53 protein-coding genes (1 of these 53 only partly in view) are annotated in these 57333 nt (G+C 67.7%); 34 read left to right on the forward strand and 19 right to left on the reverse strand.

Translation table 11 applies throughout. The annotated features are described in order from the left end of the window. Nucleotides 1-173 precede the first annotated feature (173 nt). The 3 genes from E7Z54_RS21380 (at nucleotide 174) to E7Z54_RS23850 (ending at nucleotide 2519) form a co-directional block, all read left to right on the forward strand. A complete protein-coding gene (locus tag E7Z54_RS21380; RefSeq protein WP_136436751.1) occupies nucleotides 174-1064 on the forward strand; it encodes an SDR family NAD(P)-dependent oxidoreductase in 891 nt (296 codons plus the stop codon). Between the two features lie 928 nt (nucleotides 1065-1992). Beyond that, complete coding sequence (locus tag E7Z54_RS21385) at nucleotides 1993-2307, forward strand: helix-turn-helix domain-containing protein (protein WP_136436752.1); 315 nt, start codon at nucleotides 1993-1995, stop codon at nucleotides 2305-2307. Further along, nucleotides 2304-2519: a helix-turn-helix domain-containing protein gene (locus tag E7Z54_RS23850; RefSeq protein ID WP_276606254.1), complete on the forward strand. Its 216-nt coding sequence runs from the start codon at nucleotides 2304-2306 to the stop codon at nucleotides 2517-2519. The genes E7Z54_RS21385 and E7Z54_RS23850 overlap by 4 nt, the downstream gene beginning before the upstream one ends. A gap of 305 nt (nucleotides 2520-2824) precedes the next feature. Here the strand turns inward: E7Z54_RS23850 and E7Z54_RS21395 are convergent, their stop codons facing one another. From E7Z54_RS21395 to E7Z54_RS21455, 13 genes are all read right to left on the reverse strand, one after another. Continuing rightward, nucleotides 2825-4093, reverse strand: coding sequence for a low temperature requirement protein A (locus tag E7Z54_RS21395; protein WP_240769827.1), 1269 nt, complete (start codon nucleotides 4091-4093; stop codon nucleotides 2825-2827). A gap of 264 nt (nucleotides 4094-4357) precedes the next feature. Next, nucleotides 4358-5719, reverse strand: a complete 1362-nt coding sequence (locus E7Z54_RS21400; RefSeq protein WP_136436754.1) for an MFS transporter — start codon at nucleotides 5717-5719, stop codon at nucleotides 4358-4360. 141 nt (nucleotides 5720-5860) lie between these two features. Continuing rightward, nucleotides 5861-7300, reverse strand: a complete 1440-nt coding sequence (locus tag E7Z54_RS21405; RefSeq protein ID WP_136436755.1) for an NAD-dependent succinate-semialdehyde dehydrogenase — start codon at nucleotides 7298-7300, stop codon at nucleotides 5861-5863. Continuing rightward, entirely contained in the window at nucleotides 7297-8313 is a 1017-nt protein-coding gene (locus tag E7Z54_RS21410) for an LLM class F420-dependent oxidoreductase (RefSeq protein WP_136436756.1), read from the reverse strand. Before E7Z54_RS21410 ends, E7Z54_RS21405 begins: the two co-directional genes overlap by 4 nt. Continuing rightward, a complete protein-coding gene (locus tag E7Z54_RS21415) occupies nucleotides 8310-9449 on the reverse strand; it encodes an acyl-CoA dehydrogenase family protein (RefSeq protein ID WP_136436757.1) in 1140 nt (379 codons plus the stop codon). Before E7Z54_RS21415 ends, E7Z54_RS21410 begins: the two co-directional genes overlap by 4 nt. A 5-nt stretch (nucleotides 9450-9454) precedes the next feature. Continuing rightward, nucleotides 9455-9949 carry an acyl-CoA thioesterase gene (locus E7Z54_RS21420; RefSeq protein WP_206056451.1) on the reverse strand — a complete coding sequence of 165 codons (495 nt, stop codon included), beginning with the start codon at nucleotides 9947-9949 and terminating at the stop codon, nucleotides 9455-9457. Beyond that, on the reverse strand, nucleotides 9946-11091 hold the full coding sequence (locus E7Z54_RS21425) for an alcohol dehydrogenase catalytic domain-containing protein (protein ID WP_136436758.1): 1146 nt from the start codon (nucleotides 11089-11091) through the stop codon (nucleotides 9946-9948). Before E7Z54_RS21425 ends, E7Z54_RS21420 begins: the two co-directional genes overlap by 4 nt. Before the next feature lie 30 nt (nucleotides 11092-11121). Then, a complete protein-coding gene (locus tag E7Z54_RS21430) occupies nucleotides 11122-12702 on the reverse strand; it encodes an AMP-binding protein (RefSeq protein WP_136436759.1) in 1581 nt (526 codons plus the stop codon). Between the two features lie 124 nt (nucleotides 12703-12826). Then, nucleotides 12827-15007, reverse strand: coding sequence for a hydantoinase B/oxoprolinase family protein (locus E7Z54_RS21435; protein ID WP_136436760.1), 2181 nt, complete (start codon nucleotides 15005-15007; stop codon nucleotides 12827-12829). Nucleotides 15008-15018: 11 nt separating this feature from the next. After that, entirely contained in the window at nucleotides 15019-17094 is a 2076-nt protein-coding gene (locus E7Z54_RS21440; protein ID WP_136436761.1) for a hydantoinase/oxoprolinase family protein, read from the reverse strand. A gap of 176 nt (nucleotides 17095-17270) precedes the next feature. Further along, nucleotides 17271-18056 carry a crotonase/enoyl-CoA hydratase family protein gene (locus tag E7Z54_RS21445; protein ID WP_136436762.1) on the reverse strand — a complete coding sequence of 262 codons (786 nt, stop codon included), beginning with the start codon at nucleotides 18054-18056 and terminating at the stop codon, nucleotides 17271-17273. Continuing rightward, complete coding sequence (locus tag E7Z54_RS21450) at nucleotides 18053-19222, reverse strand: thiolase family protein (protein WP_136436763.1); 1170 nt, start codon at nucleotides 19220-19222, stop codon at nucleotides 18053-18055. The genes E7Z54_RS21445 and E7Z54_RS21450 overlap by 4 nt, the downstream gene beginning before the upstream one ends. A 57-nt stretch (nucleotides 19223-19279) precedes the next feature. Next, on the reverse strand, nucleotides 19280-20050 hold the full coding sequence (locus E7Z54_RS21455) for an SDR family NAD(P)-dependent oxidoreductase (protein WP_136436764.1): 771 nt from the start codon (nucleotides 20048-20050) through the stop codon (nucleotides 19280-19282). Between the two features lie 140 nt (nucleotides 20051-20190). Here E7Z54_RS21455 and E7Z54_RS21460 point away from each other — a divergent pair, with 140 nt between their 5' ends. Both E7Z54_RS21460 and E7Z54_RS21465 read left to right on the forward strand, forming a co-directional pair. After that, entirely contained in the window at nucleotides 20191-22140 is a 1950-nt protein-coding gene (locus E7Z54_RS21460) for a helix-turn-helix domain-containing protein (RefSeq protein WP_136436765.1), read from the forward strand. A 115-nt stretch (nucleotides 22141-22255) separates the two neighbouring features. Continuing rightward, the gene (locus E7Z54_RS21465) at nucleotides 22256-22597 is read left to right on the forward strand and encodes a transposase (protein ID WP_168798449.1); all 342 of its coding nucleotides are present in this window, start codon (nucleotides 22256-22258) and stop codon (nucleotides 22595-22597) included. 169 nt (nucleotides 22598-22766) lie between these two features. Here the strand turns inward: E7Z54_RS21465 and E7Z54_RS21470 are convergent, their stop codons facing one another. Then, nucleotides 22767-23399: an NADPH-dependent F420 reductase gene (locus E7Z54_RS21470; RefSeq protein ID WP_240769829.1), complete on the reverse strand. Its 633-nt coding sequence runs from the start codon at nucleotides 23397-23399 to the stop codon at nucleotides 22767-22769. A gap of 271 nt (nucleotides 23400-23670) precedes the next feature. Here E7Z54_RS21470 and E7Z54_RS21475 point away from each other — a divergent pair, with 271 nt between their 5' ends. The 3 genes from E7Z54_RS21475 (at nucleotide 23671) to E7Z54_RS23610 (ending at nucleotide 26047) form a co-directional block, all read left to right on the forward strand. Then, a complete protein-coding gene (locus E7Z54_RS21475; protein ID WP_136436767.1) occupies nucleotides 23671-24150 on the forward strand; it encodes a hypothetical protein in 480 nt (159 codons plus the stop codon). 58 nt (nucleotides 24151-24208) lie between these two features. Continuing rightward, on the forward strand, nucleotides 24209-24409 hold the full coding sequence (locus E7Z54_RS21480) for a hypothetical protein (RefSeq protein WP_136436768.1): 201 nt from the start codon (nucleotides 24209-24211) through the stop codon (nucleotides 24407-24409). Nucleotides 24410-25420: 1011 nt separating this feature from the next. Further along, nucleotides 25421-26047, forward strand: coding sequence for an HNH endonuclease (locus E7Z54_RS23610; protein ID WP_168798450.1), 627 nt, complete (start codon nucleotides 25421-25423; stop codon nucleotides 26045-26047). Here the strand turns inward: E7Z54_RS23610 and E7Z54_RS21490 are convergent. Then, entirely contained in the window at nucleotides 25967-27835 is a 1869-nt protein-coding gene (locus E7Z54_RS21490; protein ID WP_168798451.1) for an exonuclease domain-containing protein, read from the reverse strand. The two genes, E7Z54_RS23610 and E7Z54_RS21490, sit on opposite strands and share 81 nt — an antisense overlap. 463 nt (nucleotides 27836-28298) lie before the next feature. Here E7Z54_RS21490 and E7Z54_RS21495 point away from each other — a divergent pair, with 463 nt between their 5' ends. Then, complete coding sequence (locus E7Z54_RS21495) at nucleotides 28299-29198, forward strand: nuclease-related domain-containing protein (RefSeq protein ID WP_168798452.1); 900 nt, start codon at nucleotides 28299-28301, stop codon at nucleotides 29196-29198. Between the two features lie 159 nt (nucleotides 29199-29357). Here the strand turns inward: E7Z54_RS21495 and E7Z54_RS23855 are convergent, their stop codons facing one another. The 4 genes from E7Z54_RS23855 to mobF all read right to left on the reverse strand — a co-directional run bounded on the left by E7Z54_RS23855 (nucleotide 29358) and on the right by mobF (nucleotide 34980). Next, a complete protein-coding gene (locus E7Z54_RS23855) occupies nucleotides 29358-29771 on the reverse strand; it encodes a transposase (RefSeq protein WP_206056455.1) in 414 nt (137 codons plus the stop codon). 75 nt (nucleotides 29772-29846) lie between these two features. Beyond that, a complete protein-coding gene (locus E7Z54_RS23860; protein ID WP_206056452.1) occupies nucleotides 29847-30401 on the reverse strand; it encodes an IS110 family transposase in 555 nt (184 codons plus the stop codon). Nucleotides 30402-30428: 27 nt separating this feature from the next. Next, nucleotides 30429-30557: a hypothetical protein gene (locus tag E7Z54_RS24235; RefSeq protein ID WP_276606255.1), complete on the reverse strand. Its 129-nt coding sequence runs from the start codon at nucleotides 30555-30557 to the stop codon at nucleotides 30429-30431. Nucleotides 30558-31449: 892 nt separating this feature from the next. Continuing rightward, on the reverse strand, nucleotides 31450-34980 hold the full coding sequence (mobF, locus tag E7Z54_RS21505) for a MobF family relaxase (RefSeq protein ID WP_240769832.1): 3531 nt from the start codon (nucleotides 34978-34980) through the stop codon (nucleotides 31450-31452). 331 nt (nucleotides 34981-35311) lie between these two features. On the opposite strand from mobF, the gene E7Z54_RS21510 reads away from it, so the two are divergent. The 25 genes from E7Z54_RS21510 to E7Z54_RS21630 all read left to right on the forward strand — a co-directional run. Then, nucleotides 35312-35932, forward strand: coding sequence for a hypothetical protein (locus E7Z54_RS21510; RefSeq protein ID WP_168798453.1), 621 nt, complete (start codon nucleotides 35312-35314; stop codon nucleotides 35930-35932). After that, entirely contained in the window at nucleotides 35917-36876 is a 960-nt protein-coding gene (locus tag E7Z54_RS21515) for a hypothetical protein (protein WP_136436772.1), read from the forward strand. Before E7Z54_RS21510 ends, E7Z54_RS21515 begins: the two co-directional genes overlap by 16 nt. Nucleotides 36877-36901: 25 nt before the next feature. Then, a complete protein-coding gene (locus tag E7Z54_RS21520) occupies nucleotides 36902-37576 on the forward strand; it encodes an SAF domain-containing protein (protein WP_240769833.1) in 675 nt (224 codons plus the stop codon). Then, complete coding sequence (locus tag E7Z54_RS21525) at nucleotides 37576-38340, forward strand: MinD/ParA family ATP-binding protein (protein ID WP_136436773.1); 765 nt, start codon at nucleotides 37576-37578, stop codon at nucleotides 38338-38340. The genes E7Z54_RS21520 and E7Z54_RS21525 overlap by 1 nt, the downstream gene beginning before the upstream one ends. Beyond that, nucleotides 38337-39809 carry a CpaF family protein gene (locus E7Z54_RS21530; protein WP_136436774.1) on the forward strand — a complete coding sequence of 491 codons (1473 nt, stop codon included), beginning with the start codon at nucleotides 38337-38339 and terminating at the stop codon, nucleotides 39807-39809. Before E7Z54_RS21525 ends, E7Z54_RS21530 begins: the two co-directional genes overlap by 4 nt. After that, nucleotides 39806-40666, forward strand: a complete 861-nt coding sequence (locus E7Z54_RS21535; protein WP_168798454.1) for a type II secretion system F family protein — start codon at nucleotides 39806-39808, stop codon at nucleotides 40664-40666. Before E7Z54_RS21530 ends, E7Z54_RS21535 begins: the two co-directional genes overlap by 4 nt. Further along, nucleotides 40663-41565, forward strand: a complete 903-nt coding sequence (locus E7Z54_RS21540; protein WP_136436775.1) for a type II secretion system F family protein — start codon at nucleotides 40663-40665, stop codon at nucleotides 41563-41565. Before E7Z54_RS21535 ends, E7Z54_RS21540 begins: the two co-directional genes overlap by 4 nt. Before the next feature lie 29 nt (nucleotides 41566-41594). Next, complete coding sequence (locus E7Z54_RS21545) at nucleotides 41595-41789, forward strand: hypothetical protein (RefSeq protein WP_136436776.1); 195 nt, start codon at nucleotides 41595-41597, stop codon at nucleotides 41787-41789. Beyond that, on the forward strand, nucleotides 41758-42192 hold the full coding sequence (locus E7Z54_RS21550; protein ID WP_136436777.1) for a TadE family protein: 435 nt from the start codon (nucleotides 41758-41760) through the stop codon (nucleotides 42190-42192). The genes E7Z54_RS21545 and E7Z54_RS21550 overlap by 32 nt, the downstream gene beginning before the upstream one ends. Further along, nucleotides 42189-42611 (forward strand): TadE/TadG family type IV pilus assembly protein, encoded by a 423-nt coding sequence (locus E7Z54_RS21555; RefSeq protein WP_136436778.1) that lies wholly within the window; start codon nucleotides 42189-42191, stop codon nucleotides 42609-42611. Before E7Z54_RS21550 ends, E7Z54_RS21555 begins: the two co-directional genes overlap by 4 nt. Then, a complete protein-coding gene (locus E7Z54_RS21560; protein ID WP_136436779.1) occupies nucleotides 42608-43030 on the forward strand; it encodes a TadE/TadG family type IV pilus assembly protein in 423 nt (140 codons plus the stop codon). Before E7Z54_RS21555 ends, E7Z54_RS21560 begins: the two co-directional genes overlap by 4 nt. Further along, on the forward strand, nucleotides 43027-46056 hold the full coding sequence (locus E7Z54_RS21565; protein ID WP_136436780.1) for a LysM peptidoglycan-binding domain-containing protein: 3030 nt from the start codon (nucleotides 43027-43029) through the stop codon (nucleotides 46054-46056). The genes E7Z54_RS21560 and E7Z54_RS21565 overlap by 4 nt, the downstream gene beginning before the upstream one ends. Before the next feature lie 97 nt (nucleotides 46057-46153). Beyond that, nucleotides 46154-46345, forward strand: a complete 192-nt coding sequence (locus tag E7Z54_RS21570; RefSeq protein ID WP_136436781.1) for a hypothetical protein — start codon at nucleotides 46154-46156, stop codon at nucleotides 46343-46345. Nucleotides 46346-46497: 152 nt separating this feature from the next. Next, on the forward strand, nucleotides 46498-47403 hold the full coding sequence (locus tag E7Z54_RS21575; RefSeq protein WP_136436782.1) for a bifunctional DNA primase/polymerase: 906 nt from the start codon (nucleotides 46498-46500) through the stop codon (nucleotides 47401-47403). After that, nucleotides 47400-47759 carry a hypothetical protein gene (locus E7Z54_RS21580; protein ID WP_136436783.1) on the forward strand — a complete coding sequence of 120 codons (360 nt, stop codon included), beginning with the start codon at nucleotides 47400-47402 and terminating at the stop codon, nucleotides 47757-47759. Before E7Z54_RS21575 ends, E7Z54_RS21580 begins: the two co-directional genes overlap by 4 nt. Before the next feature lie 53 nt (nucleotides 47760-47812). Then, a complete protein-coding gene (locus E7Z54_RS21585; RefSeq protein ID WP_240769834.1) occupies nucleotides 47813-48565 on the forward strand; it encodes a serine/arginine repetitive matrix protein 2 in 753 nt (250 codons plus the stop codon). Next, a complete protein-coding gene (locus E7Z54_RS21590) occupies nucleotides 48558-49517 on the forward strand; it encodes a ParB N-terminal domain-containing protein (protein WP_136436785.1) in 960 nt (319 codons plus the stop codon). The genes E7Z54_RS21585 and E7Z54_RS21590 overlap by 8 nt, the downstream gene beginning before the upstream one ends. Before the next feature lie 46 nt (nucleotides 49518-49563). Next, entirely contained in the window at nucleotides 49564-50229 is a 666-nt protein-coding gene (locus E7Z54_RS21595; protein WP_136436786.1) for a hypothetical protein, read from the forward strand. Nucleotides 50230-50352: 123 nt separating this feature from the next. Further along, on the forward strand, nucleotides 50353-51354 hold the full coding sequence (locus tag E7Z54_RS21600) for a C40 family peptidase (protein ID WP_136436787.1): 1002 nt from the start codon (nucleotides 50353-50355) through the stop codon (nucleotides 51352-51354). 74 nt (nucleotides 51355-51428) lie between these two features. Continuing rightward, entirely contained in the window at nucleotides 51429-51719 is a 291-nt protein-coding gene (locus E7Z54_RS21605) for a DUF6112 family protein (RefSeq protein ID WP_136436788.1), read from the forward strand. Between the two features lie 32 nt (nucleotides 51720-51751). After that, entirely contained in the window at nucleotides 51752-52057 is a 306-nt protein-coding gene (locus tag E7Z54_RS21610) for a DUF6112 family protein (protein WP_136436789.1), read from the forward strand. A 10-nt stretch (nucleotides 52058-52067) separates the two neighbouring features. After that, entirely contained in the window at nucleotides 52068-53375 is a 1308-nt protein-coding gene (locus tag E7Z54_RS21615; protein ID WP_136436790.1) for a type IV secretion system protein, read from the forward strand. Nucleotides 53376-53381: 6 nt separating this feature from the next. Further along, complete coding sequence (locus E7Z54_RS21620) at nucleotides 53382-54833, forward strand: SCO6880 family protein (RefSeq protein ID WP_136436791.1); 1452 nt, start codon at nucleotides 53382-53384, stop codon at nucleotides 54831-54833. Nucleotides 54834-55443: 610 nt separating this feature from the next. Then, nucleotides 55444-55851: a hypothetical protein gene (locus tag E7Z54_RS21625; RefSeq protein ID WP_136436792.1), complete on the forward strand. Its 408-nt coding sequence runs from the start codon at nucleotides 55444-55446 to the stop codon at nucleotides 55849-55851. 242 nt (nucleotides 55852-56093) lie between these two features. Next, a protein-coding gene (locus E7Z54_RS21630; protein ID WP_431188820.1) for an ATP-binding protein crosses the window boundary here: on the forward strand, nucleotides 56094-57333 show its 5' portion. The gene runs 5 nt beyond the window's last position; only the first 1240 of its 1245 coding nucleotides appear in the window; it begins with the start codon at nucleotides 56094-56096; its stop codon lies beyond the right edge, outside the window.

Raw genomic sequence — 57333 nt, forward strand, 5'->3', positions numbered from 1 at the left:
CCTCAAGACCCAGCACGAGCGCACCTCGGACGTGACGCCGTACCAACTTGACTGCACGGTCCCGACCCGCGCGGCAGGCTGGGGCCTACACGGATGCGACCGGCACCTGGTCAACATGAGACTGGCGGCAATCAGCAACGCGCTGAGGAACTCAACACGATGAGGGACCATCCATGCACACAGACGACCGCCGGGCCGTCGACCATCCCGACGACAAACACAACGCGACCATCGTGCTGACCGGAGCCACCACCGGGATCGGCCGCGCCACCGCAATGGCGCTCGCCGAACAGGCCGGCCATCTGATCCTCCATGGCCTGGAACGCGAGGACGACGTCGCGGACCTGCTGGGTGCGGTGCAGAGCACGATGCGTCCCGATACCCGGCTCAGCTATCTTCGGGCGGACTACAGCGAGCTGGCGGAAGTGGAGAGGCTCGCCCGGCAGATCCGCGCGGCGACCGACCGCATCGACATCCTCATCAACAACGCCGCCCGGCCAGGGCCGCCGACCCGGACGGTCAGCGGCGCTGGCCACGAGATCACTTTCCAGACCAACTACCTGGCCCCCGTGCTGCTGACGAGCAGGCTCATCGATCTGATCGGGGACGGCCGGCGGGGGCGGATCGTCAACGTCGCCTCGGCCACGCACCTTTCCGCGACGTTGCTCCTGGACGACCTCAACCTGGCCCACCACCCGTACTCGGCGTCGACCGCGTACGCGCACTCCAAGCTCGCGCTGGTCACCTACTCCTGCTGGCTTGCGGCACATCGGCCCAGCCGGTTACTGGACGTCGTCAGTATGCACCCCGGGGTCATCGCGACTCGTCTCCTACACGCCATGTTCTCCGTCGCCGGTGATCGGCCCGAGCACGCGGCGGCCAACCTCCGGTACGTGGCCTCGCGCCGTGACGACAATGGCAGCTACTACGACGAACGCAACCCCGCGCCGCCCAACTCGCAGGCCGCCGACCGGGCACGGCAAGACCGCCTGCACGAGGTCACTTTCCAAGCTCTCCACATCTCCCCCCGAGCCCGCGTCACGCGCGAAAGGCAGCTACCGTGATGAAGGCCAACCGCCAGATCGTCGCCGACTCCTTTGTCGCTTGGGCGGCCGGCACCGGATACATCACCGACATCTTTGCCCCTGACATGCGCTCGGAGATCTTCGGCAGGTCGGCCGTCCCCAAGGCCTACGACAAGCACCAAGCGGTCGGTCGAGGGGTGTTGCAGCCTTTCGGCGCCAGCTTCAGCCTTGGACAGGCCTTTCCGCCCCGTGAACATCCGCGCCGGCAATACCTACGCCTGGTTCATGTCCCTGGAGGATGGCAAGGTCATCGACGGGACGGCGTTCTACGACCGCATCGCCTTCTACGAACTCTGAGAGACCGTGAGCACCGCCGCCTGACGGGCTCGGCACAGCCTCCTGCCCGGCAAGCCGTTCTCAGCTTGCCCGGTCCAGCCAGTGGCCGTCCTGTCCACCGCCGGCGAGACCGGCTGGTCGAGCGAGCTGAGGACGGTGAGCGCCTCAACGCCGACCAGGAACGGTGTTCCGCCGGGTCGCGCCGAGACCACGGCGTAGCCGAGGGAACAGGTGCTGCCCTGCGGCGTAGGGCAGTTGAACGTTGGCCCGCATGCTGGGCGGGAACGCTCGGCAGGGCTCGGCCAGCCGGACACTGCTCATGGCAGACTAGGGACACTACGGATACGAGCACGGACAGACAGCGGGATCCTGTCTCTTATGCCTACGCATTCCCATTTTGTGTCCGAGCCACGCAGCAGGCCCGCTTCCTGCCCTCGCTTGGCGCAGATGCATACGATCGGTTCGATCATCAGACCGAGTTGCCGGTCGGGTGCCGCAGATTAGCGTGCACGGCTCTTGTAGGCGCATGTCGGGTACCGGTATTCCTGATGCCGGCAGCAACATCGAGGTCGGCGAGTTGATCATGCATGCGCTGATGTGAACGACGTTTGAGGGGGAGTTGGGAGCGACGATGGCTGACGGCACGACTGTCGAGCTGGACTACCGATGGCATCTGCGGAAGGTCATGGCGAATCGCGGCATGTTCGCCACCGCAGATCTGCGGCCGCTGCTGGTCGAGCGCGGTGTCGAGTTGTCGCACAGCCAGGTGTATCGGCTGGTAGCAGAGCGACCGGAGCGGCTTAGCCTCCGCACGTTGATGGCCTTGCTGGACATCCTGGACTGCGCCATCACCGACCTGATCGAACCGCTGTCGGCGCGCGGCGCGCGGCACACAGGAAGGGCCATGGACGGCGGCGAAGCTGGGACGGAGTCTCCGGAGCGGTGAGCGCCGGTAGGGGGAGAGACGCGGGTCGGCTACGGGCCCGGGCCCGCGCCCGCTCTCTGTTCGTGCACGCAAACACCGTCGTGAAGCGGCTGGAGCGTGTCGCCGACGTGCTCGGCGACGACTGGCAGGCCGAACCGAACGCCACGCGATTCCGGGTCGCACTGTTGCTCCGCAACTACGCCGACGGATCCCCGATCTGCGACGCAGACTGACGGGCACTGCCTCCTAAGGACCGCTGGGCCTCCCTACGACAGCGACGGCCCCCGCCCGAGGTCGCTCAGCCAGTCTGCGGCCCTTGCCCTTTTCGCCTGTGCTCTGAGTGTGTCCACGCCGGCCGCAGCGCTGCGGAGGACGCGAACCGCATCGTCACGCAAGGTTTCGACGTGGTGGGAGCGGCTCAGTCCGGATGGACGGTCCAGCCCGACCCGCAAGGGCCGGTGTGATGGTCATGGTCGAGCCCGGGGCTCAGGCCGACGGCCGAGAAAATCGATGCGGGCCGCCCTTGTGCGGCGGTGACTTAGGAATGCGCCTCGATCCTCTCCAAGATCACCGCGACATGCCGGTGGCCGACCAGTTCGAATCCGACGACGGTGACGACCGGAGCGAGCATGACCATCAGGAAGCACACAGAGAGTGCAACGCCCACGGCGGAGAGTGCCACCGCGGCGCCGAGGACGAGAGCCGTACTGGCCATGAGTGCGAGGTGGAACGGGTCGCCCTCGCGCACCAGGGCGGTGTGCAGGCCGTAGAGGCAGATCACGAACACCCCTACCGGGAGTGCGACGCTGACCACAACCGAGGTCGCTCCGATGTGTGTCTCGCCCTCGATGAAATATGCGGCGACGTGCAGGCCAGCCCCTGTTGCGGCAAGCGCCGCCAGCAGGGGGATGTGGAGGTATCCCCACGCCATGGCGCGGTTCCGGCGGCGTCTCAGGACACGCGCGGCGGGCACGATGAAGTACATCCACCAAAGACCAAAGGTCAGGCCCGTCCCTGCAATCGCGATCAGCACGGCATCAGTGCTCCAGCCGGTCTCGTCGACGACCGCCGAAAGGGAAGCCACCGTCCCGATGACGCCCTCGCCCAGCGTGATGATGGTGAGGAGGCCGTACCGCTCGGCGATGTGGCTCGGGTGCCACGGCGTGCCACCCCGTCGACTCTGGGCGAACAACGGGGTCGCGAGCTCGAAGAGGATCAGTGCGAGGGCGACGACGGTTGCCGCTCCCAGTGGCGGCTGGACGACTGCGAGTGTCACCCACCCAGCCTGGGCGAGCGAGATCCCAACGGCATACGCAATACACGCGTCACGGTGCCTCGAGCCCTCCCGCGCGGCCCGCAGCCACTGCAGCACCATCGCGACTCGCATGACCACGTAGCCGGCGACCATGACCTCGTTTCCGAGGTGCTGGCCACTGTCGACGGCGTGAAACATCTGCGGAAGGCCCAACGCCAGGACGACGACGCCGGCCATCTGCATCATGGTGAGAAGTCGGAAGACCCAATCCTGGGTGTCGAACGCTGAGGCGAACCACGAGTAACTGATCCATGCCCAGACGATCGCGAAGCAGGCGAAGGCGAAAGCGAACAGACCCGACCCGTAGTGTCCCTCGGCGTACAGGTGCGCGAACTGCTCGCCAGCGATTCCGAACGCGACGACGAACGTCAGGTCGAAGAGGAGCTCCAGCGGTGTGGCCTGACGATGCTCCGCGTCCGGATCCCGACCAACCATAGGCACCATCCGGTGGCCTAACGAGCGGAAGCGACCCTCGTTCTCCTGTCCAACCATGTCGGTCATTCTCTCAGCGATGGCCGTCGGGCCGTACACCCACGGGCCGGTCCAAGACGGGCTGTCGGACCGAAGTCGCCGGTGACATCGCGGCGCGGCACGGAGGGCTCGAACCCGAAGTGCTATCAACGGCTCCTCAACAAGAGTGCGCTAGCTCATCTGACGTCACCCAACGTGACTCGAAGCGGAGTGGCATGGCGGCCAACCGCGCGCTCGCCGCCGCCATCGCCGGGATGGCGGCGGCGAAGTCGGGCAGGGATCTGATCAGGCGGGAGTCGTCCAGCTGGGCAAGCCAGCCGGCGCCGTCGTCGGAGCCTCACTGCCGTCGTGCAAAGTGGACCGGTCCGCGGTCTCCCGCAGGGCCAAGGTGCTGAGGATGCCCACCACGGCCAGGAAGGTGATCATGCCGCCGATCGCGATGCTGCCGAAGGACGCGGCCAGGATCGGCGCGACGAGGGGCGGAAGGGCACCGCCAATGATACCGCCCAGGTTGTATCCCGTGCCGGCCCCGGTGTAGCGGTACCGGGTGGCGAAGAGCTCGGGCAGGAACGCACCGACGGGGCCGTAGGACAGGCCGTAGAGCGCGAGCGTGCCGGTGAGGCCGATCCCGAAGGCGACCGCGCTACCGGTGTCCAGCAGCGGGAAGAGGAGCAGGGACCACACGACTGCGATGGCGTAGGTGGAGACGATGATGCGCTTGCGACCGTAGCGGTCCGACAGCTTCCCGCCGAGCAGGACGAAGCCGGTGGTGAGCAAGGCAGCGACGATGCCGAAGGCGAGGATGGTCGTGCGCTCCAGGCCCGCCGACTCGGTCCCGTAGGAGGTCAGATATGCGGCACCCATGTAGAAGAGGGCGAACTGCACGCCCATGAGACCTGCGGCAAGCAGGACCTCGCGCCACTGGTCACGCAGGACTCCGGCGAACGGGGACCCCGACTGGACGGCCCGACCCTTAGTCTGCTCGGCCTTGAAGACCGGCGTCTCGTCGATGGTGCCGCGGACCCACAGACCAACGAACACGAGGATCGCGCTGGCGATGAACGGGATGCGCCAGCCGTAGGAGAGGAAGGCGCCGTCGCTGTTGCCGAGGATGAGGTCCGTCACGAGGAACGTCGCACTGGAGAGCGCGAATCCGAGCGCTCCGCCAAGCTGCGGGAAGACGGCGTAGAAGCCGCGCTTGCCGGCCGGTGCGTACTCCGCCGTCAGCAGGTTGGCCCCCGCCCATTCGCCGCCCACGGCCAGGCCCTGCATGAAGCGCAGGATGACCAGGATGATCGGCGCGGCGACCCCGATGGTGTCTGCCGTGGGCAGCAGCCCCACAGCGACAGTGGCGGCGCCCATGAGCAGCAGGGTGGAAATCAACGTGCGCTTACGACCGATGATGTCGCCGTAGTGCCCGAACAAGATCGCGCCGAGGGGCCGGGCCACGAAGGCCACAGCGAACGTCGCGAATGAAGCAACGGTTCCGGCCGTATTGCCCAGGGCGGGGAAAAACACGGTGGGGAAGACGAGGGCGGCGGCGGTGCCGTAGATGAAGAAGTCGTAGTACTCGATGGTGGTTCCGATGCAGCCCGCTGTGGCCACGCGTCTCATCGAGTTCCGGTCGGTCGGGGTGGTCGTGCTCATGGTCGTGCCCTCTCAAACGATCTGTGTTGCCACGTGGGTCGCGGCGTTGGGTCAAGAGTGGAACCGAATCGCGGTGTGGCCTACGTCACAACCTGACACCGCTGGATGCCGATCGGTGGGGAAAGTCACTACTCGGCATCGTCACCAAGCCACCGACAGGTACGAGATCTCGAGGTACTCCGAGATGCCCTCGCGCCCGCCCTCGCGGCCGAGGCCGGACTGCTTCATCCCGCCGAAGGGGGCGGCAGCGTCGGAGACCAGTCCACGGTTGATGCCGATCATGCCGCTCTCGATCTGCTCCGCGACCCTCAGCGCCGACGGCAAGGAGGCGTAGACGTAGGCGGCCAGCCCCGCCTCGGTGTTGTTCGCCAGCACGACAGCCTCGTCCTCGTCGTCAACGACGACGATCGGGGCGACAGGCCCGAAGACCTCCTGGTCGAGGATGGGGTTGTCAGCCGCGACATCAGTCAAGACGGTGGCGGGGTGGAAGTACCCGACGCCGGGGGCGTCTACTGGCAGCAGGCTGCCTGCCCCGTGGTCGAGCGCCGCGTTGACTTTCTCCTGGATGCCAGCGACGGCGCGTGCGGTGATCATGGGGCCGAGCTGGGTTTCGGCGTCTAGGGCCGAACCGATTCGCACACTCTTCATGCGTGCAGCGAGCTTCTCGGTGAAGGCGTCGGCGAGCGAGCGGTGGACGATGAACCGGTTGGCGGCGGTGCAGGCCTGCCCTCCGTTGCGCATCTTGGCAAGCATGGCTCCGTCGACGGCGTCGTTGACGTCGGCGCCGGGCAGCACAAGGAACGGGGCGTTGCCGCCGAGCTCCATGGAGGTTCTGGTCACATTCGATGCTGCAAGTCGCAGGAGGTTGCGCCCTACTGCAGTGGATCCGGTGAAGGACAGCTTGCGAATCCGAGGATCGCCCAACGCGGCCTCTACTGTCGGGCCGGGTTGGTCGGTGGGGACGACGTTGACCACACCAGGCGGGGTGCCAGCGGTTGCGAGGATCTCTGCCACCATGAGAGCGGTGAGCGGGGTCTCGGCTGCTGGCTTGAGCACGACGGTGCAGCCTGCGGCTAGTGCGGGCGCGATCTTGCGCGTGGCCATGGCAGCGGGAAAGTTCCAAGGCGTCACGAGCAGCGCGGGCCCGACTGGGCGCTGACTGGTGAGGATTCGGGTGGCACCCGCCGGGCTGGTGCGGAACTCGCCGCCGAGGTGGGCGGCCTGCTCGCTGAACCAGCGGAAGAACTCGGCCGCGTAGGCGACTTCGCCTTCGGCGTCGCCGCGGGTCTTGCCCATCTCCAGGGACATCACCAGCGCGAGGTCGTCGGCCCGCTCGATCATGAGCTCATAGGATCGTCGCAGGATCTCGGCACGCTGCCGGGGTGCGGTGGCGGCCCATGTTGGCTGGGTCGCGTGCGCGGCCCCGACGGCGGACATCATGTCGGTCACGTCGGCGTTGGCGACGTCGGTGAGAATTTCGCCCGTAGACGGGTTCATGACCGGGATTCGGTCGGCGCCCGGTCGGTGCTCGCCGCCGATCCACAGGTCGCGGTGGGGAACGAGGTCGTTGATGGCAGTCATGGGCGTGAGCTCCTCGCGCGTGCTTTGGTCAGGCTGAGGGCGGCCGCGAAGGTCGAGGTACCCGAGGCGATGAGATGGATGATCGGGATCTGGATGCCGGCGGCGCGGTAACGGTCGAGATGCTCCACGCACTGCTCGGGCGAGCCGCTGACGACCAGCTCGTCGACGACGCCCTCCGGAATCGAGTCCACGGCCACCCGACGGTCTCCGGCCTCCCAGTGGTGCCACATCCGGGCGAGAGGCTCGGTGCGGCCGGCCCACTCGTGGAAGGCGCGGTAGGCGGGCGTGGTGGCGTACCAGGCGATCTGGCGGCGGGCGGTTGCGAGGACATGATCGCGGTCCGTCGAGGGGCACACGAAGAGTCGCGCGCCTAGGCATGCGTGGGACCCGGCAATTTCCTGGATACGTGGCACGTCGTCGACGGAGGCCCAGCTGAGCAGAGCGCCGTCCGTCTCGCTGCCGGCGAGTTTGAGCATGCCTGGGCGCAGGGCTGCGAGCAGCATCTTGGGTGGGTGTGCTGGCGGGCGCTCGAGCTGGAAGCCGCGTACCGAGAAGGTGCGGTAGTTCTCGGTGACCTTCTCCCCCGCTAGTGCCGCTTTCAGGAAGCGCACGGTGTCCTTGATGCGGTGGTAGGGGTCCTCGTAGGACTGCCCGTTCCAGTTCTGCACAATGGGGGGTGTGGAAGCTCCCAGTCCGAGGGTGAACCGGTCGCCGTAGAGCTCTGCCATGGCGGCGGCATGTCCGGCCAGGGTGGCCGCCCCTCGAGTGAAGACGGGCACGATGGCGGTGCCGACGTGTACGTCGCTGAGGGTGGTGGCGGCCATGGCAAGGGGTGTGAACGCGTCCCATCCGCGTGCCTCGAGCGTCCAGAAGTCGGTGCATCCCTCGTCGGCCAGTTGACGGTACTGGTCGATCTGGGTGACCAGTGGTTCGTCCGTGAAGGGCAGGCTGACGCCCCACCGGTCACCGGGATCCGGCACCGGTGCTGGTGCGTGCAGAGGCGAGGAGGTCATCGGTAGCTGCGGCCGATCACGTGCCGCTGGATCTGGTTGGTGCCCTCGAAGATCTGCATGATCTTCGCCTCTCGCATGAGCCGCTCCACGGGATAGTCCTTGGTGTAGCCGGCCCCTCCCAAGACCTGCACGGCGTCGGTAGTGACTCCCATGGCGGCGTCTGAGGCGAAGAGCTTCGCCTCGGCGGCCAGTCTGGTGTAGGGCACGCCGCGGTCCTTGCGGCGTGCGGCGTCCAAATAGAGCGCTCGGGCTGCCGAGGTGCGGGCGGACATGTCTGCCAGCAAGAAGGAGACGCCCTGGAAGTCGATGATGGGCTGGCCGAACTGCTCGCGGGTGCGGGCGTACTCCGCGGCCTGGTCGAGAGCGGCCTGGGCGAGACCCGTGGACACAGCGGCGATGCAGAGGCGGCCGGTGTCCAGCGCGTCGAGTGCCATGGAGAGACCCTTGCCCTCGGCGCCAATGCGTCGGTCCGCGGCGACGCGGACGTGGTCAAACTGGACTTGGGAGGTGCGGGATCCGGTGAGGCCCATCTTCTTCTCGGGAAGTGCGGCAGTGAGGCCGGGGGCGTCGCCGGGCACGAGGAAGCAGCTGATGCCGCGGGCGCCGTCGTCGGAGGTGCGGGCCATGACGGTGTAGAAGTCGGCGTCGCCGCCATGGGTGATCCAGGCCTTGGTGCCGGAGATGACGTAGTCGTCGCCGTCACGGGTTGCGGTCGTCTTCATCGAACCGGGGTCCGAGCCGGCTTCAGGCTCGGATAGGCAAAAGCCGCCGAGGAGGTCGCCGCCGATGAGGTCGGGCAGCCAGCGCTTGCGCTGTTCGTCGGTGCCCCACTTCCACAGCGGGTGGACGCTGGCCCAGTGGACGGTGACGGCGACCCCGACGGTCGCCCAGGTGCGCGCGAGTTCTTCGACGACCTGGAGGGCGACCTCGTCGTCCATCGCGGATCCGCCGTACGCCTCGTCGTGCGGCAGGGAGAGGACGCCGAGAGCGCCCAGCTTGCCGATCACTTCGCGGGGGAACGTGCCGCTCTCCTCGTTCTCGGCGACATGCGGGGCCATCTCGCTGGCTGCGAATCGAGAGATGGTTTCGAGCATGTCTTCGTCCTCGCGGGACGGCAGCAGTCGGGTCATGGTCATCGCGATCACCTCGTAGCAGGTTCGGTGGCGGGTTCGGCTCTCGGCTCGGTGCCGGGCGTTGCTTCGCACTTCGTGCGTAGCAGCCCGTCCGCTGCTGCTGCGACGACGGTCGGCACCGCTGTGGGTCGGTGGGTGGAGGGGTCGACGTACACATGCACGAACTGGCCCACCACGTGGGGCTGGTCGTCGGCCAGGGAGAAGACCGCCAGTTGGTAGGTGATGCTTGAGTTGCCGAGGCGCGTGACCGCGAGTCCGACCTCGAGCGGCTGCGGAAAGCTGGCGGATCGCAGGTAGCGGCAGGAGGTCTCCGCCACGAGGCCGACGGCCTCCAACCCGGTGACGTCGCCGCACTGTGCCGAGAGCCATCCGTTGACGGCCGAGTCGAAGTACTCGTAATACACCGCGTTGTTGAGGTGCCCATACTGGTCGTTGTCGTTCCAGCGCGGTGAGATCGGGTAGAACGCCGCAAACTGGCCGCGTGCGGGGACGGGCGCCCTCACTGTGAACCGCCGACGCCAGTGCGGCCGGGCCGGATGACCTGTCGTACGGCGCGTCCAGAGGCCAGCTCATCCATCGCCCGGTTGAGGTCAGCGAGTCCGAGCTCAGCCGAGACCAGCTGATCCACCGGCAGCCGCCCGGCCTTCCAGAGCGAGATCATCGCGGGTACGTCGACCGCGGGCTGAGCAGTGCCCATGTAGGAGCCGAGCACGCGACGGTTCTCGGCGACGATGCTGAGGGCAGGCAGCTGGAGGACGGAGTCGGGGTGCGGTAGCCCTGCGGACACCGTTCCCCCGCCTCTTCCGGTAACGGCATAGGCCTGCTCGAAGACCTTCACGGAACCGACGGCCTCAAACGCCCAGTCGAACTTGCCGGGTGCCACCTCGGACACGAGCGCGTCGAGCTCGCCCGGCGCGCACGCGTGCGTGGCTCCGATGCGCAAGGCCAGGTCGCGCTTCTCAGGCAGGGGGTCGACCGCGACGACCGGGTAGGCGCCGGCCGCGGCAGCGGACATCACGGCGGCGAGGCCGACTCCGCCTAAGCCGAAGACGACGGCCGACTCACCTGGCCGCAGCCCCGCGGTGTGGTTGACGGCTCCGTACCCGGTGAGCATCGCGCATCCGAAGAGAGCTGCGGTCCCGAGCGGCACGTCCTTGTCGATCACAACGGCTGAGGACCGGTCAACGACGGCGTGCGTGGCGAAGCCGGACACGCCGAGGTGGTGGCGCACCTCACCCGCGGAATCGCGGATCCGGGTGCCGCCACCGACAAGGTCGCCGGTGCCGTTGGCAGCCATGGCGGTCGTACACAGGGCGGGACGACCGGACATGCAGAATCGGCACGCACCGCAGCTCGGGACGTACACGAGGACCACATGGTCACCCTCCCCGACGCCGCGGACGCCTTCTCCGACAGCCTCGACGACGCCGGCGGCTTCGTGTCCCAGGAGCATGGGCAGCGGGCGGGGTCTGTTGCCGTCAATCACAGAGAGATCGGAATGGCACACCCCGGCTGCTTCGATCCGTATCAACAACTCGCCGGGCCGCGGGTCGTCGAGCTCAAGCTCGACTACGTCGAGTGGTCGGGACTCAGCAAAGGGCGACGCGGCGGGCGACTTCCTCAGTACGGCTCCGTGGATCTTCACAGCAGCTCTTCCTCGATCTGGTGGTCTGAGTCAGACGGACTGGTCGGCGGGAACGCGCTCAGGCACTGTCGCGTAGGTGGCCCTTAGTGCCTTCTTGTCTGGTTTGCCCACGGGAGTGAGCGGGAGCTCGTCTACGATTTCGATGCTCTTGGGTGCGTGGACAGCTCCCTTGGCCTCGCGGACGCGTGCCACCAGGCGGGCCCGGTCGATCTGGGCTCCCGGTGACGCGACGACCACGGCCTTGACCGCCTCGCCCCATTCAGGGTCGGGCACACCGATCACGGCCGCAGCGGCGACTGCAGGGTCGGCGATGAGCACGTCCTCCACCTCGCGGGTGTAGACATTGAAGCCGCCGGAGATGATGAAGTCCTTTTTGCGGTCGACGATGGTGATGTACCCGTCTTCGTCCTGCTTGGCCATGTCCCCGGTGTGCAGCCATCCACCGGCGAGCGTCTCCTCGGTGAGCTCCGGCAGCTTGTGGTAGCGCAGCATCACGCCGGCGCTCCGAACGCAGATCTCGCCGACATCGCCCCGCGCCACTGGCTTGCCATCGTCGTCGAGCAGCTCGACCCTGGTGCCCGGGACGGCCCTACCGCAGGAGAGAAGTCGCTCGGGTCGGTCCAGGTCGTGCTCGCTGGACCAGAGGGCGGTCCCTAGGGCGAGCGACTCGGTCTGGCCGTAGATCTGGGTGAAGACGCGGCCGAGCCGTTCGTGACCCTCGATCAGGCGGGTGGGCGCCATGGGGGCCGCGCCGTACACGATCCGCTCAAGGGTCGGCATGTCGAGGTCGATGCCGGCGTCGAGCAGGCGGTAGATCATGGTGGGCACGAGGAAGGACACGGAGCCGCGGTTGCGCTTGACCGTGTCGACGAACTCGTCGGGCCGGAAGCCGTTGAGGGTGACCACGGTTCCGCCACGGATCAGCGTGGGGGCGAGGAAGTGTGCAGCAGCGTGCGTGATGGGTGCCGCTGCGACGTAGACGGGTTCCAGCGGCAGTTGATAGGCGAGCGGCGACGCGAGGGTGATGGCCGCTCGAGCACGCTGGCTCTGCACGACGCCCTTGGAACGACCGGTCGTGCCTCCGGTATAGAGGATCTCGACAATGGTGTTCTCGTCCACGTCCGGGTTGGCGCGTAGCGGTGTGGCGCCCACTGCCTCGGCGAGGACGAGCAAGTCTGGGGCGAACTCGGAGGACCCGATAGCGAGGAGAGACTCGACTCCCGCGGCGATCAGGTCGCCTGCGACGGAGGCGAAGGACTCGTCGACGACCAACAGCCGGATGTCGGCGTCGGCGCACTCGAACACGTGGTCCTCGACGGCCGCGCGGGCGTGCATGCCCACTGAGTGCGCGCCGAGGAGCTGTGCGGCGACGGCGACCATCCACGCCTCAGGTCGGTTGGGGGCGAGGATGCCGACCGCGTCGCCGGCACGCACGCCCCGATCGTGCATCACCCTCATGAACTGGGCGATCAAGTCGCGCGTCTCGGCGTAGCTGATGTGCCGGTCGTCGTGAACGAACGCGGTGCGGGAGGGCCACGCGCGGAGAGCCTCAACGACGAGGCTGTTGTGCGTCGAGGAGCTGGCGGCCAGCGTGGCGTCGGGGTGGGTCATGGCTGATCTCCGCTGTTCGGTCGGGTCGGTGGTGCGTGATCGGTGGCTGAGCCTCGGGCGGTCAGGACTCGCCCGGGGTGCCGGCCACCGACGTGGGGCTGGCACCCCCTCTTCGAGCGGTCGCTCAGGTGGTCCTCGCGACGTGGATCGCGGCGTGCAGCAGGGTGCCGCAGCCGGGGCACAGGTGCTCGTCCATGCGGACCTTCTCGTTCTCCTGGGTGCGCTTTTGCAATCGGACGCCCAGGCCGGAGAGCCGGGCATGTGCGTCGTGGGTGCGGCTGGTGGTGCCCTGGAGCCAGTCATCACCGAAGCCCAGGCCGCCGTCGCAGGCCGGGCACCTCCATTCGCCGCCGTCGGCGCGGTGCGGGACGAGCGAGTCCTCAATCAGGTCAGGCTGGGGGTTGACCAGGTCGCGGGGCGTCGTGGCGCCGTTCACCGCCTCCAGGCGCACGGCGCGGATCTCCCCGCGTCGGACCGAGGTTGCCTCCGCGTCGTATCCGACGTCGCTGTCGTTGAGGACGACACCGTAGATCTGTTCGGCGTGAGCAGCGGTGACGAAGTCGTCCTGCACGTCCTGGACGACCAGGGCCGGGTCTCGCAGGAGCGGGTCACCGAATCCGCCGCCGCCGCCGAGCCAGGAGTGGAACACATCCTTCCCGTGCAGCAGCACCCCTTGGGCGTTGGGGTCCTGGAGCTCGGTCGATTCGGCCTGGATGTTCTCCGGTGTCGGGTAGGTACCGCAAGCGATGAGGTCCTTGGCGTTGGTGCCGCGCAGGAACTCGAAGCCGCTGCCCCCGGCCGGCAGCCCGCCCGCGAAGCCCCACGGCGGTACCGCTGCCGTCGGGCAGAACAGGGTCTCGGCCGCCTCCTCCACGCCCCACGGGACCCAGGCGTAGTCGAGGCCCATGCCGCCGCGGCTGGCGCCGTGCCCCGAGCTGTCGGTGGCCAGGCGCTTCCACAGGTAGAGCGCCGGGTAGATCATCTCGTTCATCTCGACGTCTGGGAGCATGTTGCCGATCTGCGTCAGCAGTCCTGCCGCGTCGTGTCCGTCGCGCACGATCTGCGCCCCAGTTCCCATCCCGCCGCCGTCCATGTTGAACCAGACGAAGAACTCACCGTTGTCCTCGCGGATGCCCGAGGAGATGCCGCCAGTCCACGAGTCACCCCACTCGCCCTGGGCACGCTGGCGGACGGTCGCATTGTCGCTGGTGACGCACGCCTGATTGAGAAGTCGCGTGACCAGACGGGTCGCGCGAACACCGGCTGTGAGGTGCCCGTTGCTGATCGGGGCCGGCACGACCGGGTTCACGATGCTGCCCTCGGGGGCGAGGATCTCGAAGGCCGTCATCACGCCCTCGTTGAACGGGACGTCCCATCCCAGGATGGGGACGACGGCGCTGGCGATGCTGCCGACCAGCGCTCCGTACGAGCAGTTGACAAAGCCGTCGGTCTGGGGGCTGGATCCCTCGAAGTCGAAGGTGATCGAGTCGTCAGCGACGGTCATCTTGCATGCAACGCGGTAGAGCACGTCGTCGTGACCGTTGCCCTCGACCCAATCCTCGCTCTCGAAGACGCCGTTGGGGATGTGGCGGATCCGGTCTCGCAGGAGCTGCTCGGCCAGCTCGAAGCTCAGGGCCGTGTAGCTGGCGAAGGTCTCGTGGCCGAACTCCTCGATCGTCTCCAGGAACCGACGGATGCCGGTGTTGTTGGCCGCTACCATGCTGCGGACGTCGTTCCAGTGCAGCACTGGGACGCGGACGTTGTTCGCGATGAGCCGCCGCACCGACTCGACAGGCTCACCCTGGTCGTAGATCTTCACCCCGGGCGGCAGGCGAAGCGCCTCGCCGAAGCAGTCGGTGGCGGAGGGGGCAAAGCCTCCAGGAGCCATGCCGCCGACGTCTACAAGGTGGGCCTGGGACTGGGCGAAGCCCACCAGCTCCTTCCCGAGGAAGATCGGCGAGATGACGGTGGTGTCCGGCGGGTGGCTCGACCCGGCGGTGTGCGGGTCGTTGCTGATGAAGGAGTCTCCGGGCTTGATCTCGTTGGGGCCGACGGTGGCGATCAGGTTCCTGACCGCTACGCCGCCCGAACCGATGTGCAGCTGCACTGCGTCGGAGTAGGAGTAGATCCGGCCCTCGGCGTCGAAGAGAGCCGTGTTGTAGTCGCGGGCCTCGGTGATCACCGGCGAGCCAGACGACCGGATCATCGCGATGCCCATCTCCTCGACGATGTTGTCCAGGCGCATCCGGATGACCTCCAAGGTCACCGGATCGTAGTCGTTGCGCAGCTCTGCGATCGTGGTCATGGCTTGTCCTTTCAGGCCTGCAGGCGGCGGGTCGATCGGAGGGAGACGATCACGTCTCCCTCGTCGTTCATGGACGCCTTTGCGCCTTCGGGCACGTACACCGTGGTGTCGATCTCCTCGAGGATGCAGGGCCCCTCGGCCTCGCGGACCGCGGCGAACCCGCGGTACACGGTCACCGTGAGCGGCTCTCCGGTCGCCGGGCTGATGATCTGGCGCTCGTACTGGTCAATCTCCTGCGGGATGGTGACCACCTTGTCGCCGCCGAGCTCGGCGGTGTCCGAGCGTCCCAGTGCGCGCACTCGGACGTTGATGAGTAGTACCTCGCTCTCGGTCCAGGCGGTGCCCGTGCCGAACTCGGACTCGTAGTCGGAGACGAACTGGCCGCGGAGCTGTTCCTTCAGCTCTTCGGTGATCCCCTCGTTGGGGAACCGGGAGGTGACCTCGAAGATCTGGCCGGCGAACTTCATGTCGGCTTCGCGGATAAGGTCCTGGCTCTCCTCGGGGATGCCCTCGGCCTCGAACCAGGCTCGAGCGCGGGCTTCGAGTTCGCTGAACGACGCTTCGAGCTGCTCGGCCGGCTGGTCGAAGGTCCACGGGGTGGTGCGCACCTCGGTATAGACCGCATCGGCATGCATCAGCCCCCAGGCGGAGAACACGGCTGCATTGGCCGGGACGACGATCTCCTCGAGCCCAACCTCCTGGGCGACCGAGGCAGCGAACAGGCCCATCGCGCCACCGAAGTTGACCATCGTGAAGTCGCGCGGGTCGTGACCGCGGTTGATTGTGATCTTGCGGACGGCGTTGGCCATCTGGTGCGTCGCGAGGCGGTACATGCCTTGGGCAACTGCCTCGACGCTCAGTCCGAGAGGTTCTGCCACCTTGGCGACTGCCTGCTTGGTGGCGTCGCCGTCCAGCGGCATGGTGCCGCCGAGATAGTAGTCGGGGTTGATGAGCCCGAGCACCAGGGCTGCGTCGGTCGTGGTGGGCTCGGTGCCGCCGCGGCCGTAACAGACCGGGCCAGGGTTGCTGCCCGCGCTACGGGGGCCGACGCGGAGCAGCCCGCGACCGTCGATCCAGCCGAGGCTTCCGCCCCCGGCGCCGATGGACTCGATGTCCACGGCCGTCAGGCTGGTGGGGAACTCGCCGATGCGGGCGCGCGGGAGGATGCGGAGCTCACCGTCGATGATCGCGGCGGCGTCCAGGCTGGTGCCACCCATGTCGGCGGTGAGGATGCGCTGACGGCCGATCCGCTGGCCGAGGAGGCGGGCTCCGGCGACACCGCCGACAGGCCCGGAGTTGAACATGTTGATCGGGGCCTTGGCCGTCTCGCGGACCGACAGGAATCCGCCGTGCACCTGCATGATCTGCGGTGCCACCTTCAGGCCGGCGTCGCGCAGCCGCTGCTCGAGGTTCTCGAAGTGGTTGGCCACGATCGGCTTTACCGCGGCGTCCAGGACTGTCGTCACCATCCGCTCGTACTCGCGATAGACCGGGGTGAGTTCCGAGGAGAGCGTGAAGGGCAGGTCGGGGTAGCTGGTGCGGATCAGCTCGCCTACGGCCTTCTCGTTCTCGGCGTTCCGGAAGGACCACAAGAAGCACACCGCGACGGACTCAACGCCTTCGTTCTCTACCAGCTCGGCGAGTGCGGCCTTGACCTCGGCAAGGTCGACGGGCACGAGCTGACGGCCCTGGGCGTCGACGCGTTCTGAGATCTCGACGATGTGCCGGCGCTCCACCACCGACGGGTAGGGAGCAAGGTCGTGGGGGTCGCGCTCCTCCCCTCGGGCCGAGCGTGCGATCCGCAGGGTGTCCTTGAACCCGCGAGTGGTGAGAAGGCCGACCCGGGCGAACTTGAGCTGGTCGATGGCGTTCGTGACGATGGTGTTGCCGAGCACGAAGCGCTCCACCTCGGCGAAGAAGTCGTCGTTGCTCATTCCCAGGCGGTCCTGGAGCACCTCGAGCGCCCCGAAGATGCCTGCGGTGACGTCTCCGGTCGACAGCGACTTGCCGCGCACCGATCCGGCACTGCTGACGGCGACGGCATCGGTGAATGTGCCTCCGACGTCGATACCAACGTGAATGGTCATCGTTCTCTCCTCGGTCCGCACGTGCGGACGTGGCGCAGTGGATGTGGCAGTGGAGCCTGTGACGGCCGTCACCTACAAGTCGAGGCTACGAAGTGGTCTGCGATGCGCTCAGGTGGTTTATGTGCACTCTCGCGCGCTACGAGGTGTGGGATGTTCACACCAGTCGGGCCGCAGAGTCACGGGGTCCAGCGCGGTGCTCGCTTCTCGAGGAAGGCGGATACGCCCTCCTGGTACTCCGGTGTCCCCGACAGCGCGTAGACGCTCAGCTCCGGCGCCTGACGGGCCCACGCTGCGGCCTCGTTGGCGGTGATGGCGTCGCGGATCGCCTTCAGTGTGATGCGGGTGGCCTCGGGCGGGTTCTGAGCGATGCGCTGCGCCAGGTCGAGCGCCGTGGACAGTGCCTCGCCAGCCGGGGCCAGTCGGGTGAGCAGCCCGTGCTGGTGCATCACCTGGGCGGGCACAGAATCGCCGGTGAGAGCCATCTCGGCCGCGACGTGGAAGGGGAGCCTGAGGGGCAGCCGAGCGAGGCCGCGGGCGGCGGCGACCTGGCCGTTGCGCACCTCGGGCACGCCGAAGTCGGCGTCCTCTGCGGCGACGATCAGGTCGCAACTGAGGGCGATTTCCAGGCCGCCCGCCAGCGCGAAGCCTTCGATCGCCGCGACCAGGGGCTTGGCCGGTGGTCGATCGACGATGCCAAACCATCCCCGATCGACGGTGCGGGCGAACTCACCGCGCACGGCCTGACCCATGTCTTGGCCCGCGCAGAAGTATCCGCCGGCGCCGGTGAGGACTCCGGAGCGCAGCTCGGGGTCATCGTCGAGGGCAGTCAGTGCCTCGTTTAGTTCTTCAGCCATGGACGTGGTCATCGCGTTGCGGCGGCGCGGTCGGTCCAGTGTGATGACCAAGACGTGGTCGACGCGGTCGACTAAGACCCGTCCCTGCTCGGCTTCGATGCTGCTCATGCTCGCTCCAGCACGGTCACTGTGCACACGGCGGCGGTGTACGGGTCGTCGAGCGTCACGGCGCCGCCCGCGTTCTGAGCGATTGCCAGCTGCGCGTCGGGGACCTGTCGGTCTCCGGCTCGGTTGCGGAGCTGGTCGACGAGCTCGACCACCTGCGCGGCACCCGTCGCTCCGACCGGGTGGCCGCGGCTGATCAGCCCGCCGCTGGTGTTCACAGGGATCCTGCCGTCGTGGCGCAATTGGCCGTCGAGCGCCAGCTTCCAAGCCTCCCCCTGGCGGACCACGCCCATCTCTTCCAAGATGACGAGGGCGGCCGGTGCCGCGGCGTCGTGAAGCTCGATGACGTCGGCATCGGACGCTTTCCTGCCGGCCTGGTTCAATGCCGCGGCGGTCGTCCGGGTGATGAGCTGGCCGCCCTCGCGGCGCCGACCGGACTGCAGAGCCGCGCCCGTGATGGCGACAGGATCCCGCCCGGGCTTGTCTCGCGTCACGACGATCGCCGCGGCGCCGTCGCCGATCGGCGAGCACATCAGCAAGGTGAGGGGGTCAATGATCATCCGTGAGGCCAGGATGGCGTCTGGAGTGTGAGCCTCGCGATACTGCGCGTTCGGGTTCAGGCTGCCGTGGAAGTGCATCGTCGCCGCAGCATGTGCGAACGCTTCAGTCGTGGCGCCCGTCTCCGCGGCGTAGCGGCGAGCCTCTTGGGCGTAGAGGTCCATGAAGACCGAGTTGCGGTTGGAGGCGTTGACCACGAGCGGATCGGTGATGTCGATCGCGCGACCGAGCGCGTCGAACGCACGGGCCTTCTCGGGGTGCGACATCTTCTCGGCGCCCACCGCGACAGCGACGTCGGTGCTGCCGGATGCGACAGCCATCACGGCCAGGTGGAGAGCGCTGGACGAGGAGGCGCAGGCGTTCTCGACGTTCACCATCCGCGCCCCGGCGAGCTGACCGTCCAGGAGGGCGAGCTGCCCCTGGATCATGGCCTGGCCGCTGATGACCGAGCTCGTCGCGTTGCCGAACGCGACAAAGCCGACGTCCTCGGGCCGTACCGCCGCGTCCGCTAGGGCGGCGTCGACCGCCTCGCCGGCGAGGTCCTGGAGCGCGGTGTCCGGGAACTTGCCGAAGCGGGTGACAGCGGCTCCAGCCACGTATGTGGTGTCCATGATCGACCTTTCGTCGGGTGGGGTGGGCGGCGGTCGCGATTTCGCAGGGTGGGTTCTTCAGCGGGGCAGCATGCGCTGGCCCGCGTCGATCCGGATGCACTCAGCGTTGAGGTAGGGGTTGCTCACGATGTGCCCGACGAGGGAGGCGAACTCCTCCGGGCGTCCCATGCGCTTGGGTTCGAGGATCATGTCTACCAATCGTTCTTGGACGTCTTCGCGCATACCGCTCACCATGCTGGTGGCGAACAGGCCGGGGGCGATGCAATTGACCCGCACGCCCTTGCCCGCGACATCGCGGGCCAGGGGGAGGGTCATGCCGACCACGCCGGCCTTGCTGGCGCTGTAGGCCGCTTGGCCCATCTGCCCGTCGAAGGCCGCATCGGATGCCGTGTTGACCACAACTCCGCGCTCGCCGTTCTCGTCCGGAGCGTTGTCGAGCATCGCGGCGATGGTGACGCGGTTGAGGTTGAAGGTTCCGGTCAGGTTTACTGCCAGCGTCTTGGCGAACAAGTCGAGTTCTGCCGGGCCATTGCGGCCTACCACCTTGGCGGCCGGTGCGATACCGGCGCAGTTGACGTTCACGTGGATCGCGCCGAGCCGGTCAACCACTTGGTCGGCAGCGTTCTCCGCGGCCAGCGAGTCGGTGACGTCGAAGGCGAGGGCGAGAACGCGCTCCTTAGGCAAGCTGGCGGCGACCTCTTCGATGCGGGACTTGTCAGCGTCGACGAGTGCGACAGAGGCACCGCTCCCGGCCAAGAGCTCGGCCGTGGCACGGCCGAGGCCGGACCCGGCGCCGGTGACGACGGCGACTCGTTCGGCGATGCGCATCTCTGGTTCCTCTCGCAGGCGGACTTCCTAGGTCGCCCAAGCTACGGAGCGTTGGTGACATGGCACACTGATGATGTCCACACCTGTCCAGCCGATGTCGTGTGCAGATCTCACACCCGTGCGATGAGAGGTTCGCCAGCATGTCCAGCCAGCTCCCGGATCGCGAGCACTTTCCACTCGTGCATCCGACCGCCGCTGAAGGATTCGGCCTCGCGGTCCAAGACCTTCTCGACGCGATCAACGAGACCGACCTGGGAAGGGTCGAGGGAGCCGCGCACACCCTCATCGACATCCTGCGTCCCACGTCGCCGGACGACGTCTTGGCGGGTCTCCGGCACGCCGCCCTCCGTGCCCACCAGGAAGCGGTCAACCGCCGTCGCCGCGTGAGCGAGCTGACCGCGCTGCACCAGATCGCGGTCGACCTCGCAGCGCTACGAGACCCCGACGAAGGGCTCCAAGCAATCGTGCGAGCCGCGCAGGCGGTCATCCCGTCCGCGGACGCGACCTACCTCCTGCTGTCTGAGGCGGGCACCGGATGGAACTACATCAAGGCGAGCGTCGGGCTCCAGAACCCGGACTTCATGAACGTGCGTGTGCACGACGGCTTCGGAATGGTGGCCCGGATCTACGAGACGAGGGCGCCACTGTGGACGCGGAACTACGTGGAGTCGAACAGCTTCAAGCACGACAGCGTGGTCGACAAGTCCTTGGCGGAGGACGGCCTTCGATCGGTGCTCGGCATCCCGATCATCCTTCAAGGCGTGCCCCAAGGCATCCTCTACGCCGCCAACCGCGTCGAGCGTGCGTTCTCTGCCGACGAGGTCGCTGTGCTTCAGCAGTTCGCTGACCTCGCCTCCATCGCGATCGAGAACACGCAGTACCTCGCAGGTCTGCGTCGTACAGCGGAGGACATCAACGAGGGGATGACCGCGGTAGAGCGCGCAGCCCAGCTCCACGCCGATCTCACGGCGCTCGTAGTCGGGGGCGCGGATATGGCCGACGTCCTAACTCCGATCAACAACGTCCTTCCCGGCGAGCTGCACCTGTTGGACAGCGCTGACCAGGTGCTCGCCAGCACGAGCGACGATGACTTGGACGCCGACACCTTCACGCAGGTCCGCCTCAGCCAACGAGCCGGAACCGTGACGACGGAGAAGACCGAGACCGGCTACCGACACGTGGTGGCGGTCGCCACCCCCACCGCGTACCACGGTGCACTCGTCCTGAAGTCCGAGTCGACTCTGACCGATTTGGATCGGCGGACCCTCCAGCGCGCCGGCCACATCGTGGCGCTGCTCAAGATCCAGCAGCAGGCGCTCGTCGAGGCCGAGGTCCAGGTCCGCGGTGACTTCCTCCACGAGCTCCTCGAGACCCGGCAAGGGCTGTCCGACGCTGCCATGCTCCGCGCACACAGCCGCGGCATCGAGCTCAGCGGAGAGGTCGTCGTCGTCGCGGTCGCCGTGCCGAACGAGCGCCAACTCGCGGCCCGCCGCGCCATGTCCGACTATGCGAGCATTCGCTCCGGGGTCGGCGGAGAGCACAACGGGGTCGTGGCTGCGGTCTTCCCCGGCGAGGACGCCAAGCAGGTAGCCAACGACGTGCACAAGCGATTGCGCCGAGAGCTCGGCATTCCAGCGCTGGTCTGCGCATCCAGGCCGGTCGACGGCGCCAGCGGCGCTGTCTGCGACGCCTTTATCGAAGCTCGCCGTTGCGCCACCATGTTGCGAGGTCTCGGCACCGAGTCCAGAGCGGTGACGACGAGCGAGTTGGCGATCTTCAGCCTTCTGTTCACACCGGGTCGCGAGCACGAGCTCAATCTCTTCATCGAGCACACTCTCGGCCCCCTCACCCGATACGACCAGTCTCAGAACGCGCAGCTGGTCGACACCGTGTCCGCGTACTTCACAAATGGCTTGAACGTCGCCAGGACCGCACGCGCCCTGTTTGTCCACGCGAACACAGTGGTCAAGCGGCTAGAACGCGTCACCGACGTGCTCGGCGAGGACTGGCAGGACGAGCCCAACGCCACCCGACTGCGGGTTGCGCTGCTCTTCCACTCCTACGTCGACGGATCTCCCGTCTGGGAATGATGTGGGGAGACTCGAAGGAGCTGAGTGATGACCACGATCTTGGCACCCCGCATCACGCCCGCTCTCGTTACAAGCGTCGTACAAACAGTCCAGAGACCTTGTTGGCCCCCTGGGTGTGAACCGGCTCGGACCGGGACGCCCGCGCACCCGACCCGATGCGCTGCTCGGCGACAAGGCCTACTCCTCGCGCGACAACCGCGCGCTGCTGCGTGCCCGCGGGATCAAGACCGTGATTCCGCAGCCGCCGGACCAGATCGCCCACCGCCGGCGTCGCGGTCCGGCCGGCGGCAGGCGACCGAGCTTTGACGAAGACGCCTACAAGGGCCGCAACGTCATCGAGAGGTCCTTCAACGAGCACAAGCAATGGCGCGGGATCGCCACCCGCTACGACAAGCTCGCAGCCGTCTATCGAGGGGCCGTCGTGCTACGCCCCATCACCCTCTGGCTCGCGACTTAGGAGACACGCCCTAGCGCAACTGGACCCGTCCGAACGTGGTGTCGTCCTCAGCGATCTGCAGCCCATCATCGACGGGCTGCGGGAACACGGCATGGGTTAACACGGACCGACGGATGAGACGGGAGTGACGAGGCTTCTCAGCGGTGGTGGTGGGACGGTCGACTGGCGGTCAGCGGACGGCGAAGCCGCCGGTCCAGCCGATCTTCTCGGCGGCGGCGAGGGTGATTTGGAGGAAGCCGAGTGCCTCGAGCTCACGGGCGCGGCGCAGGGAGCCGGCGTCGATCACGCGCAGGCCACCGGCAGTGACCAGGTCGGCCAGGGTCGCCTTGGCCGCGGCGTCGTCGCCGGCGACCAGAATGGTGGTGGGCTCACCGGCGAGCTCACCGGAGGCCAGCGTCGCGGCGAAGTTCGTGCTGAAACCTTTAAGGACGCGGGAGTCCGGCAGCGCGGCGGCGATCTCGGCAGCCGCCGAGGAGTCGGCCGGCACGGTGAGGGCGTCGAGGGTCTCGAAGTCAACGGGGTTGGTGATGTCGACGACAATCTTGCCGGCCAGCTGGTCGCTGCGCTCAGCCAGGACCTGGGCTACGGCCGAGGAGGGGACGGCGAGGACGACGACGTCGCCCGCGACTGGGCTGCTGGCGTCCTCGCGGCCGAGCAGCTGCACGCCGTTGCCGCCCCTCTCGATGACGCTGGCGATCGCGGCGCCCATGTTGCCGGTGCCAAGGATGGTGACGGTGTCGACTCGCATCGTGTTCGGGTCAGTGCTGCTCGTAGATGGTGTGGTGAAGGTCTCGGCGGTCATGTGTCGCTCCTAGCAGTAGTTGAGATGGCACGGGTCACGACATTCGCCCCAAGAGGTTCGATGCGCACACCCGGTTCGTCCGACGATGCCGACGTCCGCCGGCGTTCGGATCCGTGATGCCCCTAGCCGATGCCCTAGTGAAGTGGCCTGCGTAGGCCCATGCGGGCTTCGATGATCGCCTTCTGACGTTGCCGTCAGGCGTCGCGGACCGGGGTCGCTACTGGGGTGTCCACGGATTCGACGGACCGGGCCGAGACCCGACGCTTGCGACATGACCGAGACACCTACTTTGCAGCGCAACGGCCGCGTGACCGGTCCGACGCCGTACGGCGGCTTCGGCCCGATGCCGATCGCAGGCGAGTGGCGGGGCGGCTCGAGCGGTCGCCATGCCACCGACAAGGATCCTGGAGGGGCTCGACCCTGCTCGGCATCCCGCTCGCGAGTGTGGCGGAACTCGATCTCGCCTTCGCAGATCATGCTGACCCGTCACGACGCGACCGGCAACCACAACCCGAACACCGCCTTCAGAGATGCGAAGACGTCCGGCCCGGACCGCTACGGAGGCGCGTGGGGGATCGAGGAGTTCATCCCAGCGCTGGGCGGCGTGCGCGCACTCCCTCGGCGCGCTGCCGTGTCAGACCGCCGGGCCGCGCACATGCCGGAAGCGACCGCCGCTGCGTTCACTCCTCGCAATCAGCGAATACCCGACCACCACGTCCACAACCACGACCAGTGGGTCCACATCGACTAGACCCGCGACGGGGACTTCGACCCCGCGGCAGCCACAGCCAAAGAAGGGAGATTAGGAAATGGACACCGAGGCCGATTCAGCGACCGCTAAGAGGCTGCGCTCGATTCTCCTCGAGTTGGCCCGCAACCACGACCATGCCGCCGCCACTGGAGCCGCCGCAACACCCTACTGGGAAGCCTGTCCTCCCTCTGTCATCGGGCACCGCGCGGCCGCCGCCGCACTGCGCGATGAGGCCAACCATTTCCTCGACGAAGGCTGAGAAGAGCTGACCTGCCGAGGGCCAGCCAACTCTGCTCCATCTCGGAAAGCCATTGGCACCTCTTGTAGTCACCCGCGAGTTCCAACAACCGTGGACTGAAGGGTCCGAACGAGATGCACACTACGCAGACTGGATCAACATGACGAGCGAGAGGTACGAGCACGCGTCCACCGGCGCGGCAAGTGCGGCGACGCCTGCGATGATTGTTCGGGAAACGCCCAGGACAAGAGTGAGCGCACTCACCGCGACCAGGGAACGAAGCCGGGTCGGGGACGTCAGCCGGCTGGCCGGTCCTAGCGACGCAGAACTTCTGGGCGGGCACGTGGACGATCTACAGCGTACCTGTCTCAACTCCCACGTGCCGGGGATCGCTTCTGCTGTAGGGGCGTTCAGTTGGTGGGCCCTTCTCCAACACGGCGCTCTAGGAGCATACTTCCCGATCGACGGTGGACAGCAGCTCGCCTCGGCGTTGGAGTCCACTCCAGTGGGCAGAGCTGTCATCGAACAGGTCGCAAGCTGACGCTTGCCTCGTTCCGCCGCGGGTGGCGAAACAGCCTCTACTCGGCGATCCGCGGATAAACGAATGGGACTGCACCGCGTTCTCAAAGACCCGACCGGATTCCTGGTTGATGTGCGCGCATCGGCTGCTGGCGGCGCTGTCCGGATAGTTCCGGCTCGGCGATCTCCCCAACGTGCGACGACCCCGGTTGCGTAAGTGCGGCACGGTTTGGCGCATCAAGGAGTGGCATGGAGATCTCTCGTCTCCCAGAAGCGCTGTACCACTCCCTCGCCCTCTGCCTAGAGAGCGCAGACCGCGCGGCGGGGCGGCAAGGACTCGGCGGCCCTCCCTCCCCGAGTCGCACACCACGGAGTCCTACACCCAGCGCACTCCTGCCTCGGGCGGTTCACGCATAAGGCGCACGCCGACCACCCAGAACGGTTTCTGGGTCACAATGCTCGGCACAAACCGGAATCGCTCACTCGGCGTCACCGTGAGCCACGTCCACTGGCTTGCCCTGCCGACACTGCGCGGTCTCGCTGGCAGATGAGCCACATCTCCTCCTGGAGGTGGACCACATCGTGCCCGTCTCTAAGGGCGGCCTCTCAACGCCGGAAAACCTTCAGACTCTCTGCTGGCGTTGCAACCGCCGCAAGTCGAACAAGTCTCCGCAGACCGCCACTCCTCGGCTCGCACCAAAACTCGCACCCTCGACCGCAACCGAGGTCGCGCCCGACGTGGTGCACACGGAGGCCCCTGCCGTCGTGGCGCCACAGTCCGCCAACGTCAACGTCGAGGGGCAGCTAGTGAAACTCCGCGAGCTGTACGACGCAGGCCTCTTCACGGACGCGGAGTACGAAGCTAGAAGGCAATCCTGCTCGACCGCCCGTAGGACTGCACTCCTCACCTCGGGTCCATTTGGCGCCCTGCCGATCTCCCGGCGACCCGCGCGAAGTAGTCCGCGTGGACCAAATCACACAACCGATTCTGCCGCGAGTCTCCCCGTCTGCGAGGGCAGGAGACCGCTCGGCGAACTGCTCACTCCCAGGGCCGGGTGCCTATTCGTGCAGCACCGCGGCATCGCGCCACGCCTCTTCAGACTTGGGGAGGGTGAGGCCGAGACCGGACCGGAAGTCTGACCGGGTCCGACCTGCGCGACGTGCGGTGGCGGCTTTCTCCGCGACGGCGGCCCGGGCGGGGTCTGTCGTCGGGTCGTCGTAGAACTTGCCGTCGCGGAGCATCGTCTTGACCGTTTCGGCACCGAGACTCATTCGCTCGCCGATTTCGGCCCGGCTTAGGCCCTGCCGCTGGAGGTCGACGGCCTCCGAACAGCGCGCGACACGGTCCTGCTGCAACTGGCCGTTGAAGGCATTGCGACCGCGGTCGTCGATGGGGACCACCTGGTGGCCCGTGGCTTTCTCATACGCGTCGATGAGCTCCTGGTGCAGGCGCCCACGCGTTCCCACTTCGTATCCGCTGGCGCGGGCCCAGGCCCGAACGTCGGCTGGCGTGGGACCCGTCGTAGAAGGACTCGACCGTGGGCGAGTGAGCGAGTCCCCGGTGACGCCCTCTGCGTGCTGAGGCGTCGGCGCCTTCGGGGTCGTCGGCACCGGCTTGGAGGAGCGTGCAAGAGCTGGCTGGAGATGGGCGAGAAGCACTGCGTACGTGGCCGGCTGGACGGTTCTTGTTCCGGATTCACGAGCCTTCTCGGCCTTGGTGCCTTCAAAGGTGCCGTCGGTGACAAGCATGGCGGTCTTCGCTGACACCGCACCGATGATGCGAACGCCAAGCCTCTCTGACTCCCACTCAAGCCGGGCACGCAAGGTGTCCTCGCAGCCAGTGAAGACCACCTTGTCCCCCACGCGCAGCGGCGTGCCATGCGGCCAGTCGGTCGGCAACTCCTTCAAAAAGGTTGACAGCCTCTGGTTGCGGGCGTTCTCGGCCCGATCGAGTAACGCGGGGATGACCTTCTGGTTCACGCCAAGCAAGTCGGCGATCTGCTGGAGTTCGGCACGCTCGGCGCGACTCACCTTCCCGTCGTCGAGTGCGGCATGCGCGAGGGTCAGCACGAACGCTCGGTTCGCTGCAGCGACGTCGTCATCTGTCAGTTGCACAGCTTCGGCGATCGCGGCCAACTCGTCGGCTTCCTCGGTAGTCACTTCACCGTCTTCGAGGACCTCAGCCAACTTCTCCAGGTAGGCCAGAGCACCCGAAGGAGCGCCTTCGTCGAGCGCGTCAACGAGGGAGAACCGTTCGATGATCTCAACGAGTGCCTGCGGCACCGGCGCGGCTGCCTGCCGTGCCATCACAGTCTGGGCCCGCGGCGAGACCCTGTTTCTCTCCGGGATGAACACGGACGGCGCTCTTGAGGGGGCAGTCGGCCACGAGATGGCCATCGCCGAGCCCGGAAGCTCGACGTGCTCCCGCAACGGAGCACGTCCGATGTGGGGGTGCATGAACATCGCCAGCAGGCCAGCGGTGGCGCGTGCGTCCCCGAGTGCGGAGTGAGCGCTCGTCAGTGGCGCTCCCACGGCCCAGCAACAGTCCGTCAGCCTGCGGCGGTCCAGACTCGGCAAGTGATACTCGGAGGCCTCCAGGGTGCACAGCGCCGGCACGAACGGGAGGTCCCAACCAGCCCGCCGGTACTCGGCCCGCAGGAACGAGAGGTCAAACCTTGCGTGATGCGCGGCGATCGCCGCGCCCCGCAGCCGGTCGTTGAGCTCGACGACCACTTCAGAGAACGTCGGCGCATGAGCAACGTCAGCGTCACGAATGCCATGGATGTGGGTGGCGCCGACCGGCCCCTGCGGATTGATTCGAGTCGCCCACTCATCGACAACTCGCCCCCAGGGGTCCGTGGTGACGACCGCAACTTCCAAGACCCGATGCTGGTTCGGCGATAGCCCCGTTGTCTCGACGTCGATCACAGCGAATCGCGCCTCCGAAGCGACTGACAGCGGAGGCGTTTCGGTTAGCAACGGAGTGCTAGGAAGCGGACGCCGAGCCGACGAGCCATGCGAGGCTGCGGCGTGACGGTTCGTGCGGAACCTGTCGAAGAAACCCATGTGTACTCCGAGAGCTGAGGCGAGAGGTTACCCATGCTGGCATCCACGTCCGGCCATGTCCGAAGAATGCGATCACCATCGCCCGACGCCGGGCGTCACATCACGTGCGCCGGGGCTGAGCCTGGAGTCAGGAACTTTGTTCTCCCTGCCCATCACTCCAGTTGGTTGCACACTCCTTGCTGTGACATTGAAGAGCCGTAGCGAAGAGCGCCGTCGGATGCGTGCCTTGGCGAGCGACGCCCGAGCGGGTTCTTGGGCTCGCGGCCGGGCACGGACAGCTCAACGGGACTTCGTCCGGCGGAACTGGTGGGTATACCTGGGTGCCGTGCTGGTCTTGGTGGCATTGACGAGCGCGGTTTCCATGATGGTGCCCACCAGCTTCCTGAAGGGGCTGGTGATCGGAAGCTTCTTCGTCGGCGGTGGGGCCGCGTTGTGGTCGCTGACCGTTCAGGTCACCGGCACGGCGCCGGTGATGATGGGCGACACGGCAGAGATGTGGACAGCGATGGAACTGCGGCGGCTCCAGTCCCGTGGATGGCGGGTCGTCAACCACTTCCTGCTCGCGAGGGACGACCTTGATCATGTTCTGGTCGGTCCTGGTGGCGCCTACGTGGTGGAGACGAAGTGGAGTGCTTCTCCCTGGCAGTCTGAGTTCGGTCGGTCGCGAGTGCGGGCGGCGGTCGCTCAGGCGAACGCGAACGCGCGCAGTCTCGGACTCTGGCATCCGATGAAATCGCGTGGCGTGCCGGTACGGCCAGTCGTGGTGCTCTGGGGCGGAGGCCCGAATAGGCAGGAGAGCATCGCCCGGGACCAAGGCACGACGATCGTGACGGGAAACGCACTGCGTACCTGGGTGGACCGACTTGACGGAGAGGCTCTCTCCGCGGACCAAGTCGCGGATGTGTGGCAGGCGCTCGATGCGCAGGTGGCACTGCGAGATCCGTCGGACCGGGCAGAGAACCCGGTCCCGACCTCTGTCGCCGCTCTGCTGTCGCGGTGCTCGATCGCGATCAGCTGCGCGGTCCTCGGCTTCTTCCTGGTCGGCCGACTGTTGGCAGCTACTGACTCGGTTTGGCTCAGTGTTGGACTGGGCGCCGCGACCCTGGTTCCTGCAGTCGTGGGCACCCGAGTCCGCAGGCTACGGGTAGCCGCGTGGGGGTGGCTGATCGGAATAGGCCTGCCGGTATTGGCCCTGGCACTGGCCCAACTTCTCAGCCAGCTCTGAGTGACTGGCGCTTTGCGTCCGGCACTGACAGATCCCGTCGAGCATCGGGCATCAAAGTAGAGGTGCGCGAGCACCTCGGGGTCGAGCTGCAAGTAGCCCCGGGCAGTTGTCGTCGAGCCAACACGTGTAGCCCGGCGTCATACCGGCTCCCCTCTGTTGTCAACTGGCCGTCTGGATGAGCTTCCTGGCCGAGGTCTTCCGAGGGTGCGGGGTCGGTTGTAGCGTCGTGGCTGCGGGTCCGGGAAGTGGCTGATCCGAAGTGTCGATGTGCGGGGGCAGGTCGACCGCGCTGGATTCATGAGACACCCCGCAGTGCCCTCCCGGATCCGCACCTTGCGCCGCGCGGGCGTCGGCGAGGAGCTGTCGATAGATCGCGTCGGAGATCCTTCGCTTGAGGCAGCGCATCGCCTCGGCGCACGTCTTGCCGGCAGCGATCTTGCGTCGGTAGTAGGCGCGGCCCGGGGTGTCCAGCCGGATCTGGGTAGCTGCGGCGATGTGGATTATGTGGTTCATCCGCCGATTGCCTGCTCGTGAGAGTCGGTGTCGTACGACTTCGCCGGAGGATGCCTCGATCGGTGCAGTGCCGGTCTAGGAGGCGAACCGGTTCCGGTCGGCGAACCGGGTGACGTCACCTACGTCAGCCAGGACTCAGGCAGCGACGATCGGACCGACCCCTTTGAGGTCCATCAGGGTGGAGCCGCTGTCCTGGACGAGGACCTTGAGCTCCTTGGTCAGGGTCTTCATCTTCTTCTCCACCACGACCAGCTCGGCGAGCTGCTCGGCCGCCGGCCGGCGGCGGGTCTTCCCGACCACGTCGCGTGGCCGCACGCCGGCGAGGATCGCCTTGGCCTGGCCGGTGGTGATGTCCTTCTTTGCCTTACCGGGCGTCAGGTCGGCCAGCAGCCGCTGCAACCGATTCGCGATCTGGGTTCGCTGACGGGCGAGCTCCTCGCGACGGTCGACCAGCATCCGCAGCGCCTCCAGCTCAGGGTCGAGCGCGAGCACACGCAGGTTCTTCGCGCGGACCGCAGCGACCGCGACCGAGTGCGCGTCGTGGGCGTCGGTCTTGCGACCATGGCCGGTGTCGAGCATCCGCGCCCGCGCGGCCAGCTTCGCCGGAACGTCGAGGACGTGCTCGCCCTCGGCCAACAGGCGCTGGGCCACCGATCGGCCAGCGCCGTTGCTCCCCTCTACCGCCCACACGCGCTCGGGCCAGGCCTCGACATAGCGTTACATCGCGGCGAATCCGGCCTTGTCGGTGCTGAACCGTGCTGAGGTCAGGACTCGCTCGTGGCGGTCGATGACCTCGATCGTGGCCGACAACTTGTGGGGATCGACCCCGATGACGATGTTCTCCATGTGCTTCCTCGCGCGTAGATCCGGCAACGGGGCAGATGGCGAGGCGGGCACTGCTACTGCGAGCTGGGCACACCCCTCTCGAGCCACGCCTCCCCGGTGCCCGGGGAGAACGCAAACCGGTAGAGAGCCACACCCACGTCGCGGGTGGGCAGCCGCATAGAGAGCGTCTCGCCGAGCACCTGGACCGAGTCTGGCCGGACGCCGGTCCTACGGGAATCGTCTAGTAGCCGCGAGTGATGCGGGCGAACGACGCGAACTCGGCCGTCGGAACGCGCAGGGTGTGGTATGAAACGCTCGATCGCGGACCCCGTCATGACGCGGGTCCCGTGAGCGAAGAAGCTTCGTGCGGCTTGCGACGACCTGCCGAGTCCCAGGGAGAATGGCTCAAGCCATTTCGCACGCGCGTTCGCCTCGTGCTTTGCCGGCGAGTGCAACCAGCTACCGGCTTGCCGGCCGACCATGGGGAAGGCGAGGCCCTTCGGCACGCCGATGCAACGCGACGCACCGAGATCAGGCACGCCATGACGGCGAGCTTGATCGCATCCCATGCGAGCACGAGGACAACTAGGTTGAGCCAGCCCGGAGCACCGGCCTCGATCGCAACTGGGATCGTCCGCACCGCCAAGGCACACCCGAATGCGAGCGCTCCGAGCGCGAATGCCATGCGGAGGGAGGGCGGCGACTCACCGGCACGGCGGACCAGGACGTTGGCGGGCGCGTAAGCCTGGAGCACGCTGTGCGTGCATGCCACAGCGGCGATGACGGGCAGCGTGATGAGGATGAGCAGCATGTGTACCTCCGGGGCTGGGCGAGCACGAACCTGCTTAGGCCGAACCATGCGTCCCACCGAGCCGAGCCTCGTTCACTGTGGACGGACGCGACAACCTCGGCCCTATAGCGCGGAGACGGCCTGGACGTCGGCAGCTGCGCCGTGCCCCGCCGCCGACGCCTGAGATGCGATGCCCGCGGCGCGTCGCACCGCCTGTAGAGCAACCCGACGATCCGCCCGTTGGGCGTCGGTCGACGCTCCCCCGCCGACCGATACATCCGAGGTGACCTGATAGCGATCACGGTAGGCCGCGACGGTGGCGACGGCAGCCCGCCAAGCCACGAGGTCGGTCGGGCCCGCTGCGGGCGGTTCACCCAGGCTGCGTACCCAACCAGCACCCGCGTCGATTGCGTCCGCAGCCAGCGCGGCCGCCCGTCCTTCGATGAGCTGCTTGCGCTCCTCGATCGCCTGGCGATCCTCGACGGGCATCTCCCCCAGTGGCTCGGGGATGAGGCCTGCGACCAGACGGCCACGGAGTCGACAGCCGCGGGGCGGAGATGCCGCTGCCTGCTCGACCCGGTACCGAAGCACTGCGGCGATGTCGTCAGCATCATCGAGCGGGTGCCGCCCGACTACGCGCGGAACCAGCTTCTCGAGATCGTGGTGGTAGGCCTCGGCCCGGCGGAGCGACGCAGTGAGTGGTCCGAAGGCGGACGACTGGACGACTGCCTCGTGCTGGGCGGGCGTGAGCCCGGACCGTCGCAGGAGTTCCATGAAGCGGTCGCCTTGGGCGTCCGCCGCGATCGTCTCGAGCTCGGCGGCGAGGCGGTCGATGCCGCCGTGGATCGCGTACTCGGCCTCCATCGTCTGGTGCGCGGACATGCTTGCGCCGCTGTGTTGGAGGACCCCGAAGAGCACGGTACGAGCCGTGACGTCGTCAGGCTCGGGAGTCGAGTGGCTGTCGTCCGGCTGGTCGAGTGCGACGTAGGCGGTGTTCGACTCGCGACCGCGGCTCATGGATACGTAGAGGTTCTCGCGAGTGGTCGACGGGGTGACGACCACATGGGAGGTGTCGACGGTGATGCCCTGGGCTCGATGGGCGGTGACGGCATACCCCAGGTCGACGTACTCCACGACGTAGTCGGGCGGCAGAACCGCCTTGCCACGACGTCGTGAATCGAGCCGGTCGACGAGCATCGATCCGTCGCGCCGGATGTCGACCACCCGCCAGCGGTCACCGTTCTTGACCCAGCCATCGCGCGAGGTCCGCAGGGTTCGCGCGTTCCGTCGGGTGATGACCACATCCCCGACAGAGGCGCTGTTGCCGTCGGCCAGTGGGAGCTCACGGCCATCGACGGCGCCGTCGAGCAGCAGCCGCTCGGCGCGCGCCCGCTCGTTCAGACTTCGTACGGCGTGGGAGGACTCGGTGACGAGGACGCTGGCCTTGCCGGCGCTACAGTCCGCACGCCACGCCTCGTAGGCCCGGTCGAGCATCTCCTCGGCTAGTCCCGCGCGGATTCGCTTCTGGCGGACGTACGTCGAGATGACCTCGACCTCACCCCGACGAAGGGCGAGGGAGGCGTGCTTCTCCCAGTCGTTCACGAACCGATGGATGTCGGTCAGCTCCGGGACATCGCTGCGCCAATCGACCAGGAGCGCGAAGGCGCCCCCGGCTTCGACGGACTGGAGCTGATACGGGTCACCGACCAGCAGCACCTTGGCCCCGGCACCTTCAGCGATGCCACTGATCCGGTCGAGTGTGGTCGTTCCCGCAAGCGTGGCCTCGTCAATGATCACCAACTGCCCGGCGCGCAGGTCCGTTCGCCCGTGGTCGTACTCATGCAGCCACTTCGCCGTGTTGTCACAGGCGATCCCGAGGTCGTCGGCCAGTGCCTGCGCAGCTGTCGCGGAGGGCGCCAGTCCGACGACGCTGCCGTGTCCGTGCTCGACGTTCCACGCGGAGCGAAGGGCGTGCATCGTTGTCGTCTTGCCTGCGCCCGCGGGACCAACCAGCAAATCCAGCTTTCGACCGGACGTGGTGATGCTCTCGAGTGCGGTCCGCTGTTGAGTGCTGAGCCGACCACTCGAACGCAACACCACCCGCGCCAGCGTGCTGCGGCGCACGGTCGGCGCGCTCGTCGCTTCCGAGCGGTCCAGGAGGCGTGCTTCGGCTTCCATGATCGCGGTCGAGGAGTACTTGGCCGCGTGCCGCGGCCGGAAGAGGCTCGTGCCGTCTTCACGCTGGAAGCGAACCGGGCTGCTTGCCAATTCCGGTGGCGTGAGCGACACCGACTGACGCTGAGCCGCTTCGACCACCATGGCGACGACCGCCTCGCGGTCCGTGGTGATTGCGAACCGGAGGCCCACCGTCTGATTCGATGCCTCGGCCAGGAGGTTCCAGTGGGTCCACACCGCCCTTTTGACCTCGACAGCGGCCACGACATCAGCGGCGATCGCCTCGATCGCAGCCAGAGGAACGTCGTCGACGGTGAGCGGAGCGCCACCCGCGCCAAGGAGGGTTGCCGCCCAGGCGGTGGCGTCCGCGCCCAGTCGCTCAGATGCGCGGCGTCGCCACTCGGCTGTCAGGTCAACGAGCGACCGCACCTGCTTGGGTGGTCGAGTACCCAATGTCGCGTGAGCGCGGAGCTCGACGATGACCTTGGGCGACGGCATCCGACCGTGCCTTGCGACGTACTCGGCGATAAGCTCGTCCTTCTTGAGCTCGATCTCGCGGGTCCGGCTCGAGAACTCGGCGATGAGGTCATCGCTGATGCCGGCGATCTCCCATTGCGGGTTGCGGTCGGCGCCGCGTTCGCGGAGTTCCCAGTCGATCCCGATGTCGCGGCTCAGCCGGTCGGCCAGCAGTGCGTTGTAGTGCGCGGACAGGCCGGTGACGGAGGAGAACACCGGGCGCCCGTCGAGGCTTCGCCACCGTCCGTCCATCACCGTCAGCACCTTGTTGGACACCACCACGTGGGTGTGGAGCTGAGGATCTCCTGCGCGGGAGTCGAAATGGTCGTAGGCGACGGCGGCGACTCCCACCACACTGACCTGGGCCACGGCGCCGTTGCTGTCGGAGATGCCGGCCCTCGTCGCGGCCACTTCCCGCTCGAAGAAGTCGATGACGTCGGCGACAGCCGCGTGATGCGCTTCCGCAATCCGCTCCTGGGTGGCCGCGTCGGCAACTGCCCACAGCACCGACACCGACTTGGGGACGCTGAAGGTGAAATCGAAGCCCGCCACGGCCCGGCGCATGCCGGCAGCGGTCTCCTCGGCTTCGATCCGGCTCGTCTCGGCCGCGCAGTCCTCCTGCGTCATCTCCGGATCGAGAGCCGCCACTCGCTCGTCGATGCGGTCCGCCAGGCGCTTGTACGTCGGATACGCACGCCCGAGCTGCTCCCCAGTGATGGGGTCCCGCCCCATGCCGATCAGCAGCGCGAGCTGCTCCTCGGTCACCTGCATCCCGACAGCCAGCTGACCGCCTCCGAAGGACCGGACTCCAGAGCCGAGCCAGCGGCCTGGCGGCGTACCGACCTCGGCGTAGTACCGAGTGAGTGGCGTCGACAGGGCTCTGCTGCCGTCGCCCGCGGCGACGCTGCGCAGCAGGTACTGATAGCCGCTGCCCGCGGACATCCGCCGCAGCGAGACCGTCACGGCCGTTTCCATTCCACAGCCCTCAGGTGCGCTTCTCCATCCACAGACCCCTCGATCTGCAATCCGTGTGAGGGGCGAGAGGTGGTGGGTGGAGACATGCGGGGATGGAGCAGGGGACGAGGGAAGGACCGATGACGCGGCGAGAGAAGGCAGGAGGCGTGGGGTCGGTAGAGCGGGTTGGAGAAGGCGAGGCACCTGAGGCTGGAAGGGCCTGTGGAAGTTGAGGGGCCAGAAACACGAATCGTGGTTACGATGAGGCGCAGACGGCGCTCGGGATCCGTCCGCAGCGGCGTCCGCCTCCTCTGTCACCGGTAGGAGGAACAGGAACCGCATGATGAATCGACTCGGGTTGATCTCCTGGGCGACCGGCATACTGATGTTGGCCGCGGTCTCCGCATGTGGCGGCAGCGACACTGATCCCCCAGCGACCGCCCAGCCGTCGTCGGCGCCGCCGAGCTCACCGACGGCGAGTCCCTCGCCGAGCTCTCCCTCCGACGCGGCGAGCGCCAATGCCACCGAGGCGGTGCGGAGCTACTTCACGGTGGTCGACCAGCTCCGCAGCGAATCTGCGGCCGACCTCAAGAAGCTGAAGTCCGTCGCGACTAGCGCGCAGCTCAACGCCGTCACGACCCTCATCGACCGATCGCGCGACGAGGGCCAGCGGCAGACCGGCACGACAGCCATCAACGAGCTGAAGGTTCAGTCGGTCAACCTCGACAACTCCGACCCGAAGGCCGGCAAGGTCCCGACGGTCGTCATTGACGTCTGCTGGGACGTCAGCAAGGTCGACGTGCTCGACAGGAGCGGCAAGTCGATCGTCTCCCCAGACCGCCCGGACGCCGGGTGGACGCGTTACACCGTCGCCAACTACGACTACGCCGCCGATCCGACCGGCGGCTGGCGCGTGGCGACGGGCCAGGACCTCAAGCAGACGCCATGCGCGGCATCCTGACTCGCCTCCTCCTGACTGCCCTGTCCGTCGCCGGCCTCACCGTCCTTGTCCACGCCCCGTCATACGCGGACACGGTGTGCTCCCAGACCGACCCGGCGACGGGCGAGTGCCTCATCTGGATCGAGGTGCCGGGCACGCCGGGTACGCCAGGTGAGCCGGGTGACGACGGGCCAGAGGACACCGGAAGCGGAACCGCCTGCTACTGGGACGGCACGAGCCAGGGCATCACGAAGCCACCGCCTGGGCCGGTTCCCTGCACGAAGGACGGCGCCTACTGGTCGAACACGTACCACTGCTACATCAGCCCGGTCGAGCCTCCGCCGCCTGCGAGCGACCCGAGCTGGCAGGGTCATGAGCCCGGCGACGGCGCTGTGTACTACTGCGACCAGCCGCAGACGGGCCTGCTCATCACCATCTGGTCGCAGGACCCGCCGCCGAACTCCGGCACGGGACCGACACCACGCGAGGTTGCGCAGATTGCCATCGAGCGGATGCGCCTATCTGCCATCAACATCGGCATCGCACCCGAGCCAGGTCCAGACAGCATCGGCCTGGTCGGGATGCCGGTCTGGATGTGGGCCAAGAATCCGAACGCGCACACCGTCGGCCCCATCACTGAGAGCGCCTCCGCCGGGGGCATCACGGTCACGGCCACCGCGAAGGTCCTCCACATCACCTGGGACATGGGCGACGGCACCGAGGTCGTTTGCAACACGGCGGGCACGCCGTACAAGCCGTCGTACGGGAGGAAGGACTCCCCCGACTGCGGCCACACCTACACGAAGTCGAGCGCGCACGAGGCCAACGACGCCTACACCGTCACGGCCACGTCGAGCTGGGTCATCACGTGGTCGGGCGCCGGCCAGACAGGGACGATCCGGCTTGACGGCCTCAACCGCTCGACACAGATCCGGATCGGCGAGGCGCAGGTGCTCGTGAACTGACGAGCTGCGCGGGAGGTACGACGAAGTGTCCACAACTGCCCGAGAGGACCGGAGGACCGGCCCGCGCTCCGCCGCGCCGGAGACCGCCGCCATCACTCCCCCACCCAAGTTCCGGAGACGCCCTGCGCTGGTCGTGGCCGCGGTCATCGTGACCGCGCTCGGCTGCCTCCTCGGCGCGTGGGCCTGGAGCGCTACGACCAACACCCAGGAGGTGCTCGCTGCCCGCGACACGATCCACCGCGGCGAGGTGATCGAGGCCGAGGACATCCAGCGGATCCGGATCAGCGCCGACCCGGCGCTGTCGCCGCTGCCCGCTTCGGCGTACGAAGACCTCATCGGTCAGCAGGCAGCCCTCGACATCGCGGCTGGCGGGCTCCTCACGAGCGAGTCGACGGCCGACGAGCCGCTGCCTCCGCAAGGCCAGTCGATCGTCGGGATCTCTCTGACGCCCGCACAGGTCCCCGGAATGCCTCTGTACGGCGGCGACAAGGTCCGCATCATCGTCACGCCGGGCGACAACGGAGAGGCACCCGCCAGCTCCCCGCAGTTCACGGTCGCCGAGGTCGTCGACACCTACCTGGACGAGACGACCGGCAACACCGTCGTCAACGTCCTGGTGCCTCATGCCGATGCCGGGATCCTTGCCGCGCGAGCCGCCACCGGGAACGTCGCCCTGGTGCTGGACTCCGGAGCGGAGTGATGGCCGTCATCTGCCTGACCTCTGCATCCGGCTCGCCCGGCGTCACCACGACGGCCGTTGGTCTCGCGTTCTGCTGGCCACGCCCTGTGCTTCTCGTCGAGGCCGACCCCACCGGAGGCTCCGGCATCCTCGCCGGGTTCATGAAGGGCACGACGCCGTACGACGCCGGACTCGTCGAGCTGGCGCTCTCGCCGCTCAGCACGGCGGATGCGCTACGGGACGTCGTCCGACCACTGAGCCCGAACGTCTCCCTCGTCGCGGGAACGCGGACACACGCTCAGGCGGCGGCACTACGCGACCTGTGGGAACCACTCGGCTCGGCCTTGCGCGAGCTCGAAGCGAGCGGGCAAGACGTCATCGTCGATGCGGGCAGGCTCGGGCTGACGGGGTCGCCGCAGCAGCTCCTGGACTCGGCTGACGCGACCCTGCTGATCACCCGCGCCAACCTGCCGGCGATCTCTGCGGCACGCTCATGGGCCGAGACCGTCCGCGAACCCGGGACCGGATGGAGACACCCGGGCCTGCTCCTCATCGGCGAAGGTCACCCGTACCGCGACACCGAGGTCGCCAAGGTGCTCGGCATGCCCGTGGTCGCCGACCTCCCCGACGATCCCGCGGCGGCCGCCGTCTACCACCGTGGCGCGCACCCGCCCCGTCACTTCGAGACAGGCCCCTACGTGCGGGGGCTCCAGGCAGCCGCCCAGTCGGTCCAGGCGCACGTCGCACGTGGTCGGTTCGCGATCGTCGAGGAGGCCAGGCGATGACTGAGGCTTCCCGCAACCTGACCGAGTACGGCGAGCTGTCGCGCCTGCCGCTGTTCAGCCAGCCGACCAACGGGTCGAAGCCAGTAACCGCGAAGCTCGGCGCTCCGGTCACCGCTCCTCCGCCGTCAGGCCCTCATGTCGACTGGCCGATCGTCGCGGAGCTGCGCGCTCGAGCGTCCGAGCAACTGAGCCAGGCCGTCGCCTCAGAGCCAAGCCGACTCGACAAGGCAGCGCAGCAGGAGCTCGGCCGTTCGATCGTCCTGGACCTCATCGAGTCAGCGATGGCCGACGACGTCGACGCCGGCCGCGGCGCCTGGAGCCCGGCGCGCCAGCAGGCCACGGCGCAGGCGGTCTTCGACTCGCTCTTCCGTCTGGGTCGTCTGCAGCCTCTGGTCGACAACGACGACATCGAGAACATCGTCATCGTCGGACACGAAAACGTCCTCCTCGAACTGGTCGACGGCACCCTGGTCGACGGCCCAGCGGTCGCTGACTCGGACCAGGAGCTCATCGACTTCCTGGTCTTCCTTGCCTCGCGCAGCGAGGTCAACGCTCGCTCCTTCTCCGAGGCCCAACCGCGGCTGCATCTGCGGTTGGACGGCGGATCCCGCCTTGCCGCCGCGGCCTGGGTCACGCCCCGTCCATCGGTCGTGATCCGACGGCACCGGCTGATGCAGGTCACCCTCGACGACCTCGTCGCCAGAGAGATGATGACGCCGACCGTGGCATCGTTCCTGCGAGGCGCCGTCCGGGCACGGCGCTCGATCGTCGTGGCCGGCGCCCAGGGAGCGGGCAAGACAACCTTGGTCCGCGCACTCTGCTCCGAGATCGACGCCATGGAGGCGATCGGCACCTTCGAGACCGAGTACGAGCTCCACCTCCATGAGTTGGGCCGCCACAAGGTCGTCCACGCCTGGGAGGCACGGCCGGGATCCGGTGAGCGCGGGCCTGATGGCCGCCAGGCCGGCGAGTTCACGCTCGATGAGGCGCTCGTCGACTCCTTCCGGTTCAACCTCTCGCGTCAGATCGTCGGCGAGGTACGAGGCAAGGAGATCTGGGCGATGATCAAGGCGATGGAGTCCGGCACGGGCTCCATCTCGACGACCCACGCGGCTGACGCCGTGTCAGCGGTCCGCAAGCTCGTCACCTGTGCAATGGAGGCGGGTCCTCACGTCACCCAGGGGCTCGCGGCCAGCAAGCTCGCGGCCACGGTGGACCTGATCGTCCAGTTGAGCATGGAGACCACGGCCGTTCCCGGCGGTGCGCAGCGGACGAGAAGGGTCGCCGAGATCATCGCCCTCGCCCCCGGCGAGAAGGAGGTCGGGTATGCCACCACGCACGTCTTCCGTGTTGATGCTTCAGGTATCGCCGTACCGGACGTATTGCCCGACGAATACCGCACACTGGCCCAGTACGGGTTCGACCTTGCGGCGTACCTCTCGACCCAGCGGTACGGAGGCCAACCGTGACTCCCTTGATTCCCGCCCTCGCAGGTGGACTGGTCGCGATCGGCATCCTCGGGATGGTCCTCGGCCTGCGACCGACAGCAGAACCACCTCGCGAGAAGCGCATAGCCCGAGGCCGCCGCGTCGCCCTCACGTCGCGCAACCGGATGCTTCTCCTGGTCGGCGTCGGGCTGGGCATTCTCGGCTGGATCATCACCGGATGGGTACTTGCGCTGGTCATTGCGCCGGTGGCGGTCATCGGACTGCCGGCTCTGCTGGGCGCTCCGCCCGCCGCCACCCAGATCAACCGTCTCGAAGCGATGGAGGAATGGACGCGTTCGCTCTCCGGTGTCCTGACCGTCGGAATCGGGCTCGAGCAGGCGCTGGTCGCGACACTGCGCTCCACGCCGGCGCCGATCAATCCTGAAGTCAGCCGGCTCGTCGCTCGCCTTCGTGCACGATGGGACACCGAGACGGCGCTCAGGGCCTTCGCGGACGAACTCGACGATGCGACAGGCGACCTGATCGCCGCGAACCTCATCCTCGGAGCACGCCGCCGCGGCGCCGGGCTCGCGAGCGTTCTCGAACGTCTCGCGGAGTCGGTCGCAGCCGACGTACGGGCCCGCCGTCAGGTGGAGGCCGATCGAGCCAAGCCTCGCGCGACCGCTCGATGGGTGACACTCATCAGCGCCAGCGTGCTGGTCGTTCTTGCGCTCTCCGGCCAGTACGTCGAGCCGTACGCGACCGCCATCGGCCAGGTGATCCTCGTCGTGCTCCTCTCGGCGTACGTCGGCACCCTGATCTGGATGCGGCGCATGGCCACCGGCAAACCGCTGCCGCGCTTCCTAGAGACCCGACCCGATGCGGTCGCGACGCCATGATCACCGGTCTCCAGTTGGCGGTCCTGTCCGGCGGCCTGATCGGCCTCGGACTCGCTCTGGTCGTCGCGCGACTCCTCCCCGCGGAGCCGGACCTCGCGGACGCGTTGGACAGGGTTTCCTCGACGCGCAATCGGGCCAACACGAATGCCCCGGTGGCGCGGACTGGCAAGGAACGACTCGGGCTCTGGGGCATGCGGGTGCTGCCTCCAGGAGTGTGGGTGCGGACGCCGACCCGGGAGCTTGCCCTGCTCCGGATCTCCGTCGCGCAGTTCTACGGCGAGAAGCTCACCTTCGCCGGCCTCGGCCTCCTCATCCCGCCCGGGCTCACCCTGCTCTTCAACTCCCTCGGGCTTGGTCTGCCACTTCAGATCCCGGCGCTCGCGTCGATCGGCCTCGCGGCCGTCATGTTCTTCATCCCGAACTACAACGCGCTCGATGAGGCGCGGAAGGCGCGCGTCGAGTTCGCCCGCGCTCTCGGCGCCTACATCGACCTGGTCGCACTCGAGCGGCACAACGGCAGCGGTGTCCGACAGGCGATGGAAGCGGCGGCGGAGGTCGGCGACTCCTGGGTCTTCACCCGGCTCTCGGAGGAGCTGACCCGGTCGCGCTGGTCGGGCCTCCCGCCTTGGGACGCATTGCACACCTTGGCAGAGGAGCTCGGACTCCCCGAGCTCGACGACTTCGCCGACATCATGCGGCTCTCCGGCGAGGAGGGAGCGAGCGTGTACGCCACCCTGCGTGCCCGGTCCGCCGCCATGCGCACGGCAATGCTCAACGAAGAGATCGCCCAGGCGAACGCCGTCGGCGAGCGCATGACCATCCCCGGCTCGCTGCTCGGCGTCATCTTCATGGCCCTGCTCGTAGCCCCCTCATTGCTTCGCATGTTCACGACCTCGTGACACGGAAGGACAGATCCAAGGAGGAACTCATGTTGAAAGTCCTGATCCTGCTTCAACTGGCGGTTTTGACCTCGTATGACGACCTGCGAGCGGCCCGGCGGGACGAGCGTGGCTCGGTGAGCACGGAGCATGTGCTCTGGGCTGTCGCTGTGATCGCCATCGTCGGGATTGTGGTCGCGGCCGTGACGACCTATGTCAAAAGTCAGGCCGGCAACATCAAGTAGCCGCCGCCGGCGGCGCGAGGACCGGGGCTCGGTCTCGATCGAGCTCGTCATCCTGCTGCCCGCGCTCTTCGCGGTCATGTTCCTTGGGATGCAGGCCGCGCTCTACTACCACGCGCGGACGGTGGCCATCGCCGCGGCGCAGGAGGGCGCACGAGCGGCCGGTGCTGAACACGGCCGGGAGGCCGACGGCGTCGGCGCGGCCAACGACTTCCTCGCTGAAGCTGGTGGCGATGACGTGCTCACCGGGACCTCGTCCACCGCCAATCGCACGACCACGACCGCGACAGTCACTGTCACGGGGTTCAGCCTGAGCGTGATCCCCGGCTGGAACGTCCGGATCGCCCAGAGCGCGTCGGTCCCCGTTGAGCGGCTCACTGCCCCCAACGCGGCGGGAACACCATGACGCGGCGAGACGAGCGCGGCTCGGCGGCGATCGAGGCTGCGATCGGCGTCCCTGCCTTCGCGGTGTTTGTCGGCCTGATCATCTTCGGCGGGCGTACGGCGACCACCCACGAGGCGCTTCAGTCGGCTGCCGCGGACGGCGCCAGGTCAGCCTCGCTGGCGCGGGACGCGCAGACTGCACGCGCCGACGCTCGCGCGGCTGCCATAGCGAGTATCGCGAACCAGAAGATCGGCTGCTCCGATGTCGATGTCAGCGTCGACACCGACGACTTCAACAAGCAGCCCGGTGTGCCCGGCTCGGTCGACGTCACGGTCTCCTGCCGCCTGAACCTCTCCGACCTGGCGGTCCCGGGTGTCCCCGGCTCGCGGGTGATGCAGGCGACCATGTCCAGCCCGATCGACACCTGGCGGGAACGATGAGCCGGCGGCGCGACGAGCGCGGCTCGATCACCGTCTGGCTGGCCCTCGCCAGCTTCGTGATGATGTTCCTCGTCGGACTCGCCGTCGACCTCGGCGGCCAGGTGCATGCCCACGAGCGAGCCCACGATGTGGCAGCCCAAGCGGCTCGCGCCGGCGGCGAGGAGGTCGAGGGCAGTGCGGCGATCCAGGGGCGCGAGCTCACCATCAGCCCAGCTGCGGCTCGTGCCGCGGCTCAGCGCTACCTCGACTCCGCGGGCGTCACCGGCACGGTCGAGGTCACCAACGGCGACACGATCACGGTCACCGTGCACGACTCGTACGACCCGCAGTTCCTGGGCTTGATCGGTATCCATCGTCTTGACGTGTCGGGCACCGCGACGGCTCGTCTGATCCGCACCCTCGGAGGTAGCCAGCGATGAGCACGCTCAACTCCCGCTTGCGTGGCCTGGCAGCCACGCTGGCCCTTGTCGCTTTCGTGCTCGGCATACCGACTGTCCTGGTCGCGATCGAGGCGGTTCCGGACCTTGCGCAGTTCGCGTGGTCGCGACTCACGGCACCGGACGACGGGACGCTCGTGGTCGAGCTGATCGCGACGGTCTGCTGGATCGCCTGGGCAGTGTTCACCTGCCAGGTCGTCGCATCGATCGTCTCTCAGGTCCGGGGGATCCGCGCACCGCGGTTGCCGGGACTGGCCGTGCCGCAGCTCGCGGCAGATCGACTCGTCGCGGCAGCTGCCTTGCTGTTCGTCGCCTTGCCGACGGCGACCGCGTTCCTGCCCCAGCCGAGGGCTGAGGCCGCCGCGACATCTGCACCCTTGCCCGACGACACCCGACTCATGGTGGAGTCCGCATCCGCCGCTGCACCTGCGCCAACGGTCGAGCATGGGAAGAAGAAGGAGCCAGAGGTCGAGCGGTACACGGTCAAGCGTGGCGACACCCTCTGGAAGATCGCCGAAGAGCGCCTCGGCGACGGCACACGGTACGTCGAGCTCGTGGCGCTCAACGAGGCCCTCCTCGACGGCCGTCCCGACTTCCTCCTGCCGGGCACTATCCTGCGAGTGCCGGTCGCCGAGACCGCTCCGGCAGACGCCTACGTCGTGCAGCCCGGCGACACCCTCTCGGAGATCGCAGAGGACGAACTCGGCGACGCCGAGGCCTACCCCACGATCTACGAGGCCTCCCGGAACACCGTCCAGCCCAACGGAGACCGCCTCGCCGATCCCGACCTGATCCTGCCCGGCTGGAAGCTGACCATCCCCGGACAGACGCCGCCGCCGGAATCACGGGAACCCAAGCACGCGAAGCCGCCGGAAGAAGGGCCGTATGCCACTCCGCCTCCGACCGAGGGCACGCCTACTGAACCGGTCGGCGACGTCGAGGCTGACTCCGACGAGTCGGGCCAGAGTCCGGATGACAGCGTCGCGCCCAGCTGGCTCGTCCTCGGCCTCTCCGGGGCGGGAGCGGTCCTCGGCGGCGCGCTCTGGATCGCACTGCGCGCGCAGCGACGAACCCAACTGCGCCATCGGCGTCCCGGAACGGTCGTCCCTCCCCCGCCCGCCGAGCTCGTTCCCGCCGAGAAGACGGCATGGGCCACCGCATCTGTGATCGCGCCCCGGATCGACGCACTCGACGCCGCGCTGCGATCCGTGCCGTCGCTTCGTCTGGTCAAGGCAACGCTCTCAGCCGACGAGATCTCCCTCGCTCTTGGCGAGCCAGCCCAACTGCCAGAGCCGTGGTCCGGGGCACGCACCGAATGGCGGATCGATCTGAAGGCAGTGCCGGAACGCCCCGAGGACTCGTTCCCGCCGTACCCGCTCCTCGTAAGCGTCGGCCAGCGCGACGACGGCTCCTTCGTGTTCCTCAACCTCGAAGAGCTCCGAACGGTGACCGTCACCGGAGATAGCGACCGGAAGGCTTCCTTCGCACGCCACGTGGCAGCTGAACTGGCCGTCAACCCGTGGTCGTTCGTGACGACGGTCGACGTCCTCGGGCTCGGGTCTGACCTAGCGTCGTTCAACCTCGGTCGGGTCCGAACGCACCCGACGGACGACACCGAGTTCATCGCGGGCCTCGTCCGCGACCTGTCCTCCATGCCGGCGAACGTCGAGCCCGACGACTTCCACGCCGCGATCATCGCCACCGCCGACCATGCGACCCCCGACCTCGACACGCTCGCAGACCTGATCGAGCGCATCCCGGGTCGGTCTTCGGCGGCGCTCGTCGACCTCCGCGGCGAACTTCGACCGTCGAGATCCCATCTGGAACTGACACCAGACGGTTGTCTCCGGGTCACAAGCCTGGATATCGACGTGACCGCTGCCGGACTCAGCAGTGAGGAAGCCAGAGCGTGTGCCCTTCTTCTCGACCTCACCCTTGACGACGCGGTCGTATCAGTCCCGAAACGGGACGATGAAGGGGCAGTGGCGGACGTCGGCGGCGCCCTCGTGGAGGACCTGACGGACCCGCGTCCCGAAGGACCAGCGGGCGACCACGCCCTGCTGCCGCTCGAAGCAGCCGTCTACGCCGACGCAGCTGCGACCACCGTCGAGGACGTCGATGCTCTGGCACCGCTCGCGAAGCCTGAGGCCGGCCCGGCAGTCGAGGCTGCGGACCCGAACCTCGATGAGGACCTCGCCCGCTGGGAGTCGCCCACGTTGTCGTCGGTGAAGTTGACGCTCCTCGGGCCCGTGGGCGCCAGGACGACGGGCGACACCAAGGCAACGGCACATCGGCGGCCGTTCTACGTCGAACTGCTGGCCTTCCTCGCGCTCCACCCACATGGTGTCTCCGGCCATGAAGTCGCCGAAGCATTCGGGATCCGCCCCGAGCGCGTCCGGGTGGACATGAGCCAGCTACGTCGATGGTTAGGGAACGATCTCCGCACCGGTGAGCCCTACCTGCCTAAGGCGGAGCATGGCCCCAGCCCCGATTCACCTGCTCTCTACAGGCTCAACGGCGTCTTGTGCGACCTGGACCTGTTCCGACGCCTCAGGGCTCGAGGGCAGGCCCGCGGGGCCGCCGGCATCGAGGATCTGATCGCGGCACTCCGACTCGTCAGCGGCGAGCCGTTCACCGACCTCCGCGCAGGCCACTGGAACTGGTTGCTGGACGGCGACCGCTGGGACCACATCATGACCAGCGCGATCGTTGACGTCGGCCACATCGTCACCACCCACGCTCTCGCCGCACGCGACACCGACCTCGCCCTATGGGCTGCCCAGGTTGCCTATATGGCGTCGCCGTACGACGAGGTCGCGCAGCTCGACATGGTCCAAGCTGAGAAGGCAGCCGGTGGCCATGAGACGGCCAACCAGGACCTGAGCGAGAAGGTCTTCAACCGCCGCGACGACGAATTGCCGCCGATCGACGTCCCGCCGCGCACCGCGCAGATCGTTGAGAGCAAGGACTGGGCAACCCGCAGCTCCAGTCGTCGCCGCACCGGATGATCGTTTCCACGATTCTGGCCAATAGTTCAATCTTGACCGGGACTCGAACATGTGTTCGACTCGATGCGTGGCAATGACACCTGGGGAGTAGCAGTACATGGCTGGTTACAACGCGGGCCGGACCATCGCTCTCCAAACGGGATCGGCAGACGCGGGACGCCGCTGGCTCGCGGAGCACGGCGAAACTGACAGCGCCTTCATCGCGGGCTACGAGTGGGCACTCTGGGACTACGAGGATGCGAACGGACTGGCCCACGGCTCCCCGATCCCGGCCATCACCGCCAACTAGGTGACCCCGTTACGGGCCAGGGAACCAGCTATCGGGACCCTCCCCAACACAACTTAGGGAACGCCTCTGACCTGCGGAAACGCGGCGTTCCCCTCGATGTTCCCTCTCCTTGTTACCCAATTCCGGTAACGCCGCAGAGCCACTCTCAGGGCATGTTCAACCCAGCAAACCCGATCCCAGAGTGGACCGTCTCGACGATGCAGCGTGTCGCTGCCGAACCGACCCTCGCGGGTGCGGCGATCCGCTACGCCAATCTGGGCATCCCGGTGTTTCCCTGCGTCCCAGGTGGCAAGCAGCCTCTCACGCCGAACGGCTTCCACGACGCGACGTCCTCGGCCCGTGTCGTTCATCAGTGGTGGCAGCGAACACCCGACGCGAACATCGGTCTGCCCACCGGCGCCCGCACCAGCGTCCTCATCGTCGACGTCGATGTCCACTCCGGAGGCAGCGGGTTCGCTGCGTTCGAGCGAGCTCGCTCCGAAGGGCTCGCCGAGAACTGGGGCTGGTTGGTTCGCACTCCGTCAGGTGGGATTCACGCCTACTACCCCGCCGAGCCAGACGAGGAACAACGCTCCTGGCAGGCGCCTTCCGCCCACGTCGACTTCCGGGGCGATGGCGGCTACATCATCGCTCCCCCTTCGAGGATCGAGGTCGACGGCGCGCTCAGGCCGTACGACGTCATCGCGGTCGCGACCCACCCGGCGAAGTCGCTGGACGCGGTCAGGCTTCGCCAGTTCCTGGAGCCCCCTCGTCGGCCTGTAGCACCGCCCTCGGGGCTTCCTCCGAAAGGTTGCCGCCCTGAGGCGCTGGCCAGAGTGGTCGCGCTGACTCCGGAAGGCGGTCGCAACCGCGCACTCTTCTGGGCGTCATGCCGCATGGCCGAGGACGGCCAGAGCCGCGCGAACGCTGTCAGCTCCCTGATGCCCGCAGCCCAGCACGCCGGCCTTCCCGATCGGGAGATCGAGTCGACCATCGACTCCGCCTTCCGGACCGCTTCCCGGCTCGCCCCTGGGAGCCGCCTGGGCCCTACCCAGAGGAATGAGGCGATCCAGCTGTGAACACCCACGCCGAGTACCGCCGTCACAGCTACCGGCCGCCCGAGCCGCCGGAGCCGGCGCCGGTGCCGAACACCAAAGCGGGCGCGAGCACCCTCGCTCGCCACGGTGATCCGTCGTCGCTGCCCGCGACTGAAGCGCAGGCACCGCCGAAGGCACCCAAGGGCATCGCATGGGTTCGGCCGACCGAGCTCGCGTCGTACGTCACTCCGATGGTCGGGCGCGGCATCGACCTCCATGCCGAGTTGATCCGCCGCGCACGGCGTACTCGCGTTACGACGCGGCGGGCCCTCCAGCGAGGTGTCCCTTCCCCCGCGCCGACCCCGGCGGCACACCGGACGGAGGGACTGTCGCTGTGAAGCACTCATTCGAAACCGCGACTGGGCTGCGTCGACTTCTCGTCCGTCTACGGGTGTCCGGACCGAACGCATGGGAGTACGACGCCGAGGCCCACGACCTCATGCTTTACGCCGCCCGGAAGTATGAGGCGCTCGCGATCAAGCACCGCTGCGACCCAACCGCCGGAGCCGCGGCAGCCTTTGAGGCCATGCGGACCTACGCCGTCCGCACAGCTGACGACCCGTGGGCCGTCGTCACCATGGCGGTCAAGGTCACGCTCATTGCCGAGGAGCGCGCCGACGGGCTCCTATGCTCCATCGACCAGGCCAGGCGGCCGGAGATCTCCAGGCACCACGACGTACGCCGGTTCTGCGACACGGAAGCCGACCTGCCCAACTTCCTTCCCGCGCTCGCCGTCGAACCGTTCAACCCGGACGAGACTCCGCCGACGGGCGCCTACGAAGCGGTCGAAGCGACGATCGACCTCTTCACCGCGCTGGGCTGGCCGCGGGACACAGCCACGTGCACGCTCGACTACATCTCCGCCCGCCTCGTCGAGTCCGGATCACGTCCCAAGGCACACGCGGCCCTGCGGCGCGACCACACCGCGCGGGCACTCCTCGACATCGAGCAAGAGGCATGGTCGACGGTGCTGCGGATCGTGCTTGGCAATCCGAACCCCGACGAGGCCTGTACGTCGGACGGCCACGGCGTCCTTCTGCGACTTCTCATCGGCCACCCGGTCGCCGAACTCCTGGACGACGACCTCCTGGTCTTCGAGATCAGCGAGACCGCTCCTCGACCGGAGGCTCGGATCCATGCCTGACACCCGCGGCCACATCAAACTCGACCGAGCGCTCGACTCGGTCACCGTCGGCGTCCGTCACCGCAAGGACCCCGGCGACCTCAAGCCACTCATGGAGTCGATCGAACGGCTCGGCCTGCTCCAGCCGATCACCATCACCCCCGAGGGTGTGCTCGTGTGCGGGTGGCGGCGCCTGGAGGCCGTACGCCGGCTCGGCTGGCGCACCATGAATGTCTGGGTGCGGTCCGGGATCTCCGACAGGCTCTCGCTGCTGCTTGGCGAGCAGGATGAGAACCAGCTCCACAAGCCGCTCAACGAGCTCGAGAAGGCAGCGCTCTACCGAGAGCTGAAGGCGCTTCGAGCCGAGGACGCGGAGCGGCGGATGCAGGCGACCCAGTTCGGGGGCTCCGGGTCCGCACCCGGTGCGGAGCCGGGAGAGACCGGTGACGCCCGGTCACAGGCGGCCATGGCGATCACCGGCAAGGCGTCGTACAACACCCACGAACGCGTCTGCGCGCTCATGGACTGGGCCTCCCGAAAGGCCACGCCACCGGAGATCCGCGCGCTGGCGAACGACGCGCTGCAGAGGATCGAGCAGGGCGAGCCCGTGAAGCCGATCTACCTCAAGGTCAAGGAAGCCTTCGACCAGGCGCAACAGCCTCAGCCGGAGGAGGAGACGGATCTCGCGCGGCTGGCTCGTGAGGCGCGCGAGCGTGCAGAGCGGGAGGTGCGCGACAAGGGCCGCAAGAACCTCAAGCGCAGCCACGGGCCAGGCAGCCACTTCCGCAGCGTTCGCTCGTTCAACCTCACCTGGACAGAGCTCGATGGCTGGACCGAGCTGTACGACGTCGACGCCCTGGCGGCCCAGCTCAGCCGCACTGACTGGGAGCGGTTCGACCGCGTCGTGACAGCGACGATCGCGTTCCGCGACCAACTTGTTGCCTCGAGGCGGCACGCCGCGACATCGGCATAGCCGGCGCACCTATCGGACGTCCCTGAACACGTCGCCCGGAGTTCCGATGTCTAACCTGACTGGCCGCCAGATCATGCTTCTCCTGGGCTGCGCACTCGCCCTCATCACCGCGGCCGTCGGGGTCTACGGGCTCGTGCGAGGACCCGGCGAGACGGCCGCAGAGTCACCCGATGCCAGACAGACAGAGGTCTGGGCTGTTGCTGATCCGACCGACGCTGCCGTCGGCCTGGAGAACCGGGCGCTCCCGCACACGACCGACCCCGTTGCCTACGCGCGTGCCGTGGCGGTCTCGCTGTTCGACTGGGACACAACTGCAGGGTTCCTTCCGACTGACTACACCTCGGCAGTCCTGGCCGACGCCGATCCCTCCGGTGAGGAGACGCCCGGCCTGCTGGCCGACGTTGCGACGTACCTCCCGACCGTGCAGCAATGGCTCGACCTCGGTGCGATGGAGGTGGAGCAGACCATCGAGGTCGATGAGGCGTACGTTCCCGACTCCTGGTCCGACGCCGTCGAGCAAGCACACGGGCATCTGCGCCCAGGGACGACAGCCGTGACCATCATGGGTACCCGTCAGCGCACCGGAGTTTGGAACGGCGAGGTGGCCGAGTCGTCGTACCCGATCTCTTTCACGATCTTCGTCGCCTGTCAGCCGTCCTTCGAGCGCTGCCACGTCCTGCGCCTCTCCGAGCTCGACAATCCGCTGAGGTGAGCCCGGATGGGCATGAAGGTCCTCGCCGTCGGCGCCGCAGCCGCAGTCCTACTTGCGCCTGGAGCCGCAGTCCTCGGGGTGGCAACACTCGTGAGCCCGGCAGCCGCAGGATCAGGCAGCTGCATGTGGGACGGCCAGGTGGCCTCGAGCCTCGGCGTTTCTGGCCCTGTCCCGGAGGGGCTTTCCGCCACGAACACCCACGGCGAGACAGTCACCCTCAACAAGCAGCAGCTCACGCGGGCAGCGACGATCACCGCCGTCGGCAACCAGCAGCAGATCCCGGCGCGCGGTCAGCTCATCGCGATCATGACCGCCCTGACGGAGTCCTCCCTCCGAGCCCTGTCGAACACGAGCGCTTACCCCAATTCCGCGAACATCCCCAACGACGGTGACGGCAGCGACCACGACTCCGTCGGCATGTTCCAACAGAGACCGGCCGCAGGCTGGGGAACCGTCGAGAACCTTATGGACCCGGTCTGGTCGTCCCGTGCCTTCTACGGCGGGCCCAACGGACCCAACCATGGGTCTCCGCGCGGGCTCCTCGACATCGACGGCTGGCAGTCGATGGATCCTGGCGCCGCAGCGCAGGCGGTGCAGGTCTCCGCGTATCCGGATCGGTACGCGGTCAACCAGCCGATCGCCGAGAAGGTGCTGAGCGCTCTCAGCGGCGTCTCGCTCACCAGCGACCTGGACTGTGCCCAGCCCGCCACCGAGCCTCCCACGAACCTCCCGCCCGGTTTCCCTGGAGCCTTCGTCACGGCCGCAGCCACACAGCTCGGCAAGCCGTACGTCTGGGGCGGCGGCGACTTCAACGGACCAACCGGAGGCGGGTTCGACTGCTCGGGCCTCGTTCTCCACGCGGCGTATCAAGCATCCGGCGGCCGGATCCGCCTCCCCCACTACAGCGGCTCCCAGATCCACGCCGGACAAGGCGTCGCCTGGAGCAACAAGAGACCCGGAGACCTGATCTTCTTCAGCTATCCCGGCGCCGACGGGCCGCACCACGTGGCGATCTACGTCGGGGGCGAACGGATCCTGCATGCGCCCCGGACCGGCGACGTCGTCCGCTACGGAACGATCGGTGAGTTCGCGGGTGAGGTCATGACGGTTCGCCGGCTGGGTTGACCGCCAGGAAGTGGCCACCGTTTGAGGACTCGACCCGCAAGCTGCGCTCGGTCTCTGCGGCGCACCTGAGGACCATGAGCCCACGCAATCTGGTCCGGGCTGACGTCGGCCCAGACTTCGGTGCAGTCGGCGGCGCCGGTGACCTCCGAGCCATCGTCGGCGCGCTCTTGACCTATGGCCTGATCATCGCCGTACTCATCCTCGTGACCTCGGCTACGACCTGGGCAATCGCGTCCAACTCCGGTAGCTGGCACACCGCCCAGAAGGCCAAGGTCGGCTGCTTCGTCTCCATCGGCGGCGCCACGCTCACCGGCGCCGCGCTGGCTTGGGCGAACTGGCTGCTGGACATCGGCGCACACCTCTAGGACGTCCGCCCGTCCGACGTCTGGAGTCCCCGATGGACCTTCTCAATGCAACTCTCCTGCTTCCCCTCGACATCCAGATCGATCCGAACTCCAACGGACTGCCTGGGATCGGCCAGCTCAAGAAGATCGTCGGAGCCTCGATGACGGTCGGGCTGGTCCTCGCCGTACTGGCGCTGATCATCTCGGCCATCGTGTGGGCGCTGGGAGCCAACTCGTCCAACCCGCATCTCGCGGGGCGCGGCAAGCTCGGCGTTCTCGTAGCCCTGGGCGCCGCTATCGTCTGCGGCGCCTCCGTGACGCTGGTGAACTTCTTCTGGAACGTCGGCCAGCAGGTCTAAGGGATCGATCATGGGTGTCTGCGACGTGCCGGTGATCCACGAGGTCTGCAACGCCGCCGGTGACGCGGCGGGTGCGGTCGTGACAGCGCCGTTCGACTGGCTCGCCCAGGGCATGGGCGGCGCGGCCGAGTGGATGTTCACCTCCGTCTGGAAGGTCATCGACACCACCACCTTCGTCGACGTGACCAGCGGGGAGTACACGAATGTCTACAACATCATGTTCGGCGTCGGCGTCTTCGTAATGCTCGGCTTCTTCATGCTCCAGGTCATCGGCGGCATGATCCGGCGCGACCCAGCCGCGCTCTCCAGAGCCGCGCTCGGACTCGCGAAATCGATCCTCGGATCCTTCGTCGCCCTCGCACTCCTCGGGACGGCTCTCGAGATCACCGACCAACTCTGCATCGGCATCGTCAACGCCGCCGGAACGAACATGAACGAGATGGGCGACAAGGTCGCCGTACTCGCCGCCGGACTCGGCGCCATCAACCTCAGCGCCCCAGGCGCTGGTGCGATCCTGACGATCTTCCTCTCCAGCCTCGCGATCATCGGCGCGATGGTGGTCTGGATCAGCCTCCTGATCCGCAAGGCCCTCCTGCTCATCGCGATCGTGTTCGCGCCCATCGCCCTCGCCGGGTCCAGCTGGGACCACACCCGCACCTGGCTCAGCCGCTGGGCGACCTTCGTGATCGCGATGATCCTCTCGAAGGTCGTCCTGGTGGTGATCTTCCTACTTGCCACCGCTCAGGTATCGGCTCCGATCGACGCGGACCTGGAATCCGTCAGTCAGCCGATGGCCGGGGTGGTGCTGATGCTGATGGCCGGGTTCGCGCCGTACCTGACTTACAAGGCCATCGCCTTCATGGGCTTCGACGTGTACCACGCGATGTCGGCCGAACAGGAGGCCAAGGCGTCGCTGAACCGGCCGATGCCGATCCCGCTCTCGCGCCGCACCGGCAGCGAGCCCGCCAAGATCCTCGGGGACGGCGACGGCAGTACGACCACCGGCGGATCGCCCGCGGTCACGCCCACGGCGAGCGGTGGCGGACCGGCCGGGACCACATCAGGCGGCGCCACCGCTGGCGGCGGTTCCGGTGGCTCTACGGCTGCCGCTGGCTCGGGTGGCGCCGCCGCCACGGGCGGTGCGGTCGCCGCGGGCGCGGTCGTGGCGAAGGAAGCGGCTGCTGCTGGGCCGCGTCTCGGAGGCTTCGTCGCCGCCGAGGCGACCGGCCAAGCCCAGTCCCACGATTCGGCGGCGCCGTCGAAGGTCCCTCCGCCGGTCGCGGACTCGACGCTTGCCGAGACCGCCGGACGGAAGTGATCGGCAGTGAGTACGTCGAGCAGCGCCGAACCGTCGCTGACACCGATCAAGTTCTCGCGGCTGACCAAGCGCGGGATCCTCCTCGGCTTGTCAGGTCCGCAGCTCGTGATGGCGAGCCTGGCCGCCGGCACCCTGATCCTGGGTCTCTATCTGGGCGCGGTCGTCATGACCTTCCCGATCATCCTCGTCTTCGTCGTGCTCGCATTCGTCGGCGTCGGTGGCCGGAAGATCATCGAGTGGGGACCCATCGGGGCACGCTGGCTCTGGCGCTCCGCCGGAGGTCAACTGCTGTATCGCCGCCGGGTGGCCAAGCCGCGCCCGGCAGGAACGCTCGCGCTCCCGGGCGACGCCGCACGGCTCAGGCAGTGGGTCGATCCGGAAACCGGGGCGGTCATGGTCCACGACCCGCACGCCGCCACGCTGACCGCAATCGTCGGTGTCTCCCACCCCGCCTTCGTGCTCCTCGACCCTGCTGAGCAGGAACGTCGGGTGGTCAGCTGGGGGCGCGTGCTCGCGACCGCCTGCCGATCCGGACGCCTGGCGTCGCTTCAGGTCATGGAGCGCACCCTGCCCGACTCCGGCAAGGGCCTCGCGGACTGGTGGGAGCAACATGGGAACCGCTCCGAGACGTGGGCAGCGACGACGTATGGCGAGCTCGTCGACCGCGCCGGTCCAGCTGGCGAGCGTCACGCCAGCACCATCTCGATCTCGCTCGACATCAAGACGGCTGGTCGGGCGATCCGGGCCGCAGGTGGCGGGAACCGCGGCGCTGCCGCGGTACTCCGCCAGGAGATGGCGACTACGCTCGCGGCCCTTCGGTCCGCAGACCTCTCCCCCTCGGACTGGCTTACGCCTGGCGACCTTGCCCTCATTCTTCGCTCGGCCTACGACCCGGCCGTCGCCGGCGCCTTGGAGCGGCACGGCGATGTCGGCCGTGATCTGGCGACAGCCGGCCCGGTAGCTGTGACCGAGTCGTGGGGGAGCCTTCGTAGCGACTCGGCGCACCACTGCGTTCTCTGGATCAGCGAGTGGCCGCGCTCACTGGTCTTCCCTGGCTTCCTCGCACCGCTCCTCCTCTCTTCTGGGATCCGGCGGACATTCTCGAGCCTCTACACGCCAATGCGCACAGACAGAGCGGCTCGGGACATCCGCAGGAAGAAGACGGAGTGCATCTCCGACGCCGCCCAGCGACAGAAGATCGGGCAGATCGAGGACGCACAGCAGGCGGCTGAATACCAGGACGTCCTCCAACAGGAGGCGGACCTGACCGCCGGCCACGGCGTGCTCCGGGCCACTGGCTTCGTCGCCGTCAGCGCGAGCGATCCTGACGAGCTCGAGCGCGCCGTCGCTGCGATCGAGCAAGCAGCGATCCAAGCGTCATGCGAGACCCGTCGGCTCTGGGGACAGCAGGCTCAGGGCTTTGCCGTAGCCGCGCTGCCACTCGCGCGCGGCGTCTAGAGACGCCGGAACCACCTTGAAATCTCGATTCCGGGGACAACGGCCGACGGCATAATCCAGGATTCTGCCCAGACCCCGCAGGTGACCCGAGACGCCTGCGGGGTCTTCTGTTCCCCGGAACGTGTCGGGCGTCCGGCGTAACCTTCTGGCCATGGCCGAGATCCCGCACCAACCCCGCCCTCCGTGGCGGGTGTTGTTCACGGATCGGAGTCGTCACCATGGCGCACTCGCCTCACCGGCAGCACAAGGGCTGCCAGCTCTGTAAGCCTCACAAGAACCGCCGCAACGGACGCGCAGTGCGCGAGCCTTGGCCCGTGCTTCGCAAGACCGGCAAGCGTCGCCGTGTCCGCCGCCGGGATATCGGCGACGCCGCCGACGAGTAGGCCGGCTCAGTTACAGGGAGCGCCCTCACAGCAGGGCCTGATGTAACCGCAGCCGTCGCAACGCTCGTGAGAGGTTTCCCAGCGCATCAGGGTGTCGCAGTTCGGGCAAGGCTCCGTCAGATCGGCCACCGCCACAGGGTAGGTCGACCACCGACCGCCGCCACGGGCGACACGGCGGACTCCCCCGCGTACCTCGTCGATGAGAAGCCATCGACCGAGGAGCGCCAATGCCTAGTTTCAACGACCCGGTCGCCGACGCTGACGAACTCCGGGAAGCAGTCCGCGGCCTCGCCCACGCGACACGCACAATCGACGATCCGACATCGATCTACGCAGTTCTGGGTTCCATCAGCTCCGCCCTCGCGTCGCTGAGCCAGTCGCTGCACCAGCTCGGCGAGTTCCACGACGGGCCGACTCGCAAACAGGCATGGATGAACGGCGATGCCAACGCCGGGCGCGCAGCCTCGTACAGGGAGTCCTGGGAGCTTCATCGAGCCGCCGAGATGATCCACCAGGTCGCCGAATGCGTAGACCGGGCGCACGAGATCGAGTCGACGATCGCCTACGACATCCGCGACTACCCGTCATTCGCACCGGTTCAGCGCTCACCGCACCAGCCAGGGATGTCGCTGTGACCGGCTGGCAAGACGGGCGCCTCCACTCTGCCGTCCTCGTCTCGCCAGGCCGGGAACGGCGGCACGATCGCAAGCTCCGCAAGGCGGCCGCGCGAGAGCTCCTGTCCGCCGACCGCGAATCCCGGCGTACAGAAGCGACGCGCAAGGCCGAGGAGCTGTCTGCAGAGAAGCGGGCGACCGTGACGCTCCCCCGCGCCGGTGAATCTGGACCCGCCGCACTGCGGACGCCCGGACGATTCCGCGTGCCACGCCATCAGGACACCTCGGCGACATTGGCGGGCGCCTACCCCTTCCTCGCCGAAGGCGGTCTGGGCAGCGAGGGCGTTTTCGTCGGCCAGGACCTGTACTCCGGCAGCTCGTTCGTCTACGACCCCTGGATCCTCTACGCCCGCGGCCTCATCACCGCGCCGAACCTCGTCCTCGCCGGCATCGTCGGTTCTGGCAAGTCTTGCCTCGCCAAGAGTCTCTACACGCGATCCATCCCCTTCGGCCGCCGGGTGTACGTGCCCGGCGACCCCAAGGGCGAGCACACCGCGGTCGCTGAGGCCGTGGGTGGGCGAGCCATCGCGCTCGGCCACGGGATGCCCAACCGCCTCAACCCGCTCGATGACGGCCACCGCCCCTCTGGTCTCGACGACGCTCAATGGGCCAGCCAGATCGCCTCCCGCCGCCGCGACCTCGTCGGCGCGCTAGCCGAGACCGTGCTCGACCGCCGCCTCAGCCCGCTGGAACACACAGCGGTGGACATCGCGATCGACCGCACGGTCCGTAGCGCCGACGTACCCGTGCTCCCGATGGTCGTCGACAGGCTGCTGGCACCCGACCGCACTGATGACCCGGATGGACGTCTCAGCGAGGATGGGCGACTCGTCGGGCATGCCCTGCGTCGGCTTGTCGCGGGCGACCTCGCCGGACTCTTCGACGGTCCGTCCACGGTGACGTTCGACCCGACGCTCCCGATGATCTCGCTCGACCTCTCCCGCGTCACTGAGAACGCGACCCTCATCTCGGTCCTGATGACCTGCGCGTCGGCGTGGATGGAGTCAGCTCTCCTGGATCCCGCGGGCGGCCAGCGCTGGGTCGTGTACGACGAGGCATGGCGGCTCATGTCGCATCCCGCCCTGCTGCGACGGATGGACGCCCACTGGCGACTCGCTCGCCACTACGGCATCGCGAACATGCTGATCTTCCACAAGCTCACCGACCTCGACAACGTCGGCGACCAGGGCTCAGCAATGCGCGCGCTGGCGTCCTCTCTCCTGGCCAACGCCGAGACCCGGATCGTCTACCGCCAAGAGTCCGACCAGCTCGGCTCGACCGCGACGTCTCTTGGATTGACCGGGACCGAGCAGTCGCTCCTGCCGACGCTTGGCACCGGCCAGGGCTTGTGGCGCATCAAGAGCCGCTCATTCGTTGTCCAACATCAGCTGCATCCGGCCGAGCTCGCATTGTTCGACACCACGGGCCGGATGAATGCGGCAG

The sequence above is a fragment of the Nocardioides sp. genome (assembly GCF_004803405.1).
Classification (GTDB): domain Bacteria; phylum Actinomycetota; class Actinomycetes; order Propionibacteriales; family Nocardioidaceae; genus Nocardioides; species Nocardioides vastitatis.

Excerpts from the sequence above, each read along its gene's own strand:
- E7Z54_RS21380 (WP_136436751.1), top strand. The coding sequence starts at position 174 with ATGCACACAGACGACCGCCGGGCCGTCGACCATCCCGACGACAAACAC.
- E7Z54_RS21385 (WP_136436752.1), top strand. The coding sequence starts at position 1,993 with ATGGCTGACGGCACGACTGTCGAGCTGGACTACCGATGGCATCTGCGG.
- E7Z54_RS21395 (WP_240769827.1), bottom strand. The coding sequence starts at position 4,093 with ATGGTTGGACAGGAGAACGAGGGTCGCTTCCGCTCGTTAGGCCACCGG.
- E7Z54_RS21400 (WP_136436754.1), bottom strand. The coding sequence starts at position 5,719 with ATGAGCACGACCACCCCGACCGACCGGAACTCGATGAGACGCGTGGCC.
- E7Z54_RS21405 (WP_136436755.1), bottom strand. The coding sequence starts at position 7,300 with ATGACTGCCATCAACGACCTCGTTCCCCACCGCGACCTGTGGATCGGC.
- E7Z54_RS21410 (WP_136436756.1), bottom strand. The coding sequence starts at position 8,313 with ATGACCTCCTCGCCTCTGCACGCACCAGCACCGGTGCCGGATCCCGGT.
- E7Z54_RS21415 (WP_136436757.1), bottom strand. The coding sequence starts at position 9,449 with ATGACCATGACCCGACTGCTGCCGTCCCGCGAGGACGAAGACATGCTC.
- E7Z54_RS21430 (WP_136436759.1), bottom strand. The coding sequence starts at position 12,702 with ATGACCCACCCCGACGCCACGCTGGCCGCCAGCTCCTCGACGCACAAC.
- E7Z54_RS21435 (WP_136436760.1), bottom strand. The coding sequence starts at position 15,007 with ATGACCACGATCGCAGAGCTGCGCAACGACTACGATCCGGTGACCTTG.
- E7Z54_RS21440 (WP_136436761.1), bottom strand. The coding sequence starts at position 17,094 with ATGACCATTCACGTTGGTATCGACGTCGGAGGCACATTCACCGATGCC.
- E7Z54_RS21445 (WP_136436762.1), bottom strand. The coding sequence starts at position 18,056 with ATGAGCAGCATCGAAGCCGAGCAGGGACGGGTCTTAGTCGACCGCGTC.
- E7Z54_RS21450 (WP_136436763.1), bottom strand. The coding sequence starts at position 19,222 with ATGGACACCACATACGTGGCTGGAGCCGCTGTCACCCGCTTCGGCAAG.
- E7Z54_RS21455 (WP_136436764.1), bottom strand. The coding sequence starts at position 20,050 with ATGCGCATCGCCGAACGAGTCGCCGTCGTCACCGGCGCCGGGTCCGGC.
- E7Z54_RS21460 (WP_136436765.1), top strand. The coding sequence starts at position 20,191 with ATGTCCAGCCAGCTCCCGGATCGCGAGCACTTTCCACTCGTGCATCCG.
- E7Z54_RS21470 (WP_240769829.1), bottom strand. The coding sequence starts at position 23,399 with ATGACCGCCGAGACCTTCACCACACCATCTACGAGCAGCACTGACCCG.
- E7Z54_RS21475 (WP_136436767.1), top strand. The coding sequence starts at position 23,671 with ATGACCGAGACACCTACTTTGCAGCGCAACGGCCGCGTGACCGGTCCG.
- E7Z54_RS21480 (WP_136436768.1), top strand. The coding sequence starts at position 24,209 with ATGGACACCGAGGCCGATTCAGCGACCGCTAAGAGGCTGCGCTCGATT.
- E7Z54_RS24235 (WP_276606255.1), bottom strand. The coding sequence starts at position 30,557 with ATGGAGAACATCGTCATCGGGGTCGATCCCCACAAGTTGTCGGCCACG.
- E7Z54_RS21510 (WP_168798453.1), top strand. The coding sequence starts at position 35,312 with ATGATGAATCGACTCGGGTTGATCTCCTGGGCGACCGGCATACTGATG.
- E7Z54_RS21515 (WP_136436772.1), top strand. The coding sequence starts at position 35,917 with ATGCGCGGCATCCTGACTCGCCTCCTCCTGACTGCCCTGTCCGTCGCC.
- E7Z54_RS21525 (WP_136436773.1), top strand. The coding sequence starts at position 37,576 with ATGGCCGTCATCTGCCTGACCTCTGCATCCGGCTCGCCCGGCGTCACC.
- E7Z54_RS21530 (WP_136436774.1), top strand. The coding sequence starts at position 38,337 with ATGACTGAGGCTTCCCGCAACCTGACCGAGTACGGCGAGCTGTCGCGC.
- E7Z54_RS21540 (WP_136436775.1), top strand. The coding sequence starts at position 40,663 with ATGATCACCGGTCTCCAGTTGGCGGTCCTGTCCGGCGGCCTGATCGGC.
- E7Z54_RS21545 (WP_136436776.1), top strand. The coding sequence starts at position 41,595 with ATGTTGAAAGTCCTGATCCTGCTTCAACTGGCGGTTTTGACCTCGTAT.
- E7Z54_RS21550 (WP_136436777.1), top strand. The coding sequence starts at position 41,758 with ATGTCAAAAGTCAGGCCGGCAACATCAAGTAGCCGCCGCCGGCGGCGC.
- E7Z54_RS21555 (WP_136436778.1), top strand. The coding sequence starts at position 42,189 with ATGACGCGGCGAGACGAGCGCGGCTCGGCGGCGATCGAGGCTGCGATC.
- E7Z54_RS21560 (WP_136436779.1), top strand. The coding sequence starts at position 42,608 with ATGAGCCGGCGGCGCGACGAGCGCGGCTCGATCACCGTCTGGCTGGCC.
- E7Z54_RS21565 (WP_136436780.1), top strand. The coding sequence starts at position 43,027 with ATGAGCACGCTCAACTCCCGCTTGCGTGGCCTGGCAGCCACGCTGGCC.
- E7Z54_RS21570 (WP_136436781.1), top strand. The coding sequence starts at position 46,154 with ATGGCTGGTTACAACGCGGGCCGGACCATCGCTCTCCAAACGGGATCG.
- E7Z54_RS21575 (WP_136436782.1), top strand. The coding sequence starts at position 46,498 with ATGTTCAACCCAGCAAACCCGATCCCAGAGTGGACCGTCTCGACGATG.
- E7Z54_RS21590 (WP_136436785.1), top strand. The coding sequence starts at position 48,558 with ATGCCTGACACCCGCGGCCACATCAAACTCGACCGAGCGCTCGACTCG.
- E7Z54_RS21595 (WP_136436786.1), top strand. The coding sequence starts at position 49,564 with ATGTCTAACCTGACTGGCCGCCAGATCATGCTTCTCCTGGGCTGCGCA.
- E7Z54_RS21600 (WP_136436787.1), top strand. The coding sequence starts at position 50,353 with ATGTGGGACGGCCAGGTGGCCTCGAGCCTCGGCGTTTCTGGCCCTGTC.
- E7Z54_RS21605 (WP_136436788.1), top strand. The coding sequence starts at position 51,429 with ATGAGCCCACGCAATCTGGTCCGGGCTGACGTCGGCCCAGACTTCGGT.
- E7Z54_RS21610 (WP_136436789.1), top strand. The coding sequence starts at position 51,752 with ATGGACCTTCTCAATGCAACTCTCCTGCTTCCCCTCGACATCCAGATC.
- E7Z54_RS21615 (WP_136436790.1), top strand. The coding sequence starts at position 52,068 with ATGGGTGTCTGCGACGTGCCGGTGATCCACGAGGTCTGCAACGCCGCC.
- E7Z54_RS21625 (WP_136436792.1), top strand. The coding sequence starts at position 55,444 with ATGCCTAGTTTCAACGACCCGGTCGCCGACGCTGACGAACTCCGGGAA.